This is a genomic window from Sphingomonas yantingensis (assembly GCF_014199325.1).
GTDB lineage: Bacteria > Pseudomonadota > Alphaproteobacteria > Sphingomonadales > Sphingomonadaceae > Sphingomonas > Sphingomonas yantingensis.
In genome coordinates this window covers 111,653-166,532 of sequence record NZ_JACIJJ010000003.1, presented here as the reverse complement: position 1 = coordinate 166,532, position 54,880 = coordinate 111,653, and the positions used below count along the sequence as shown (strand labels likewise).

Genomic DNA, 54,880 nt, shown 5'->3' with positions numbered 1-54,880 from the left:
GATGCGCTGGCCGAGACCGCGCGGGCCGAGCGGCGCGATGCCGAGCGCAACCACGCGGCCGAGCGGCGACGCGAACTGCTGGCGCTGGCAGGGGATTTCGAGGCATCGGTCGCGGGCATCGCGGTGGCGATCGAGGATGCGGCGCAGGGGCTGGAGGCGTCGGCGACCACGCTCGACGCGATGTTCGGCGCGGCGGGGCGCGAGGCCGGGATGGTCGCGGCCAACGCCGCCGACGCGACGGGGGAGATCCGGCGCGTCGCGGGCGCGATCTCGACGCTCGGCCATTCGATCGGTTCGATTGCCGCGGCGGCCGAGCAGCAGCGCGAACTGACCGGGATCGGTCGCGCCAAGAGCGAGCAGAGCAGCGCGACGATTGCCGCACTATCCCAGCGTGCCGAGCAGATCGGCACCTTCATAGAGGAAATCCGCGGCATCGCGGCGAAGACCAACCTCCTCGCGCTCAACGCGACGATCGAAGCGGCGCGCGCGGGTGACGCCGGTCGCGGCTTCGCCGTGGTCGCGGGCGAGGTGAAGGGGCTGGCGGCGGAGACCGAGCGTGCGAGCGGGCGGATCGTCGATATCCTCAACGACGTGCGCGGATCGGCGGAGGCGTCGAGCATCGACGCGCAGATGGTCTGCGATGCGGTGGGCGAGGTGTCGGATGCTGCCGCCGGGATCGCCGCGGAGGCGGCGGATCAGCGCGCGCTCGCCAGTGCGATCGAAACGAGCGCGACGCGGGCGGCAAGCAATGCCGACCTGATCGAGCAGCGGATCGAGGCGCTGGCGCAGCGGGTCGAGGCGGCGGGCACGCTGGCCGCCGACCTACGCGGCAGCACGCGGGCGCTGTCGGTCAGCGCATACGACCTGCGCGGATCGGCGGAACGGTTCGTCTGTCACCTGCGCGACGAACCGGTGGCCGTCGCGGCCTGACCCTCAGAAGCTCGGCTGGTCGGGGTCGCCGTCGCCGGGCTGGACGTGGATGCCGCATTCGGTCTTGTCCCAACCCTTCCACCGGCCCGAGCGCGGGTCTTCGCCCGGCGCGACCTTGCTGGTGCAGGGGGCGCAGCCGATCGAGGGATAGCCCTGCGCCACCAGCGGATGTTGGGGCAGGTCGTGATGGGTAAAGTAACCCTCCAGATCTTCCCGGCTCCAGGTGATGAGCGGGTTGATCTTGAGCCGGTCACCGTCGAGCTCGAACCGCGGCAGGTTGGCGCGCGTCGCCGCCTGGAACGCCTTGCGCCCGGTGATGCTCGCGTCGAAGCCGGCCATCGCCCTTTCGAGCGGTGCGACCTTGCGGATCTCGCAGCAGCCGTCGGGATCGTATGACCAGCGAAGGCCGGTCGCGTCGCGCTTTTCCAGCGCGTCGGCATCCGGCGTCAGGATGCGTAGGTCGGTTAGGCCGAGGCGCGCGACCAGTGCGTCGCGATAGGCGAGCGTATCGGGGAAGTGTTTGCCGGTGTCGAGGAACAGCACCGGCGTCGAGCGGTCGGCCTGCGCGACCAGATGCAGCAGGACAGCCGATTCCGCGCCGAACGACGACACGACGGCAACCTCGCCCACCATCTGCTCACCGAGCACGACGCGCAGCATTTCCGCCGTGTCGCGGCCGCGGAACAGGTTGTTGAGGCGCAGCGCATCGGCGGCGGTGAAGCGCGGGGCGACGTCGATGCGGTCGATGCGGCGGACGGCGGCGTCAGCCATGGCGAAGCCTCCAGACGGGCGTGCGGCCATCCGCCGCGCCCTGATAGACATGCTCGTGCCGCTCGAGTGCACGGGTCAGCGCCGCGCGATCCACGGGCTTGGCGGGCGCGAAGCTGTCGAAGCCGCAGCGGCGCATCAGCGGGATCTGGTCGACCAGCACGTCGCCCTCGGCGCGCAGCTCCCCGGCATAGCCCGCCTCGCGCAGGATCGAGCCCGCCGAATAACCGCGCCCGTCGCGGAAGCTCGGGAAGCTCACCTCGACCAGCGCGAGGCGACCGAGGTGCGGGAGGAGCGCGCGCGCATCCTCGCCCGCCTCGATCCGGACGGCGGTGGCGTTGGACTGGCCGAGGAAGGCGTCGAGCGTGACGGCGGGCTCGTCATGCTCGGGCTCGTCGCGGAAGCGGAGGGGCGTGTCGGTCATGCGGCACCTGTCGGCAGATGGGCGATCGCCTTGATCTCGAACCGGAACCCGGCAAGCCAGGTGGTGCCGGGTACGGTCACGGCGGGGCGCGGGCCGTCGCCGAAGCGCGCGGCGAATTCGGGCAACGCGACCGGCAGCACGGCGTCGGGGTCGATCGCGAACATCGTCACGTCGACCACATCGTCGAAGCCGGCACCCGCGGCGTCGAGGATCGCCGAGAGGTTGTCGAAGGCGAGCGACACTTCCTCGCCCAGATCGGCGGGCGGGGTGCCGTCGGCGCGCGCGCCGACCTGGCCGGAGACGAACAGAAGGTCGCCGGCGCGGACCGCGGGCGAATAGCCGTGCGCCGTATAGAGCGCGTGCGGCTCGGCGGGCCAGATCGCGTCACGACTGGGCATAGATGACCTCCTTGAACGGCTCCATGCCGATCCGGCGATAGGTGTCGACGAAGCGTTCGCCGGGTTCGCGACGCGCCTTGTAGAGGTCGGTCACCCGCTCGATCGCGTCGACCACGCCGTCCTCGTCGAAGCCTGGGCCGGTGATCCGGCCGAGGCTCACGTCCTCCGCCCCCGACCCGCCGAGGAGGAGCTGGTAGTTCTCCGTCCCCTTTCGATCGACGCCGAGGATACCGATGTGGCCGGCATGATGGTGGCCACAGGCGTTGATGCAGCCGCTGATCTTGAGCTTGAGCTCGCCAAGGTCGCGCTGCCGCTCGGGATCGGCGAAGCGGTTGCTGATCTTCTGCGCCAGCGGGATCGAGCGCGCGTTGGCGAGGCTGCAATAATCGAGGCCGGGGCAGGCGATGATGTCGCCGATCAGGTCGAGATTGGCCTCGGCCAGTCCCGCGCCGTCCAGCGCCTGCCACACCGCGTACAGGTCCGCCTTGCGTACGTGCGGCAGGACGAGGTTCTGGGCGTGGGTGACGCGCAGCTCGTCGAAGCTGTAGCGCTCGGCCAAGTCGGCGATCAGGTCCATCTGCTCGGCGGTGGCGTCGCCGGGGATGCCGCCCGCGGGCTTCAGGCTGATCGTCGCGATCGCATAGCCCGGCGCCTTGTGCGCGGCGACGTTCTGGTCGAGCCAGAGCGCGAAGCCGGGGTCGCTGCGGTCCACCGCGTCGGGTGCGTCGCCGTCGAACGGCGGATCGGCGAAGAAGGCGGCGATGCGGTCGAACTCGGCCTTAGGCGGGTCGAGGCCGAGTTGCTTGACCGCGAGGAACTCCTCCTCGACCTGACGGCGATATTCGTCGACGCCGATCTCGTGCAGCAGGATCTTGATCCGCGCCTTGTAGATGTTGTCGCGCCGGCCGTAGCGATTGTAGACGCGCAGGCACGCTTCCAGATAGCTCAAGAGGTCGTCGATGCCGACGAAGTCGCGAACCTCGTGCGCGATCATCGGCGTGCGGCCCATGCCGCCGCCGACGAAGATGCGCGCGCCCTGCTCGCCGTCCCGCTCTATGATTTCGATGCCGATATCGTGGAGGCGCATCGCCGCGCGATCCTCCGCCGCGGCGATGACGGCGATCTTGAACTTGCGCGGCAGGTAGCTGAACTCGGGGTGGAAGGTGCTCCACTGCCGCAGCAGCTCGGCCCAGGGGCGCGGGTCGGTCACTTCGTCCGCGGCGGCGCCGGCGTACTGGTCCGAACTGATGTTACGGATGCAATTGCCGCTGGTCTGGATGGCATGCATCTCGACCTTCGCCAGCTCGGCGAGGATATCCGGCGCGTCGGCCAGCTTGATCCAGTTGTACTGGAGGTTCTGACGCGTGGTGAAGTGCCCATAGCCGCGGTCGTAGCGGCGGGCGATATCGGCGAGCACGCGAAGCTGGCCCGAATTGAGCGTGCCATAGGGGATGGCGACGCGCAGCATGTAGGCATGAAGCTGTAGGTAGAGGCCGTTCATCAGCCGCAGCGGCTTGAACTGATCCTCGCTCAGTTCGCCCGACAGGCGGCGCGCCACTTGGTCGCGGAACTCCTCGACGCGGGCGTCGACGATGGCCTGGTCATATTGGTCGTAGCGGTACATGTCAGATCACCCAGTTGCCGGCGGCAGGGTCGGAGGGCTTGAGCGTGAGGTCGGTGCGCACGGTGGGGCCGAGCGCGCGGATGCGGTCCTTGATGTGCGCGGGGCGGGGGCCCTCGGGCGTTCCCGCCGCGTCGATGACGTAGGGAACGTTGACGCGGCGCGCGGCCTCTTCTTCGCGTCCGATGCGCTCGCCCGCTTCGCCGACGTCGGCGGCATCCTCGACATGGCGGGACCAGTCGCTGCCCGTCCACCAGACGACGTCGCCGGTGGCGAGATCGTTGCCCGTCAGGATCTTCATGCCGCCATTCCTTCCGCGACGCGTGCCCAGCGGGCGAGCTTGTCCTCGGCATCCGAGAGTTCGACCACGTCGCCGACGACGATGATCGCGGGGCTCTCGACGCCCTCGCGCTCGACCATCGCGCCGAGGTCGGCGAGCAACGTTCTCAGCGCGCGGTGTCCGGGACAGGTGCCCTTTTCGAGCACCGCGACGGGCATGTCGGGGGCGACGCCGTCGGCGATCAGCTTGTCGGCGATCGCGCTCGCCGTGGCGACGCCCATGTAGATGACGAGCGTGCGGCCGACGCCGGCCAGGCCCGACCAGTCCTGGTCCGACAGGCCCTTGCACTGACCCGCGACGAAGCTGACCGCGCTCGAATGATCGCGGTGGGTGAGCGGCAGCATCGCTTCGGCCGCGCAGCCGAGCGCAGCGGAGACGCCGGGAATCACCTCGACCGCCAGGCCTGCGGCGCGCACCGCCTCGACCTCCTCGCCGCCGCGTCCGAAAATGAAGGGGTCGCCGCCCTTCAGCCGAACGACGATCGAGCCGGCCTTCACATGCGCGACGATCAGGGCGTTGATCCCCTCCTGCGGCACCGTATGCCGCGCGCGCTTCTTGGCGACCGAGATACGCTGCGCGTGCGGCGGCGCGAGATCGAGGACGCGCGGGTCGATCAGGCCGTCATGCACGACGACGTCGGCTCCTCGCAACGCCTCGACCGCGCGAACGGTGAGCAGGCCGGGGTCGCCGGGACCGGCCCCCACCAGAATGACGCGCCCGCGCGCCTCGGGATCGAGAAGACTTGCCATGATCGCCGATGTGGGCCGCAGGGGGCGGCGTCACAACCGACGGATGCTTGGGGCACGGCTAGAAGAGCTTTTGCCGCTCCCGGCTCAATGCTCGCGAAGGCCGATGCCGATCGAGGCTCGCGCCTGTTCCGCCTCGCTCGAAACGACGGGGAAGGCGCAGTAATCGGCGGCGTAATAGGCGCTGGGACGGTGATTGCCCGACCAGCCTACGCCGCCGAACGGGGCCGAGGAACTCGCGCCGTTGGTGGGCTTGTTCCAGTTGACGATCCCCGCGCGGATGCCGGCCCAGAACTGGTCGTAGAGGCGTGGGTCCTGGCTGACGAGGCTGGCGGACAGGCCGTAGCGGGTGTTGTTCGCCTCGACGATCGCATCCTCGAACGTCGCGACGCGGATGACCTGGAGCACGGGGCCGAACAGCTCGACATCGGGCTTCTCGCGCGCATTGGTCATGTCGACGATCCCCGGCGACAGAAAGGGGCGACCCTCGACCGTCCGCTCCATGTACCGGATCGGGCGCCCCCCGACGCTCATCAACGACAGGAAGCTTTCGGTCAGCATGTCGGCGGTGTCGTTGTCGATCACCGGCCCCATGAAGGGGGCGGGGTCGGCATGGGGATCGCCGATGATGAGGCGGCCAGCAAGCTTCACCACTTCCTCGACCAGCGGATCGAACAGGCGATCCTCGACGATCAGGCGGCGCGCCGCGGTGCAACGCTGGCCCGCGCTGGTGAAGGCCGACTGGATGACGAGCACGGCGGCCGAATAGAGGTCCGGGGTGCCCCAGACGATGATCGGGTTGTTGCCGCCCATTTCGAGCGCGAGGATCTTTTCCGGCGTCTCGGCGAACTGGCGGTTGAGCGCGAGGCCCGTGCGCGCCGAGCCGGTAAAGAGCAGGCCGTCGATCCCCGGATGCGTCGCGAGTGCACGGCCGGCATCCGGGCCGCCCAGCAGCACGCGGATGCAATCCTCCGGCACCCCCGCCGCGCGATAGCAGTCGACGAGGAACGCGCCGGTCGCGGGCGTCTTTTCCGACGGCTTGAAGACCACCGCGTTGCCCGCGATCAGCGCGGGGACGATGTGCCCGTTGGGCAGGTGCGCGGGGAAGTTATAGGGGCCGAGGACCGCAAGCACGCCGTGCGGCTTGTGCCGGAGCGCCAGGCGGCTGCCCATCGCCGCGTCGATCCGGCGCTGGCCGGTCCGCTCCTGAAAGGCGGTGATCGAGATGTCGACCTTGGCGATCACGGTGTCGATTTCGGTGCGCGCTTCCCAGAGGGGCTTGCCCGTCTCCCGCGCGAGCAGGTCGGCGAAGGCGTCGTATTTGGCGCGCACGACGTTGGCGAAGCGGCGCATCGTCTCGACCCGATACGCAAGCGGTCGCGCGGCCCACTGGCTCCAGCCGCACCGTGCCGCTGCGACTTCCGCATCGGCGTCACCCGCCGTTCCCTGCCACAGGACGGCGCCCGTCGCGGGCTCGAACGAGATCAATTCGCTGGCTGACACAATGCGCTTTCCGGCTGGCTCCCCTCAAGGTGGCGCGTTCTGCATCAAAGCGGTTGCAATTGCCACCCGTCCTCAGGTGAGCGCCTGTCCCATCGCGCGGACGGCCGCGACTTTGTTATACAGCGGCTGCCACTCATCGCGCTGGTCGATCGCGGACCAGAGCGTCTCGACCTCGTCGATCAGCATCGACACGGCCGGGCCGGCCCAGTGCGGATCGTCGCGGTCCTTGCGGGGGGCGTAGGCGGACAGGTGCTGGCGTGCCTCGGCGAAGGCGTCGCCATAGGACGCGGGGATCGCGCCGCCGAAGCTGTCGTGGAAAAGGGCGTCGATGCCCACGTTCTCCTCGCGCAGGCCGCGCTCGATCGCCTCGATCAACGGCTGGTCGTCCGCGCCGCGCGGCGTGACGCCAAGCCGCCATAGCATCGCACGCGCGACTGCCGCCTGATAGGCGTCGGGAAACCGCTCAAGCGCCTCGATCAGCGGCGGGGCGTCCGAAATCGCGCGCAGCGAGACGGCGAGTTGCATGACGTTCCAGTGAATCGCCTCGGGCTGGCGGGCGAAGGCGTAGAGGCCGGCATGGTCGAAATAGGCGGCGGTGAAGCCCGAATCCCAGGTTGGCGCGAACCGCCACGGGCCATAGTCGAAGCTCTCGCCCGAGATGTTGATGTTGTCGGTGTTGAGCACGCCGTGGACGAACCCGGCCGCCATGTACGATGCGGCCAGCGTCGCCGTCCGCTCGACGACATGGGCGAGCAGCCGGGCGGGCGCGTCGGGACCGGCATTCTCGCCGTAAAAATGGTGGAGGCAGTAGTCGGTCAGCGCAGCCATATTCTCCGCCTCGCGCAGATAGGCGAGGCGCTGGAACGTGCCGATGCGGATATGCCCGTGGCTGAGCCGCGTCAGCACCGCGCCGCGGGTGGGGGAAGGTTCGTCGTTTCGCTCCAGTGCCTCGCCCGTCTCGACGATCGAAAAGGTGCGGCTGGTAGGGACGCCGAGCGCTTGAAGCATCTCGGTCGCAAGCAGTTCACGCACCGCCCCTTTCAGCGTCAGGCGGCCATCGCCGAAGCGGCTCCACGGCGTCCGGCCCGATCCCTTGGTGCCGAGGTCCATCAACCGGCCGTCCCCGTCGCGGAGCTGGGCGTACAGGAAGCCGCGGCCGTCGCCGATCTCGGGATTGTACTGGCGGAACTGATGGCCGTGATAGCGCAGTGCCAGCGGCTGGGAGAGGCTGCCGGGCAGTGCCTCGAACCGGGCGAAGCGGGTGAGCCATTCGTCATCGGCGAGCGTGTCCAGCCCGACCTCCGCCGCCGCGCGGTCGTTGCGCCAGCGCAGGATCGACTGCGGAAAACGCGCGGGCTCCACGCGATCGTAAAAGGCGTCGCCCAGCGCCTCGATCGCGCGTTCGGGGCGGGGCAGGATCGACGCTTGCGGGAAATCGGCCATGCGGCGATATGGGTGCCAATGGCCGTGACCCGCAACCCGACCGCCTTTTCCGACGGCTATTGGTGGTCGGGGGACGGCGTCCGCCTTCACTATCGCGACTATCCGGGGCCGACGGACCGGCCGCCGATCCTGTGCCTGCCCGGCCTGACCCGCAACGCACGCGACTTCGAGGCGGTCGCGGCGCGCCTCTCCCCCGCCTGGCGGGTGATCGCGGTCGACCTGCGCGGACGCGGCGAGAGCGGGTACGCCAAGGACCCGATGACCTATGTGCCGCTCACCTATCTGCAGGATGTGGAGCGGCTGGTCGACGAGCTGAAGCTCGACCGGATCGTCGCGTTCGGCACGTCGCTGGGCGGCATCCTGACGATGCTGCTGGCGGGCACCGGGCGCCCGCCGCTTGCCGCCGCGCTCCTTAACGACGTGGGGCCGGAGCTGGAGGCGGCGGGGCTGGCGCGCATCCGCGGCTATGTCGGCAAGCCCGCGCAATATCCGACCTGGATGCACGCCGCGCGTGCGATGGCCGAGGCGAATGGCGAGGTCTATCCGGGCTATGGGATCGAGGACTGGCTGGGCATGGCCAAGCGGCTGCACCGGCTGACCTCGGCAGGGCGGATCGTCCTCGACTACGACATGAAGATCGCCGAGCCGTTCCGCGTGCCGGGGAACGAGGCAGGCGTCGACATGTGGGGCGCATTCGACGCGCTGGCGGCGACGCCGACGCTGATCGTGCGCGGTGATCGTTCGGATATTCTCGCCGCCGACGTGGCGGACCGCATGGCCGCGCGGATCGCGGGCGCGGAACTGGTGACGGTGGCGAATACCGGCCATGCCCCGACGCTGGACGAGGCGGCGGTGGAGGCGGCGATCGACCGGCTGCTCTCGCGCGTGACCGCGTGACCGTCAACATCCTCCACCTCCACTCGAGCTTCGACCTTGGCGGCAAGGAAGCGCGCGCGGTCCGGCTGATGAACGCCTTTGGCAAGCGGGCGCGGCATACCATCGTCTCGGGCGTCGAGGGCGCATACGGCGCACGCGCCGCGATCGCCAAAGGCATCGCGTACGAGATCGCGCAGGACCCGCCGCCGCTGACCGGCAAGCCGTCGGTCGCGCGGTACGAGGCGATCGCGCGCTACATGCAGAGGTTCGACCTCGTCCTCACCTATAACTGGGGGGCGGTCGACGGGGTGATGGCGGCGCGCGTGTTCGCCAAGGGCGCGCCGCCGATCGTGCATCATGAGGACGGGTTCAACGCCGACGAGGCGGACGGGCTGAAGCGGACGCGCAATTACTACCGCCGGCTGGCGCTGGGCGCGGCGCACGGGCTGGTCGTACCGTCCGAGCGGCTGGAGCAGATCGCGCTGACCGCGTGGAAGCAGCCGGCGGGGCGGGTGCATCGCATCTCGAACGGCATTCCGACGCGGCTCTACGCCGGGCGGCCCGATCCGAAGGCGATCCCGGGCTTCGCAAAGGGGAAGGAGCCCGTCGTCGGCACGCTGGCGGGACTGCGCGCGGTCAAGGACCTGCCGCTGATGGTGCGCAGCGTCGGCGGCGTGCCGCAGAACGTCCGGCTCGTCATCGTCGGCGAGGGGCCGGAGCGGCAGTCGATCGAGAACCAGGCGGCGGCGATGTTCATGGGCGATCGCGTGCACCTGCCCGGCTTCCTCGCCGATCCGAACCGCTATATCGGCCTTTTCGACGTGTTCATGCTGACCAGCCTCAGCGAGCAGCAACCGATTTCGGTGATGGAGGCGATGGCGGCGGGGCTGCCCGTCGTCGCACCGCGCGTCGGCGATATTGCGTCGATGGTCGCGCCAGAGAATCTGCCTTTCCTCGCCGACCGGCGGACCGAGGTGGAGCTTCGCGACCGGCTGGTACCGCTAATCGCGGACCCGGCGCTGCGCGCTTCGGTCGGGGCCGCGAACCGCGCGCGGGCCGCTGCAATGTTCGACGAGGATGCGATGATCGCGGCATACGCGCGCCTTTATGAAGGTGCGATGCGACGGCCGGGTGTGTTACAGCCTTAATCATTGCTCGCGCGCATCGACGAATGACGCTAGCGCGAGGCGCATCAAATCCTATCCGGAGGAAAGCTTGTTCAAGGGTCTGTCACCCATTCGCTACAACGGCCAGGAAGTCTGGCCGCTGATCGAGGGGGGTAAGGGTGTCGCCGCCACCAACCACGCGTCGGCCGGCGCCTGGGCCGCGGCGGGCGGCATCGGTACCGTGAGCGCGGTCAATGCCGACAGCTACGATGCCGAAGGCAAGATCATTCCCCAGATTTATCATGCCCTGACGCGCCGCCAGCGGCACGAGGAGCTGATCGACTATGCGATCGAGGGCGCGGTCCAGCAGGTCAAGCGCGCGTACGAGATCGCCGGCGGCAAGGGCGCGATCAACATCAACGTCCTGTGGGAAATGGGGGGCGCGCAGCGGATCCTGCACGGCGTGCTCGAGCGGACGCGCGGCATGGTGGCGGGCGTCACCTGCGGTGCGGGCATGCCCTACAAGCTGTCCGAGATCGCCGCCTCCTATGGCGTGCATTACCTGCCGATCGTGAGTTCGGGCCGGGCGTTCCGCGCGCTGTGGAAGCGCGCCTATTCGAAGGCCAGCGAGTGGCTGGCGGCGGTCGTCTATGAGGATCCGTGGCTCGCGGGCGGGCATAACGGCCTGTCCAATGCGGAGGACCCGCTGGCGCCGCAGGACCCCTATCCGCGCGTCAAGGCGTTGCGCGACGTGATGCGCGAGGGCGGCATTTCGGACGAGGTGCCGATCGTGATGGCGGGCGGCGTCTGGCACTTGCGCGACTGGAACGACTGGATCGACAATCCCGAACTCGGAGCGATCGCCTTCCAGTTCGGCACGCGGCCACTGCTGACGCAGGAAAGCCCGATCCCGCATGAGTGGAAGGCAAGGCTGATGGAGCTGGAGCCCGGCGACGTGCTGCTCCACCGTTTCTCGCCTACCGGCTTCTATTCGTCGGCGGTGCGCAACCCGTTCCTGCGTGCGCTCGAGGCGCGTTCAGAGCGGCAGATTCCGTTCTCGACGCAGGAAGCGGGCGACCACGTCTTCCAGCTCGACGTAGGCGTGAAGGGAAAGAATTTCTGGGTGACGCGCGGCGACCTGCTGCGCGCGCGCGAGTGGTTCGGGCTCGGCTATACCGACGCGCTTAAGACGCCGGACAACACGCTCGTCTTCGTGACGCCGCCCGAGAAGCAGGAAATTCGCAAGGATCAGGCCGACTGCATGGGCTGCCTGTCGCAATGCGCCTTCTCGAGCTGGGCGGATACCGAGACCAACTCGACCGGGCGCCTCGCCGATCCGCGCAGCTTCTGCATCCAGAAGACGCTTCAGGACATCGCCCATGGCGGGCCGGTGGACCAGAACCTGATGTTCGCCGGCCACGCAGCGTACAAGTTCAAGCAGGACCCCTTTTATTCGAACGGGTTCGTGCCGAGCGTGAAGCAGCTCGTCGACCGTATCCTGACGGGCGACTGATCGGGCGCGGGGCGGGCCGTCGCGGCTCGCCCCGCACCCATCGCTCAGTCGTCGGCGACGGTGCCGACGACCGCGCCGCCGACGCCGCCCACGGCCGCACCCTTTTCGACATCGCCGCCGCTGGCTGCGGCAATTCCGGCGCCGCCCGCGCCGCCGATCGCTGCGCCGCGCAGCGTCGAGCACGCGCCGAGGCTGCCGGCCGCGGCGACGATCAAAGTGGTGGCAAGAAGCTTGCGCATGGGATTCTCCTGTTGATGTAGATCAACGGAGATACGCATTCGGCGAGGGGCTCGTTCCGGGCGACGCGCGCCAGAAACGAACGATAACAAACGCTTGCGAAACTATCGCCCGCGCCAGATACGCAGCCGCTCGCTGGTCCGACGTCCGCCCTGATGCGCGGGGCAGCGCGTATAGCCGAAGCGGGTGTCGAGGCAGATCCACACCTCGTCCAGCCAGCCCTGACGGTCAGCGGTGACACGCAGCCCCGAGGGCGACAGGCCCGGATTGGCGCGCGCGAACGCCTGCGCGAACTGCCCCACGGTCAGCCCGCGGCGGCGCGACAACGCGTCCATGTCGGGATAGCGCAGCTTGCCGTAGAGGCGCGTCGACTGTCCGAAATAGGCCGCGGGCGCGATGCCCATGCAGGTGCCGTGCTTGGCATATTCGTGCTGGAGCAGCTGTACCGACGGTGTCGAACACAGGTTGGCGCGGATCACCTCGCGCGAAAGTGCGGGGGCGGGACGGCAATATTGTGGCCATTCCTTGCCCCGCCCGTCGGGCCACAGGCCGTGCAGCGTGAAGCCGAACCCGTTGCCGCCGCCGCACTGAAGCTGCGAATTGGGCCGGTCGCCCGCGGTCTTGCAAAATTGCGGGCTCCAGCTGATCGCCAGCGTGTAGCTGCCGATTGGCAGAATGCGCCGCGGCTCGCGCACCGTCGGCCCCTCGACCCGCGGGTCGGGCAGCGATTGCGGGATCGCGCAGCGATAGGCCTGGGCCGAGGCGGCGGCGGGCAGCGCCCCGACGACGGCGGCGAGCGTGAGCGCCAGCTTCATTCGAACGTCTCGCCCAGATCGTCGATGCGCGAGCCGCGGAACCACGCGCTGGCGTCGGGGCGATAGAGGAAGACGATCGAGACGGTCTGGAGCAGCCAGTTCACCGCGCCGAGCAGGCCGGCGACCCCCGGCGGATACGACCCCGTCGCGACCGAGAAGACGAGCGAGGCGATGCCGAGGACGAACAGGATCGTCAGGATGATCCGCGCGGCGTTGCTCGCCCGGCGCGCGGTGAACCACCAGAGCGCGAGGTTCAGGCCGATCCCAACCGCGATCGATCCGATGAGAAAGGCCGGCGAGATCGCCTGCCCGGTGGTCAGGCTGCCGAACAACAGGACGGAGTTGACGAGTCCGACGACGATGGACGCCAGGAACAGGCGTTCGAACATGATGATCGATTGTGGGCGCATGGTCCCGAATCCCCCTTCGTTTCGGAAACGATAGCCGCCCGGCCGGCCCCGCGAAAGCTCAGGCTGGCGCGAGGTCGAGGCCGATGTCGGCGGCGGGCGCCGACTGGGTCAGCCGCCCGACGCTGATGAAATCGACGCCCGTTTCGGCAATCGCGCGGATGGTGTCGAGGCGGACGCCGCCCGACGCCTCGGTCGCGGCGCGGCCGGCGACGAGCGCCACGGCCTCGCGCAGAATCGGCGGCGCCATGTTGTCGAGGAGCAGGTGCGTCGCGCCCGCGCCGATCGCCGGCTCGATCTGGTCGACGCGGTCGACCTCGACGATGATGCGCGGGATTCCGGCAGCGACGGCGCGCGCGGTCGCCGCCTCGACCGATCCCGCCACGGCGACGTGATTGTCCTTTATCATGGCGGCATCCCACAGGCCCATGCGGTGGTTGGTCGCGCCGCCCATTCGCGTCGCATATTTCTCGATCACGCGAAGCCCCGGCAGCGTCTTTCGCGTGTCGAGCAGCGTCGCGCCGGTGCCGGCGATCGCATCGACATATTGCCGCGTCATCGTCGCAATGCCCGACAGGTGCTGGACGGTGTTGAGCGCCGACCGCTCCGCCGTGAGCAGCGCGCGCGCCTTGCCCGACAAGCGCATCAGGTCGGTGCCCGCGGGCACGACCGCACCCTCCGCGACGAGTGTCTCGATGCGGACATCGGGGTCGAGATGGCGGAAGAACGCCTCGGCCAGCGGCAGGCCGGCGACGACGATCGCGTCGCGGCTGTCCATCACCCCGTCGAAGCGCGCCTCGGCGGGGATCACGGCGGCGGAAGTGACGTCGCCGCCCGGCCCCAGATCCTCGGCAAGGGTCGCCGCGACGAAGGCGGCGAGGTCGAAATGGTCGAGCGTGAACATGGCCACTCGCTTAGGCGGCGGGCGGTTCGGCGGCAACGGCGTTCAGTCGAGATCCTCGTCCGGGGCGACGCCCCACAGGCTCGCCGCCTCGACGAAGCCGCCGCGACCCTTCACGTCGATATAGCACCAGCCGCGCGCGCAGCGGCTGACGCGCCCAACGACGCCAGGCGCCGCCCGCCACACCACGCGGGCTGAGGCGGAGGGGCTGTCGCGCAACGGCGCGACGCCGTTCTGGACGAAGGCGGTGCGCGTGTCGCTGAGCAGGCCGACCTGCATCCAGCCCTGTGTGCCGCCCGGGTCCTCGACCTTTCGCCAGTCGCGATAGATGTCGACGACCTTGATCGGCAGGTCGGGGCGCACATAGAGCCAGCTTGCCGGATAGTTGCGCCCCGGCCCCGTGCGCATCCGCGCCTTTGCCGCGGCGATCGAGGCGAAATAGGGCGGCTTGCGCGTCTGCGCCTCGAGCGCGGTCATGCCGACGGCGGCGATTGCCACGGCGGCTATGCCGGCGGTCAAACGGGGTACGCGCTGCATCGACTTGTCCTGTTGCCCTTTCGGATGCCCTAACGCGAAGCCGGCCCCCGCATCAATGGCGTTGACGGACCCGGCGGGCCGCGCCAAGCCCGGCGAATGGCCGATCCCGCTCGCCCGCCGCGCCCCCGTCGCCCCCGCGTGATCGTCACGCGGCGGCTGCCTGATCCGGTGATCGAGCGGATGGGCGAGCTGTTCGAGCTTGTTCCGAACCTGGACGATCATGCCTTCACCCGCGACGAACTCGCCACCGCGATGGCGGATTGCGACGTGCTGGTCCCGACCGTCACCGACCACGTGGATGCCGATCTGATCGCGGGGTCGGGGGAGCGGTTGCGCCTGATCGCCAATTACGGGGCGGGGGTGAACCATATCGACCTGAAAGCGGCGCGCGCCTGCGGCATCGTCGTCACCAACACGCCGGGCGTCCTGACCGAGGATACCGCCGACATGACGATGGCGCTGATCCTGTCGGTGCCGCGTCGCCTGGCCGAAGGCGAAAAGCTCGTCCGGTCGGGCCAGTGGACGGGGTGGAGCCCGTGCGCGATGCTGGGCCACCGGATCGGCGGCAAGGCACTGGGCATCGTCGGCATGGGCCGCATCGGCCAGGCGGTGGCGGCGCGGGCGCGGGCGTTCGGGCTGACCATCCATTATCACAATCGCAACCGCCTGCCCGCGGTGCTGGAGGCGCAGCTGGGCGCGACTTGGCATGCCGAGCTGGACGCGATGCTGACGGCGATCGACATCCTGACAATTCACACGCCGCGCAATGCCGATAGTGAGGGGCTGATCGACCGGCGGCGGATCGGGTTGCTCGGGCCTCACGTCTATCTCATCAACGCCTCGCGCGGGGGGATCGTCGACGAGGAGGCGCTGGTCGAGGCGCTGGAGGGCGGGCGGCTCGCCGGCGCCGGCCTCGACGTGTGGCAGTTCGAGCCGGCGATCGACCCGCGGCTGCTGGCGCTGCCCAATGTCGTCATGACGCCGCACATGGGATCGGCGACGATGGAGGGGCGCGTCGCTTCGGGCGAAAAGGTGATCGCCAACATCCGAGTCTGGTCCGACGGGCACCGCCCGCCCGACCAGGTGCTCGACGGCTTGCGCTAACCCGCGCAGCGGCGGCGCATCGTCCGCACCGCCTCCACATCCAGCGCGCGGGCATGGTCGGCGCAGATGCGGCCGTTCGCATCGGTCATCACGCTATAGGGCAGCGCCGGCGTGCGGCTGGCCAGTGCCGCGACGATCGCGCTCGACGCCGTGACACGCGCCGGATCGACTCGCGCAAGCATCCGCTTGGTGGCGGGGCGCCCGTCATAGGGAACGACCCGGACGACGACATGCCCCGCAGCCGCCTGTAGTTCGTCCAGTCGAGCCACCTCGCCGTGGCAGGGCACGCACCAGGACGCAACGAGTAGGAGGATACTGTCCGGCGGCAGCGGTCCGGCGGCCGCCACCGGCGCGGTCGCCAGCGGTGCGGCGAAAAGCGGGGCCAACCGGCGGGAAAGCATGGACATTCGCATGACGCTTTGATCTCTTGCCCGCGGGAGAGGCGTGGGGAGTTCTAGTAATGTTTAGCGTGGTGATCGTCGGCGCGGCAATAGTTGCGCCGCAATCGGCGCAGGCCGCCTTCGACGCGGCGACCAAGGCGGCGGAAGCGGGCCGATGCGAGGAGGCGATCGCCGCGTTCGACCGAATCGCGGCCGGCCCGGCGGGGCGGAACAAGACCGTCGCCGCCGCCATCGCCGTTCGCCGGGGCCAGTGCCTGCGCGCGCTGGACCGCGAGGAGGAGGCCGAGCGGTCGCTGCGCGCCGGAGTCGGGGTGCTGGAGGGGATGCCGGGCAGCTTTCGCGGCGAGGCGCGCGACGCCTATCTCGCGCTCTCGCAGATCGGCACCGCGGCCCTCAACTACGATCAGGCGCTTGGCGATGTCGAGAAAGCGCTGGCGCTGTCGGAGGGCAAGGAGCGGATCGTCCCGCTGCAGATGCGCTCCCGGCTGCGGCGGTTCGACGGCGACGGTGCCGCGATCCGCGATGCGGACGAGGCGCTGGCGATGCTGCCCGCCGATGCGTCCAAATCCGACCTCGCCAACGCCCAGACCTTTGCCGGCCGCGCCTATGTCGCCGCGGGCCGCGTGGCCGAGGGGGGCGCGCTGCTTCGCAAGGCGCTTGTCAACAATGGCGGCCTGACGCTGAAGTCGAGCCTGACGGATATCGCCGCCCGCTACGACCTGGCGCAGGTCGCGTTGATGCAGAAGCAGATGGACGCCGCGCGCGAGTATCTGGTCTACACCGGCGCCGGGCGGATCAGCGAAACCCCCTTCGCCAGCGCCCGATCGATCGAGGCACCGACCTGCGGGACGGTGCCGGGCCTGACGCCGGACAGCTATGCGGTGGTCGAGTTCTCGCTGAACGATGGCGGCGCGGTCGTGAGCGCGCAGCCGATCTTCGTCCAGGGCAATCGCGAGGTGGCGCTCGCCTATGCCCGCGCGGTGCGCGAATGGTCGTGGGCGCCCGAGGATGCGGCGAAGATCCCCGCCTTCTACCGGGCGCTGACCCGCGTCGAGGTCCGCTGCTCGCGCGGGGGCGAGGCGGTCGACCTGACGCAGCCGCTGGCACTTGCCGCCGATGCCTGGTTCGAGACGAAGGGTGTGCAGAGCTTCCCCGCCGAGACGGCGGCCGCCGGCCTGCCGCGCCTGCGCCAGGCGGTGACGGCGAACGATCCCGCTGCATTGCGCGCCGCGATCGTCCTCGCGCGGTCGCCATTGATTGGCGACGGCGAGCGCGAGGCGTCGGCCGACCGGGCCGTCGCCCTGGCCACCAGCCTGACCGCGCCGCAAGCGCTGCGGACCTATGCGTCGATGCTGCGTGCGGAAGCGGTGCGGTGGCCGGACCGGACCGGCTATCGCGAGCAGGTCGGGGCGCTGGAACGCCTGTCGGTCGATCCCGGCGTTGCCGCCGACGCGCTGAGCCACGCGACCGTTCAATTGCGCGCCGCCGAACTCCGCCGGAAGCTCGCCGGGAAGCAGGGCGCCGATCCGGCGATCGATGCGATGTTCGCGGCCGTTGCCGACACGAAGGCGCTGCCCGAAGGTCACCCGATCAGGGCACGGGCACTGCTCGACCTGGCCAATGCCGCGGCGGCACGAGGGGATTATGATGCCGCGCAAAAGGCATTCGCCCGCACCGGGCTCGACGAGCAACAATGCGCGCTGGTGGGAGCGAAGCCTGACATGCGTCGAAGCGGCGCGTCGTCGGACCTCTATCCGATGGAACTGGTGCGCCTGGGGTTCGGCGGGTGGACGCGGGTCGAGTTCGACATCGCCGCAGACGGGCGGACCGCCGGGCAACGCACGATCCTGTCCTATCCCCCCTTCCTGTTCGGCGATGCCGCCAAGCGGATGATTGCGGCGACCCGCTACGCGCCGAGCTATCGGCCGGGGCAGGGCGTCGCCTGTGCCGCCAATGCGCAGAACTTCGTCTTCATGACCCCGAACTAAAGCCCCGCCAGCCACTCGCCGACGACCGCCCGGCCCGCCGCCACCGCGCGCGGGCCGTGTGCGTCGTGCGCCTCGCGCATCGCCGCGGGATGCGTGCCGGCGAGCGCCAGATAGGCCTCGTCCTCCAGCCATTCCTCGAACCGGGCATCCTCGCCCATCTCCGGATGGCATTGGAGCGCGAGGAGTTCGGCGCCGCGCCGGTACGCCTGATGCGCGTAATGGTCGCTGGAGGCGAGCAATTCGACGCCGTCCGGCAGGTCGAACGTGTCGCCGTGCCAGTGGAGGACAGGCACGTCGGCGAGATGGCGAACGGGCGACTGCTGCCCCGCCGGATTGATCGCGATCGGTGCGAAGCCGACTTCCTTGACCGGCCCCGGATAGACGCGCGAGCCAAGCGCCGCGGCGATCATCTGCGCGCCCAGACAGACCCCGAGAACGGGCAGGTGGCGATCGAGCCGCCCTGCCAGCGCCGCCACCTCGCGGTCGATCCAGGGGTGCGCCTCGCGCTCGTAGACGCCCATCGGGCCACCCATCAGCACCACGAGGTCGGGCGACAGGAAGTCGGTCGCGCCGAACGATGGATCGGTCACGTCGACGCGGTCAATGACATAGCCCGCGTCCTCGACGGGCTGGCGGAAGCCGGCGATCCCCTCATAGGGAGTGTGCCGGATGACGAGCGCACGCTTCATGGGCGACAGGCTAACCCGTCACCTGCGCCGATCAAGCCGTCAGCAGGCGTAGAATTGCTTGGGCTTGCTCCATCCCCGATTGGGGCACCCGCTCGCGCGAGCGGTCGGTAATCGCGGCCCAGTTGGCTGCCACCCCTTCTGGCGAGAGGTCGTCGCCGTGCAGTGCGACCCCTTCGGTCAGGGTGACATAGGCAGCCTGGAAGACGCCGGCGCCCGCACCGACGATCATGTTCGAGGGAGCATCCTTGCTCACCAGATACAGCGCGGCGGGGGCGACGCTTTCGGGGGTGAAGCGGGCGAACGCCTCTGCGGGGAAGATATCCTCGGTCATGCGGGTGCCGGCGGTGGGGGCGATCGTGTTGACGTGGATGCCGTATTTCGCCCCCTCCAGATGGAGCGTGCGGGCAAGGCCGACGATGCCGAGTTTGGCGGCCCCGTAATTCGCCTGGCCGAAATTGCCGTAGAGCCCGCTCGACGAGGCTGTCATCAGGATGCGGCCGTACCGCTGGAAGCGCATCGTCTCCCACACCGCCTTGGTCACGATCGCCGAACCGAGCAGGTGCACGCGCAGCACGAACTCGAAATCGGCGGGCGACATGTTGACGAAGCTCTTGTCGCGTAGGACGCCGGCATTGTTGATGAGGATATCGACGCTGCCGAACTGGTCGCGCGCACCCTCGACCATCCGCGTCATCGCGTCGAAGTCGGTGACGTCGCCGCCATCGGCGATGGCGGTGCCGCCGGCGCTGCGGATCTCCTCGACCACGGCCTCGGCTGCGGCGGAGGCGCCCAATCCGTCGCGCGCGGCGCCCAGGTCGTTGACGACGACGTTCGCGCCCCGCCGCGCGAGCTCGAGCGCATAGGCGCGGCCGAGCCCGCCGCCGGCCCCGGTGACGATCGCGGTGCGTCCGTCGAAGCGGATGGTCATAGCAGTTTCCCTTGTTACGGTTTCGGGCTGCACGGTGTCGCGAGCGGACGGGCGTTGCAAGGGAGAAGGTCGCGGCCCTGCTCGTCATCCCAGCGAAACCTGGGATCGCCCGCTTGGATTGCGCGCCTCAGCCGCAAGCGATCCCAGCCTTCGCTGGGATGACGCGATGGCGGGGCGGTCTGGAGCAGGGGCGGCGGGGCCGTGAAGGGCAAACGAAAAGGGCCCCGGCGAATGCCGAGGCCCCATCGTCAGTGGATCGGGAGCCGATCAGCCGCCGCGCTGGCGGCAGCCGTCGGTCTGGCCCTTCTTGCAGATCGGATATTCAGCCTTGGGCGCCGGCGGCGGGAAGGCCTGGCTCGGCGACATCGACGGCTGAACGCGGACGGTCGCGCCCGGCTGGACGGGGCCCGCCAGCGGCGGGGTCGACGGCATGTAGCCGCCCTTGGTCTCGGTGCCACCGGTGGCGCCCATCGGGGCCTGCTGCATCGGCTGGCCCGCCATTGGCGCCTGCTGCTGCATGGCCGGGTCCGCAGCCGGGGCGGCGGGAGCAGCCGGATCCTGCATCGGCTGGTCGGTCGCGGGCGCGGTCGCGGCGGGGGCGTTCGGGTCGCTCGGCGGTGTGTTCGCGTCGGGCTGCATCGTGCCCGGCTGGGTCATGCCCGGCTGCGCCGTCTGCGGGGTTTCCTGCGCATAGGCAGCGGTGGCGGTGGCGATCGCCAGCGCCGCGGTCATTGCGATGAGCTTCATAAAACTCTCCTCGTACCAAACGCGCTGGTCGCGCGCGTCGGGCCGATGAACGCCCGGCGCGAGGAAGGTTTCCTTTGTTTCGATGCCGATTCAGCTTTCGCCCGGTTTGATACCGATCAATTCCCCGAATCGAGCGCATAGCCCGCCGAGCGGACGGTGCGGATGATATCGGGCTTGTCGCCGACGTTGATCGCCTTGCGCAGGCGGCGGATATGCACGTCAACGGTCCGGCTCTCGATATCGCTGTCATGGCCCCATACTGCGTCGAGCAGCCGCTCGCGCGAGAACACCCAACCCGGATGCTCCAGGAAATGCTTGAGCAGCCGGAACTCGGTCGGGCCGAGCGGCACGACCTCGCCGCCCCGGCGCACCTTGTGGCCGACCGTATCCATCTCGATATCCGAATAGGTGAGCTGCTCGCCTGCCAGCGCGGGGCGCACGCGGCGCAGCACCGCGCCGACGCGCGCGACGAGTTCGCGTGGGCTGAACGGCTTGGTCACGTAATCGTCGGCGCCGGTCTCCAGCCCGCGGACGCGGTCTTCCTCCTCGCCGCGCGCGGTCAGCATGATGATCGGCACGTTCGCCGTCTCCGGCATCCGGCGCAGGCGGCGGCAGACCTCGATCCCCGACAGCCCTTCGACCATCCAGTCGAGCAGGACGATATCGGGCGTCGCTTCCTTCGCCAGCAGCAGTGCCTCCTCGCCGTCGGGGGTCTGCTTGACCTCGAAATCCTCGCGCTTGAAATGCCAGGCGAGCAGTTCGGCGAGCGCAGCGTCGTCCTCGACCAGCAGCATCTTTACCCGTGCCATCGTCGTCGTCCCTTTCAGCTTGCTCGTTCGCGTTCGACCATCCGCTCGCCCGTGGCGGCGTAATGGACCATCTCGGCCAGGTTGGTCGCCTGGTCGCCGATGCGCTCGAGGTTTTTGGCGATGAAGAGCAGGTGCGCGGCCTGGCTGATGGACTTGGGATTTTCCATCATGAAGGTGACGAGCGCCCGGAAGATCGAATTGTAGAGGTCGTCGACCGCGCGGTCGCGCTCGCACACGCGCCGCGCCGCCTCCACATCGCGGGCGGCGAACGCGTCGAGCACGTCGTGCAGCATCTCGCCCGCGACGCTGGCCATCGCAGGCAGCACCGACATGGGTTCGATGCGGACGCTGGTGTCGATCTCGCTCACGCGCTTGGCGATGTTCTTGGCATGGTCGGCGACGCGCTCGAGCGTGTTGGCGAACTTCATGCCGGTCAGCACCTCGCGAAGGTCGTCGGCCATCGGTGCGCGCAGCGCGATGAGCTGGACGGCGAGGCCCTCGACCTCCTCCTCCAGCACATCGATGCGGCGATCGCCCTCGACCACGCGCGCGGCGGCGGTGAGGTCGCCGCGCACTAGTGCTGCCACTGCCTGCTCGATCGCCTGTTCGGCGAGCCCGCCCATCTGCGCGACGAGGCCGCGCAGCTGCCCGAGTTCATTGTCGAAAACCTTGACCGTATGTTCGTTCATTGCGGTTCCTGACCGGCTCAGCCGTAGCGGCCGGTGATGTAATCCTTGGTGCGCTCCTGGCGCGGATTGGTGAAGATCTGCGAGGTGACGCCGTATTCGACGAGCGTGCCGAGGTGGAAGAAGGCGGTCCGCTGCGAAACGCGCGCGGCCTGCTGCATATTGTGGGTGACGATGACGATCGCGTACTTGCCGCGCAGCTCGTGGACCAGCTCTTCGATCTTGGCCGTCGCGATCGGGTCGAGCGCGCTGCACGGCTCGTCCATCAGGATGACCTCGGGATCGACGGCGATCGCGCGGGCGATGCAGAGGCGCTGCTGCTGGCCGCCCGACAGCGCGGTGCCGGAGTCCGAGAGCCGGTCCTTCACCTCGCCCCACAGGCCGGCGCGGGTCAGCGAGCGTTCGACGATATGGTCGAGCTCGGCCTTGTTCGCCGCCAGCCCGTGGATGCGGGGGCCATAGGCGACATTCTCGTAGATCGACTTGGGGAAGGGATTGGGCTTCTGGAACACCATGCCGACGCGCGCGCGAAGCTGCACCACGTCCATGTCGGCGGCGTAGATATCCTCGCCATCCAGGCGGATGTCGCCGGCCACGCGCGCAGTCGGGATAGTGTCGTTCATGCGGTTGAGCGTGCGCAGGAACGTCGACTTGCCGCAGCCCGACGGGCCGATGAAGGCGGTGACATTCTCCATGTCCACGTCGATCGACACGTCGTCGATCGCCTGCTTGCGGCCATAATGGACGCTGACGTGACGGGCCGAGATCTTCGGCGCGGCAGTAGGGGCGGGGGCGTGCATCACCAGCGGGTCTCGAAACGGTTGCGAAGATAGATCGCCAAAGCGTTCATCGCGAGGAGGAAGACCAGCAGGACGATGATCGCCGCCGACGTCTTCTCGACGAAGCCGCGGCTAACCTGATCGGACCAGAGGAAGATCTGGACGGGCAGCACGGTGGCGGCGTCGGTCAGCTTGTCCGGCGGCGTGGCGATGAAGGCGCGCATGCCGATCATCAGGAGCGGCGCGGTCTCGCCCAGCGCGCGCGCCATGCCGATGATCGTGCCGGTCAGGATGCCGGGCAGCGCCAGCGGCAGGACGTGGTGGAACACGACCTGCACGCGGCTGGCCCCCACCGCCAGCGCCGCGTCGCGGATGGAGGGGGGCACCGCCTTGATCGCATTGCGCCCGGCGATGACGATGACGGGCATGATCATCAGCGCCAGCGTCAGCCCGCCGACGATCGGCGCAGATCGCGGCATGTTGAACGTGCCGAGGAAGACGGCGAGGCCGAGGAGGCCGAAGATGATCGAGGGCACGGCAGCGAGATTGTTGATCGACACCTCGATGAGGTCGGTCCAGCGGTTCCGGGGGGCGTATTCCTCAAGATAGATCGCCGACAGCACGCCCACGGGGAAGGCGAGGCCGAGCGTGACGAGCATCGTCAGCAGCGAGCCCTTGAGCGCCCCCCAGATGCCCGCCGCGGTCGGATCGGTCGAATCCGCGCCGGTCAGGAAGGTCCAGTTGAAGCCGCTCGTCAGCGCGTTCGCCGCCTTCAGGCGGGCGGCGGCGGCTTCGTCCTCGCGCTTGGCGGTGCCGGTCGCGGCCTCGTGGATGCCGGGCGCGGCGGGAACGGCGACCACCGTGCGGCGCGAGAGCAGCGCGGGGTCCGCCTTGATCGCCTCGCGCACCGTCACCCAAGCGCTGTCGGAGATCACGCGCTCGCCGTCCGGCCCGAACGACTGCACGGCGGCGACGCCGACCGCGTTCTGAAGGCCCGCGCCCGCCAATGCGAGGTCGGCGCCGGCGCGGTTCAGTTGCTCGGGCCGCACATCGAGTGCCATCGTCGGGAAATCGAGCGGTAGCCGCACCTCTGTCCTAGAAAAGCCGCCAAGCCCGCTCCACAGAATCGTCACCAGCAGGACCGCGAGGAACGCGCCCGACAGCGACACCGCGGCCAGCCCCAGCCAGCGGAAGCGCCGCTCGCCGGCGTAGCGGCGGCGGATGCGCCGCTGCATCGCGGGCGAGCGCCAGTCGGTGGGCGCGCGGTCGAGGGAAGCACGCTTATTCATAGGCTTCGCGATACTTCTTCACGACGCGCAGCGCGACGATGTTGAGGAGAAAGGTGATGACGAACAACGTCAGGCCAAGCGCAAAGGCAGCCAGCGTCTTGGGGCTGTCGAACGCCGCTTCGCCGGTCAGGAGGTCGACGATCTGCTTGGTGACGGTGGTCGCGCTGTCGAACGGGTTGAGGCTGATCGTCGCCGCGCCGCTGGCGGCCATGACGACGATCATCGTCTCGCCGATCGCGCGGCTGACGGCGAGGAGGATACCGGCGACCACCCCCGGCAGTGCGGCGGGCATCAGGACTCGGGCGATCGTCTCCGACTTGGTCGCCCCCATCGCCAGGCTGCCGTCGCGCATCGCGGCGGGGACGGCGGCCAGCGCATCGTCGGCCATCGAACTGACGAAGGGGATAATCATGACGCCCATGACGAGGCCCGCGGCCAGCGCGCTTTCCGAACTGGCATAGGGCATCCCCAGCGCCACGGCGAATTGGCGGATTGCGGGACCGACGGTCAGCGCGGCGAAATAGCCGTAGACGACGGTGGGCACGCCGGCGAGAATTTCCAGCATTGGCTTGACCCAGCGGCGGACGGCAGGGGCGGCGTATTGGGTGAGGTAGACCGCGCTCATCAGGCCGAACGGGATCGCCACGGCCATCGCGATCACCGCGCCGATGAAGAAGGTGCCCCAGAATAGCGGCACGGCGCCGAGGTCCCGGCCGGGATGGGCCACGCCGACACCCTGCGGACTCCAGTGCGTGCCGAGGAGGAAGTCGGCGACGGGCACGATCGAGAAGAAGCGCGCGCTTTCAACGAGAAGCGATCCGAAGATGCCAAGCGTCGTCAGGATCGCAATCAGGCTGGCGACGAGCAGGATCAGCATCACCCCGCGCTCGACATGCCCGCGCGCGCGGAAAGGCGCGGCGATGCGGCTGAAGGCATAGAGTCCGCCCGCCAGCGCGAGGATCAGCGCGATCCCCGTGCCGATCCAGGCATAGCGGGTGAGATAGGTGCGATAGATCGGCGCCAGCACCTCGGCCTGCGGGTTGAACGCGCCGAGGTCGGGATTGCGTGCGATCGCCCGCGCCTCCGCCAAAATCGCCGATCGCTCGAATGCGAAGGCAGGGAGGGATGCCGCCTGCGGGCTCGCCAGGACGCCCTCTCGCACCAATTGCGGGCTGATCCAGCCCCAGGCGGCGAGGAACACGAACGCGGGGATCGCCACCCACATCGCGACGTACCAGCCATGCTGGCCTGGCAGCGAATGCAGACGCGTGGCGCCGCCCAGCCGAACGGCGCGCGCACGGGCGGTCAGCCAGCCGATCAGGGCGAGGCCGAGGACGAGGAAGAAGAGCGCGGACCCCGACATCGCGGCTATTGCAGCTCCGCCGGGTCGAGCGACTTGCCTTGCGCGATGATCGCGGCGGAGGCGGCGCGCACGGCGCTGGGCGCGGCGATCATTCCCTTGCGCACCAGCGGGCCGTTTGGTCCCCAGGAAGCGGCATAGTCGGCGAGGAAGTCGGTGAGGCCGGGCACGGGCTTCAGGTGCCGCTTCTTCACATAGATGTAGAGCGGGCGGGCGCCCGGATAGCGGCCGGTCGAGATCGTCTCGTAGGTCGGCTCCACCCCGTCGACGGGCACGCCGTGCAGCCGGTCGGTGTTCTCCTCGAGATAGCTGAAGCCGAAGATGCCGATCGCGTTCGGATTGGCGTCGAGCTTCTGGACGATCAGATTGTCGTTCTCGCCCGAATCGACATAGGCGGCGTCGTCGCGGACGCGGGTGCACAGCCGCGCGAAGCCGTCATGGTCGCGCTCCTTCATGACGGCAGCGCCGGGGATCAGCGCCTCGCATGCAGGCGCAAGGATCAGTTCGGCAAGCGCGTCGCGCGTCCCGCTGGTGGCGGGCGGGCCGAGCACCTGGATCGGGATCGCGGGCAGGCCGGGATTGACGTCGGACCAGAGGCGCGCGGTGTTCGCCTTGCCGCCGGGAAACGCCGCCAGCGCGCGATAGAGGTCCGTCCGGCCGAGCTTCAGCCGCGGGCCGCGGTTCGATTCGGCCAAGGCGACGCCGTCGAGCCCGACCTGCACCTCGATGATCTCGTCGACGCCGTTCGCCGCGCAGGCATCATATTCGGACCGGCGCAACCGGCGCGAGGCGTTGAGGATGTCGGGATGAAGCGGGCCGATGCCGGCGCAGAACTGCTTGACGCCCGCGCCGGTCCCCGTCGCCTCAATCACCGGGGCCTTGCGATCGGGGCGCTTGTTGCGGAAGGCTTCGGCAACGGCGGTCGTGAAGGGGTATACGGTGGAGGAACCAACGATCCGGATCTCGTCGCGCGCGACCCCGCCCTCGTCGCACGCGGCGAGTGCAAGGGCGACGAAGCCGCCAAGGGCAAGAGAGCGAAGCATCGAAACGGTCCCCCGGACGCCTGGACAGGCGGTTCCATGAAGGCCGCTAGCACCCGATCGACGCCCCTTTGTGACACCGACGTTGCGGTTTGATGACAGGGTGGGGGGTTCTGCGATCCGGCCGCTCTACGACGGATCAGAGGCAATCGCCATGAAGGAAACACGCGGCCGCGGCCGCTATGACGATGGAACCGGGGATGTACCCTAGGGTAAAAACAAGAACGACCGCCGCCGCCACGTGGCGCGGCCAGCGCGCTGAAAGTATCCCCGCAATCCCGGCAAGCCAAGCCGCGGCGAGAATGCCGTAAGGGATCAATGGCCCTCGCATAGCATCGAAATAAGTGGCAAAGAAGACGATGGCGATCGGCGCAACGATCGTCGCTGCAATCGCGCAGGCCGAACGTTTTGCCGCCGCGCTGCTCACCGTGTCATGCCGCCACCACCGGCAGCAGCACCGTTACCGTCGTGCCCCTCCCCGGTGCGCTGGCGATGTCGAGCCGGCCGCGATGCCGCTCGACGATGTGCTTGACGATCGACAGGCCGAGGCCCGTCCCGCCCGCCTGTCGGCTGCGGCCCGAATCGACGCGGTAGAAACGTTCGGTCAGGCGCGGCAGATGTTCCGCCGCGATCCCGTCGCCCTCGTCGCGGACGGAGAGGCGCAGCATCGCGCCGCCGTCGTGGCGCAGCTCGACCGTGACCGGCGTGCCCGGGCGGCCATACTTCATCGCGTTGCCGACGAGGTTGTGGAGCACCTGGCTCAACTGTGCGCGGTCGCCCTTGATCGGGGGCGCATCGGCGATGGCGGTGACGAGGTCGGCGGCGCGCGCGTCGGCGATGCTCGTCACTTCGGCGCGGACTTCCTCGACCAGCTCGCCCAGGCGGACGATCTGATCGGGCTCGCGATATTTCTCCGCCTCGATCCGCGACAGGCTCATCAGGTCGTCGACCAGCCGGCGCATCCGCGTCGCCTCGCCGAACATGATCTTGAGGAAGCGGTCGCGGGTGTCCGGGTCGTCGCCCGCCCCCTCGCGCAGCGTTTCAATGAAGCCGAGGATCGAGGCGAGCGGGGTGCGCAGCTCGTGGCTGGCATTGGCGACGAAATCGATGCGGATCTTGTCCGCGGCATAGCTGCCGGTGCGGTCGATCAGGTGGACGACACGCAGGGACGGCCCGGCGGCGCGGACGTGCATTTCCCATCGCTGCTCGCGCGTGCCGACGCCCACCAAGTCGATCGGCGCCTCATCCTCGGGCAGCGGCGCGATCAGCCGCTCCGCCGCGGCGGGGTGGCGGATGGCGAGGCGCACGTCCTCGCCGAGGATATGCTGGCCGAGCAGCGCGCGGGCCGCCGTGTTGGCGCGCACCACGCGGCGGTCCGCCACGACGAGGACCGGCTCCACCACCGCCTCGATCACGTCGCTGACCAGCGCGTCGGGGGCGGGGGCGGGCGTCGGCGCGGCAACGGGGCGCTCGTCGCTTTCGGTGCCGAGCGCGACCAGCACCGCGGCGATCGCACCGACGATCGCGACGAGGGTCGCCGACACGTCGCCGCCGATCAGCAGCGCCGCCGCGCCGCTCGCCACCGCGAGCGCCAGCGCAATGCCCGCCCGAATCGCCCGATCGCTCCCCATCGGCAAGCTGGCTAACGCATCGGCGCGGCCTTGTCGCCGCTGGCTTGTTGACCGGGCGGCGGGGGTTCGCCAAGGGATCGGCATTTCCCGCCGTTACACGAAGGTGCGCCTTGTCCCGACCCGATGCGCCGATGAGCTTCCAGCGCATGATCCTGACGCTCCACGATTATTGGAGCGAGCGCGGCTGCGTCATCCTGCAGCCCTATGACATGGAGATGGGGGCGGGCACCTTTCACCCCGCGACGACGCTGCGCGCGCTGGGGCCGGAGCCGTGGAACGCCGCCTTCGTCCAGCCGTGCCGCCGGCCCACCGACGGCCGCTATGGCGAGAACCCTAACCGGCTCCAGCACTATTACCAGTATCAGGTGATCCTGAAGCCCAGCCCGCCGGACTTGCAAGAGCTGTATCTCGGCTCGCTGGCGGCGATCGGCGTCGACATGGCCACCCACGACATCCGCTTCGTCGAGGACGATTGGGAGAGCCCGACGCTCGGCGCCTGGGGCCTTGGCTGGGAAGTGTGGTGCGATGGGATGGAGGTGACGCAATTCACCTATTTCCAGCAGATGGGCGGCTTCGACTGCAAGCCCGTCGCTGGCGAGCTCACCTACGGGCTCGAGCGGCTGGCGATGTATATCCAGAATGTGGACAGCGTGTACGACCTCGCCTTCAACGATGCCGGCGTGACGTACGGCGACGTGTATCACGAGAACGAGGTCCAGATGTCGACCTGGAACTTCGAGGTCGCGAATACCGACAGCCTGTTCGACGCGTTCAGGAAGCATGTGGCGGAGTGCGAGAATTCGCTGAACGCCGCCCTGCCGATCGCCGCCTATGAACAGGCGATCAAGGCGAGCCACGTCTTCAACCTGCTTCAAGCGCGCGGCGTTATCTCGGTCGCCGAGCGGCAGGCCTATATCGGCCGCGTCCGGGATTTGGCGAAGGGCGCGTGCAGGGCGCAGATCGACAAGATGACGCCCCAATGGCGCGCGAACTTCCCGGAGTGGAGCCTGTGACCGACTTCTTGCTCGAACTCCGGTCGGAGGAAATCCCCGCGCGGATGCAGGATCGGGCGCGCGCCGACCTAGAAAAGCTGTTGGTCGCCGAGCTCGCCAAGGCGGGTATCGCGGCGGGCGAGATCGTCACCTATACGACGCCCCGCCGCCTTGCGCTGATCGCGCGCGGGTTGCCGGAGGCGACCGAAGCGGTGCGCGAGGAAGTGAAGGGGCCGCGCACCTCGGCGCCCGAACAGGCGCTTGAAGGCTTCCTGCGCAAGACCGGGCTGACCAGGGAACAGCTCACCGATCAGAACGGCGTCTGGTTCGCCGTCACCGAAAAGCCGGGCCGCGCGACCGCCGAGGTGCTGGCCGCGGCGATCCCGGCAATCGTCCGCGCCTTCCCCTGGCCCAAGTCGATGCGCTGGGGCGATGCGTCGCTTTCAAGCGAGAGCCTGCGCTGGGTCCGGCCGTTGCAGGGCATCGTTGCGATTTTCGGACAGGACTTGGTTTCCTGCGAAGTGGCCGGGATTGAGAGCGGCTTCGCCACCGTCGGCCACCGCTTCCACAGCCCGCACGCGATCACGATCGGCGGCGCGCACGACTATGCCGAGAAGCTGCGGCTCGCCCATGTCATCGTCGATCAGGACGAGCGGCGCGCGATCATCCGCGACCGGGCGGGCGCGCTGGCGGCCGAAGCGGGCCTCACGCTGATCGAGGACGAGGGGCTGGTCGCGGAGAATGCGGGCCTCACCGAATGGCCGGTGCCGCTGCTCGGCCGGTTCGACGAAGGCTTCCTCGACGTGCCGGCGGAGGTGATCCAGCTTACCGCGCGGGTGAACCAGAAATATTTCGTCTGCGAGCAGCCGGACGGCGGGCTGGCCAACGCGTTCGTCTGCGTCGCCAATATCGAGGCGAAGGACGGCGGCGCGAAGATCATCGCGGGCAACCAGAAGGTGCTTGCCGCGCGGTTGAGCGATGCGCGCTTCTTCTACGAGACGGATCTCAAGGTGCCGCTTGAGGAGCAAGCCAAGAAGCTCGAGAAGATCGTCTTCCACGAAAAGCTGGGCACCGTCGCCGACAAGGTCGAGCGCATGGCGAAGCTCGCTCGCTGGCTGGTCGAGGAGGGCATCGTCAAGGGCGCCGACCCCGCCCACGCCGAACGCGCCGCGCGGCTGGCCAAGGCCGATCTCGTCACCGGCATGGTTGGCGAGTTCCCCGAATTGCAGGGCCTGATGGGCGGCTATTACGCCAAGGCGCAAGGCGAACCGACCGAGGTGTGGGAAGCGGTCCGCGACCACTACAAGCCGGTCGGGCAGGGGGACGAAGTGCCCACCGCACCGGTGACGGTGGCGGTGTCGCTGGCGGACAAGCTGGATACGATCGCGTCGTTCTTCGCGATAGACGAGAAGCCAACTGGATCGAAGGATCCGTTCGCCATCCGGCGCGCCGTAAACGGTGTTATTCAACTTATTTTTGGTTCTTCACTCACCGTGTCGATCAGCCAAGTCCTTGATCAAGCATCGCGGTGGGGCTACCGTTTGAATCTGTTGAAGTTGATCGAATATCCTTTCTGGCTTGAACTGCATGTTCGTTCCTCAGCGCAGGCAAAACAAGACGATACGGTATTCCGGGATCTGAAAGCTCGTTATGGAGTGGATGGCGCACCTGTAGATAGCCTTCCTCTTGCTGACACCGTGCTGTCCTATCAGCGAATGTACATTGGTGACGAGTTGACCAAGGTGGTCGATTTTTTCGCCGACCGCCTCAAGGTCCAGCAGCGCGAGGCTGGCGTTCGCCACGACCTGATCGACGCGGTTTTTGCGCTGGGCGGGGAGGACGATCTCGTCCGGTTGCTGGCGCGCGTGCATGCGCTGCAGGCGTTCGTGACGACGGGCGAGGGGGCGAACCTGCTCGCGGGTTACAAGCGGGCGGCGAATATCCTCAAGAAGGAGGGGTGGCGGGACGCCGCCGCGCCCGCGCCGACGCCGACGATGCGCGAGATGGCCGACCATTCCGCGCCCTTTGGCGAGGAACCATCGCGGCTTCCGGAGGAGCGGCGGGTGATCGAGGTGGACCTGGCCAACGGCCATATCCCGCAAACCGGCGAGGAGGATCCGCTGGCCGAAGCATCCGCGCCCGCCGGCGCCCCCGCCCACGAACCCGCTGAAGCCGCGCTGATCGCGGCGCTCGACGAGGCGGAGCCGCGGGCGGCGGCGGCGATCGAGGCAGAGGATTTCGAGGGCGCGATGGCGGCGCTCGCGACGCTGCGTGCGCCGATCGACGCCTTCTTCGAGCAGGTGACCGTCAACGATGCCGATCCGGCCAAGCGACAGGCGCGGCTGGCGCTGCTGGCGCGGATGCGGGCGGCGGTGCATCGGGTGGCCGATTTCTCGAAGATTGAGGGCTAGGCAACTTTAGTCGGAGTGGACTTCGGCCACAGTCGCTGCAATGCAGCGCATACCTATGCAAAGACCGGAAGGCGGGGATACGTGATGGCGAACCAGGGCACCGAACCGCAATATGTCTATCGCTTCGGCGGCGGCGTGTCGGATGGCGGCAAGGGGGACAAGTTCCTGCTGGGCGGCAAGGGCGCGAACCTCGCCGAAATGGCCTCGATCGGCCTGCCGGTGCCGCCGGGCTTCACCATCTCGACCGCGATGTGCACGCGCTATTCCGAGGAGGGCCAGACCTTTCCCGACAGCGTGCGCGCCGAGGTCGCGGACGGAATCGTGCATATCGAGCAGGTGACGGGCAAGGCGTTCGGCGACCCCGCCAACCCGCTGCTCGTCTCGGTCCGCTCGGGCGCGCGCGTGTCGATGCCGGGCATGATGGACACGGTCCTGAACCTCGGCCTGAACGACCAGACGGTAGAGGGGCTGGCGCGCGTGTCCGACGATCCGCGCTTCGCCTGGGACAGTTATCGCCGTTTCATTCAGATGTATGCCGACGTGGTCCTCGGCCTCGACCACGACCGGTTCGAGGAAGCGCTGGAGATTGCCAAGGAGGATCGCGGCTATTTCCTCGACACCGACCTGACCGCCGACGACCTGAAGGCGCTGGTCACCGAATATAAGGGCCTGGTCGAGGAGCTTTGGGACAAGCCCTTCCCGCAGGACGTGCACGACCAGCTCTGGGGCGCGGTCGGCGCGGTATTCGGGTCGTGGCAGTCGGAGCGGGCGAAGGTCTATCGCCGCCTGAACGACATTCCGGGCGATTGGGGCACCGCGGTCAACGTGCAGGCGATGGTGTTCGGCAACATGGGCGACACCTCGGCCACGGGCGTCGCCTTCACCCGCGATCCCTCGACCGGCGAGAACGGCTATTATGGCGAGTTCCTCATCAATGCGCAGGGCGAGGACGTGGTCGCGGGCATCCGCACGCCGCAATACCTGACCCGCGCGGCGCGGGAAGCGGCGGGGGCCAAGCCGCTGTCGATGGAAGAGGCGATGCCCGAGGTGTACGGCGAACTGGCGGGCGTGTTCGACACGCTCGAGCGCCATTACCGCGACATGCAGGACATCGAGTTCACCGTCGAGCGCGCCAAGCTGTGGATGCTCCAGACGCGAAGCGGCAAGCGGACGGCGAAGGCGGCACTGAAGATCGCGGTCGACATGGCGAGCGAAGGCCTGATTACCGAGGAGCAGGCGGTGGCCCGCGTCGATCCCGCCGCACTCGACCAGCTGCTTCACCCGACGCTCGACCCCGATGCGCCGCGCGATGTCCTGACCAAGGGGTTGCCCGCGTCGCCGGGGGCCGCCTCGGGCAAGGTCGTGTTCGACGCCGACACCGCCGAGAAGATGGCGGCGGCGGGCGAGGACGTGATCCTCGTTCGCGTCGAGACGAGCCCCGAGGACATTCACGGCATGCACGCGGCCAAGGGCATCCTGACCGCGCGCGGCGGCATGACCAGCCACGCGGCGGTGGTCGCGCGCGGCATGGGTCGCCCCTGCGTCTCCGGCGCGGGGAGTCTCTCGATCAAGGGCAAGGACGGGGTGATGCGCGTCGGCGACCGCGAGGTGAAGGCGGGCGAAGTGCTGACGATCGACGGCTCGACCGGCGAGGTGATGCTTGGTGCGGTGCCGACCGTGCAACCCGAGCTGGCCGGCGATTTCGGCACGCTGATGGCCTGGGCCGACAAGGTCCGCCGGCTGAAGGTGCGCACCAACGCCGAAACCCCCGCCGACTGCCGCACCGCGCGCGAGTTCGGGGCGGAGGGCATCGGCCTTTGCCGCACCGAGCACATGTTCTTCGACGCCGGCCGCATTACCTCGGTCCGCCAGATGATCCTGGCGTCGGACGAGGCGGGACGGCGCGCCGCGCTCGAAAAGCTGCTGCCCGAACAGCGCGCCGACTTCGCCGAGATCTTTGCGGTGATGGCGGGCCTGCCGGTGACGATCCGCCTGCTCGACCCGCCGCTCCACGAGTTCCTGCCCCACGAAGATGCCGAGTTCGAGGAAGTCGCCAAGGCCACCGGCATGGAGGTCGAGGCGCTGAAGCGGCGGGCGGGCGAGCTGCACGAGTTTAATCCGATGCTCGGCCATCGCGGCTGCCGCTTGGGCGTCACCTATCCCGAAATCTATGAGATGCAGGCGCGGGCGATCTTCGAGGCGGCGGTCGAAGTCGCGGAGCAGTCGGGCGCGGCGCCGGTGCCCGAGGTGATGATCCCGCTGGTCGCCACGGCCAAGGAGCTGGAACTGATGAAGGCCGTTGTCGACAAGGCGGCGGAGGCGGTGTTCGCTGACAAGGGGCGGCGGATCGAGTATCTGGTCGGCACGATGATCGAGCTGCCGCGCGCGGCGCTGCGCGCGGGCGAGATCGCCGAAGTGGGCGAGTTCTTCAGCTTCGGGACCAACGACCTCACCCAGACGACGCTGGGCGTCAGCCGCGACGACGCGGCGCGGTTCCTCGGCGTCTATGTCGAGAAGGGCATCTACGCCCGCGATCCGTTCGTCAGCATCGATGTCGAGGGCGTCGGCGAGCTGGTCGAACTGGCCGCCGAGCGCGGGCGCAAGACACGGCCCGACATCAAGCTTGGCATCTGCGGCGAGCATGGCGGCGATCCCGCCTCGATCGCGTTCTGTGAGAAGGTCGGGCTCGATTACGTGTCGGCGAGCCCGTACCGCGTGCCGATCGCCCGGCTGGCGGCGGCGCAGGCGGCGCTCGCCAAGTGATGCAGCACCGCCGCGCCCGCACCACCCGTGACGGTTACGACCGCGTGGGGCCGTTCCATCCCTTCGTCGCCTGGGCAGGAGTCGCGCTGTTCGACCTGTCGCTGATCGCGTTCGTCGTGCTGACGATGCTGGTCGGGGCCGACTGGACCGAGGACCTCATCTTTCCCGGCGGGCCGGAGGTCCTGCCGTTTTGACGGCTTAGAAGAAGAAGCGGGACCCCGGATCAAGTCCGGGGTGACGATTGCGGGGAGTGCACATCCCTTACCATTACCGTCATCCCGGGCTTGACCCGGGATCCCGCTACCTTCTTACTCCATCACCTTCAGCATCGAGCTGATCGTCACGAACGCGAACGCGACCGAGCTGTCGGCGACGCCATAGGGGATGAACAGCCGGTCGCCGTGTCGGATCGCGCCGCATGAATAGACGACGTTGGGGACATAGCCCTCCCGGTCCTGATCCGCCGCGGCCAGCAACGGCTCGCGCGTGCGGCCGATTACTCTCGACGGATCCTCCTTGTCGAGCAGCACCGCGCCAATTGAATATTTACGCATCGCGCCGACGCCGTGGGTGAGCAGCAGCCAGCCCTCGTCGATCTCGATCGGCGGGCCACAATTGCCGATTTGGACCAGCTCCCATGGGTAATGGGGCTTGAGCAGCAGCTCGCCCTCGTCCCAGTGGGTTAACGTGTCGGACTGGATCAGGAACAGGTTCTCGCCGTCCTGACGGCCGATCATCATGTACTTGCCGCCGATCTTGCGCGGGAACAGGCCCATGCCCTTGTTCCGCGCGGCCGAGCCGGTCATCGGCACGAGGTCGAACGCGCGGAAATCGCGCGTGCGCAGCATCTCCGACTGGATGACCGAGCCGTTATAGGCGGTGTAGGTGCCGAGCCATTCGGTGCTGCCGTCGTCGTGCGTGAAATGGACGAGGCGCATGTCCTCCAGCCCGTTCGACTGCGCGCGGGTGATCGGGAAGATGACCGTGCCCGACAGCGTCGAATCGCGGTGGCGGTGAACCGTCACCTCGCCCTCGGGGATACCGTGCTCATCCGCGCCCTCACGATCGACGGCGGTGGCGAAGGGGGGCTCGGGCGCAAGAATCAGCTCGTTATGGTCGGTGATGATCCCCTCTCGGAACGCGACCGAACTGATATGCCCTTCGCCCACGGCGCGGAGCGACATGAGGATGCGCAGGCTGCCCGGCGGCATCCCCGACTGGTCGAAATGCGGCACCGCGCTGGGGTTCATCAGCGCGGCGGCGGCGTAGCTGTATTCGTGGCAGAAATAGGCGCCGATAAGCTGCCGCTTCTCGTCCGAGATCGCCGCGCCGTCGAGCTTCAGCAGATCCTCGATCTGGTCGTAGCGGGTCATGAAGACGCGCCGCGTCTGCCAGTGCCGCGCCTCGAAATCCTTGAGCACGGTGTTGAGCTGCTGACGCGCCTCGATCGGCGACATTTCCAGGACGGCATGGACCAGCCGTTCCGTCCGGCTGGGTGCCGATCCGTTCGACTGCCACGCGATATGAAACGGACGCACGACCACGCGCGAAGGGTCGGCATGCAGCCGTAGCGCGTGGGTTTCCAATTCGAGCATTCAAGCCCCCCGTAAGGCCGTCGCTCTACGACCCGATTGTTCTAAGCGACGACGATGCGCGGCGGGTCTGCCAGATTTGCCGCCGCCTTTGAAAGCCCGGAAATGGCGCAATTGGCCAATTGCAGCGCCAAAATCGACTCCGCGCCCTGATTGCGGTTGAGCCCGGTGGGCTGAAGCCCGTCGAAGCAGCCGCCGTCCTGCGCCGTCGCCAGCGGCAAATCGAGGTCGTTGCCGCCGAGATACCAACGATACGCCCGCATCGCTTCCTCGTACCAGCGCTTCTCCCCGGTTGCCTCGAACGCGGCGGCGCATGCCTCCACGGTCGCCTGTGCTTCCAGCGGCTGCTGATCGAACGGGAGCGGCTCGGCATATTCGCGTCCAAAGCTCTCGGTCCCCACGGCTCGAAAATTGCCGGCGGGCGAGGTCTGGCGCGAGACGATCCATTCGAGCGTCTCGATCCCGCAATCGACGAAATCCTGCCGGCCGAGGGCCTGCCCCGCACGGATCAGCGCCTCGGGCAGGCGGGCGTTGTCATAGGCGAGGACGATCTCGAACCACTGCCAGTCGGGACGGCGGTTCGTCTCGCACAGCGCGACGAGCTGCTCGCCGAAGCTTTCAAGGATGCGCGTCGCGATCGGGTGGGCGGGAAACCCGTCGCGCATCGCCGCGGCGCCCAGCATCGCGAATGCCTGCGCCCGCGGGCTGCCGAGGTCGAAGGCAAGGCTGGCGGTCTGGTCGAACAGCGCGGCCGCCCAGTCGCGATGCTTCTGCTCGCGCGCCTCGGTCGCGGTGACGCCGAGCGCCCAGAGCGCGCGGCCGTTAGAATCCTCCGACCCCTCGTCCTCGCACCATACGCGGTCGAAGCGCATGAAGTTGCGGAAGCGGCGCTTGTCGGGGTTCCAGGCGTACTGGACGAACGAAGCGTAGATGCTCGTCCATTTGTCGCGCGTCACGTCGTCGAGCGGATCGATGCGGCACATCAGGATCAGCGCACGGGCATTGTCGTCGATACAATAGCCGTGGCGACGATCGGGGATCGAATAGATCGAATGCTGGAGCATGCCCGTCGCGTCGCTCATCCGCTCGACCGCGGCGAGGTCGGGGCGGAGCGGTGCGGTCTCGCTCGCGCTGCCGGTGATGCGCGCGGGACGGGCGGTAACGATCTGCTCCGCCGCCTTCATGATCCCCTCGGCCAGGCACGGCCACAGCATCGTGCGCCCGCGGGCATAGGCACGCGTCGCCAGCGCCATCCGCTCGCCGTCGTCGGCCAGCAACCCGCCGATCGCCCGCGCGAAGCCGGCGACGTCGCCGAAATCGACGAGCATGCCATGACCGTCGCCGAGGATCTCGGTAGCGTGGACATAGGGGGTCGAGACGACCGGCTTGCCCATGCCGACCGCGAAGCTCAGCGTGCCCGAGGTGATCTGCGCCGGGTTGTGGTAGGGCGTCGCATAGATGTCGGCGGCCTGCAGATAGTCGAGCAGCTCGGGCTCCTCGGCGAAGCCGTCGATCAGTTCGACATGATCCGCGACGCCCAGCTCGGCGGCCTGCGCGATCAGGCGCTCGCGATACGCCTCGCCCTCATGCGCGACGAGGTTGGGGTGGGTGGCGCCCAGCACCACGTAATGCGCGCGCGGCTCCGCCTTCACGATCTCGGGCATCGCCGCGATCATCGTCTCGATCCCCTTGTTGGGGGCGAGCAGGCCGAAGGTGAAGATGACCTTGCGCCCCTCCCACCCGAAGCGCGGCTTCATGCTGTCGGGGACGAGGAAGGCACGGTCGGGCACGCCGTGCGGGATGGTGACGATGCGGCGTGCGTCCGCGCCGTGGACGCGGGTCAGGATCTCGCGGCCCTTCTCGGCCATGACCATGACCTTGCTCGCGCGGCGGAGCAACGCCTCCATCACCCGACGCTCCTCGGCACTGGGGCGCTCAAGGATCGTGTGCAGCGTGACGATGACGGGCAGCGAAGTGCGGTCGAGCAGCGAAAGCAGGTGATCGCCCGCCGAGCCGCCGAAGATGCCGTATTCGTGCTGGACCCACAGCACCTGCGCGCCCGACACCTCGATCCGGCGGGCAGTCGCCAGATAGGCGGACAGGTCGTGCTGCGGGATCGTCGCCGTCACCGCGTCGGGATAGGCATAGCGGCCGGGATGGTCGTCCATCGCATACACATCGACCATGAGGTCGGGGTAGCGCGCGACCATCGCCTGATGACAATGCGTGGTGAACGTCGCAAGACCGCACTGGCGGGGCAGATAATTGCCGATGAGCGCCAGATGCCTGATCTGCGGCGCCTTCGCTCCCTCAAGCGTCGACATGAGCTTACCTTTCGCATGTGCAACAGGGACCGGGCAGGTCCGAAGCGTCCACCTCCAAACGAGTTAAGCGAAATATGGTTGCAACATTGCTGCAACGCAACAAGCGATATTCATCCGCCGTTCAGCGCGTTCAGCCGCGGCCGCGATAGCCGGCAACGCCCTGGTCTGGCACCCACAGCCCGTCGGGCGACGGTCCGGATTGCCAGAACACGTCGATCGGGATGCCGCCGCGCGGATACCAGTAGCCGCCGATGCGCAGCCAGACAGGCTTCATCTCGCGGAACAACCGCTCGCCGATCCCGACGGTGCAGTCCTCATGAAACGCCGCATGGTTGCGAAAGCTCCCGAGGAACAGCTTCAGCGACTTGGATTCGACGATCGTTTCGGCGGGGGCATAGTCGATGACGAGGTGGGCGAAATCGGGCTGCGCCGTCACCGGACAGAGCGAGGTGAACTCGGGCGCGGCGAAGCGGACACAGTACAAGGACCCGGGTCGCGGATTGGGAACATAATCCAGTACCGCTTCGTCGGGGCTGGCGGGCAGGGCGCTGGTCTGGCCGAGATGCTTGGGGGTCATGCGGCGCCATATAGTCGCGCCTGCGACGGAGGGAAGATTTGACGGTTCTGATCCCCGTGCTGGGCGACCAGCTATCCGATAATCTCTCGTCGCTGGACGGCATCGACAAGGCCGAGGCGCGCATCCTGATGATGGAGGTGGGGGAGGAAGCGACGTACGTCCGCCACCACGTCCGCAAGATCGCGTTTCTCTTCTCGGCGATGCGCCACCATGCCGAACGGCTGCGCGAGGCTGGCTGGACCGTCGATTACGTCAAGCTCGACGACCCCGGGAACGAGGGCAGCTTCTCCGCCGAGGTCGCGCGGGCGGTCGAGCGGGTAAAGCCCGACCGTATCGTCGTGACCGAGGCGGGCGAGTGGCGCGTGCGCGCGATGCTCGAAAGCTGGGCGGACCGCTTCGACTGCGAAGTGGAGATCCGCGCCGACACCCGCTTCGTCGCCATTCATGCCGAGTTCGAGGAGTGGGCCGCCGATCGCAAGGCGCTGCGCATGGAGTTCTTCTATCGCGAGATGCGGCGCAAGACCGGCCTCTTGATGGACGGCGCCAAGCCCGAAGGCGGGCAGTGGAACTACGACGCCGAGAACCGCAAGCCACCGCCGGCCAAGGAGCGCCCGGCCGCCCCGCTGTCGTTCGAGCCGGACAAGATCACCAAGGATGTTCTGAAGCTCGTCAAGGCGCGGTTCGACAATCATGTCGGCGGCCTCGACGATTTCGGCTTTGCGGTGACGCGCGAGGATGCGCTGAAACAGCAGGCGCATTTCATCAAGCATCACCTGCCGCAGTTCGGCGACTATCAGGACGCGATGGTGACGGGCGAGCCGTATCTGTGGCACGCGATCCTGTCGCCCTATCTCAACGCCGGTCTGCTCGACCCGCTCGACCTGTGCCGCGCGGTGGAGAAGGCGTATCGCGCTGGCAAGGCCCCGCTCAACGCGGCCGAGGGCTTCATCCGCCAGATCATCGGCTGGCGGGAGTTCGTGCGCGGCATCTACTGGCGTGAGGGGCCGGATTATACGAGCCGCAATTTCCTCAATGCCAAGCGCGACCTGCCCGACTTTTACTGGACGGGCGAGACCGACATGCATTGCATGGCGGAGGCGATCGGCGGGACGCTCGACCACGCCTATGCGCACCATATCCAGCGGCTGATGGTGACGGGCAATTACGCGCTGCTGATCGGCGCCGACCCCGAACAGGTGCAACGCTGGTATCTGGAGGTTTATGCCGACGCCTATGAGTGGGTGGAGGCGCCCAACACGCTTGGCATGAGCCAGTTCGGCGACGGCGGGCTGCTCGCGTCGAAGCCGTACGCGTCGTCCGGCGCCTACATCAATCGCATGTCCGATTACTGCGGGAAATGCCGATACGACGTTAAGAAGCGCGAGGGCGAGGACGCCTGCCCCTTCAACGCGCTCTACTGGGACTTTCTGGCGCGAAACCGGACCAAGCTCGGCAACAACCAGCGGCTGGCCATGCCGTACCGGAATTGGGACCGGATGGACGAAAAGACGCAGAAATCCGTCCGAAAGCAGGCCACCTCCTACCTGAGGACGCTTGGCGGGGGGCGCGCTTCTTCGTAGGCTCAGGACAAAGCACAAGGGAGGACTGTCATGGATTCGCTCGTTTCGACCGAATGGCTCGCCGGGGAACTGGGTGCGAGCGACCTGCGCGTCGTCGATGCGACCTGGTTCATGGCAGGACAGGGCGACGCCGCCGCCGATTACGAAAAGGCGCATATCCCGGGTGCGGTGTTCCTCGATTTGGAGGACGTGCGCGACACGTCGAGCGACCTGCCGATGATGCTGCCCGCCGCGGAGAAGTTCGCCAGTCGGATGCAGTCGCTGGGCCTCGGCGATGGCAGCCGCATCGTCCTCTACGACAACTCCCCCTACAAGACCGCGGCGCGCGGCTGGTTCATGCTCAAGACGTTCGGCGCGCACGATGTCGCGATCCTTGATGGCGGGCTCGCCAAATGGCTGGCCGAGGGGCGCCCGACCGAAAGCGGGCGCGAGACGCTGCGTCACCGCCACTTCACCGTCTGGGACGACCGCAGCGCGGTGCGCAGCCTGTCGGACATGAAGGCGAATTTGGACAGCAAGGCCGAGCAGGTGGTCGACGCCCGCTCCGCCTCGCGCTTTTCGGGCGAGGAGCCGGAGCCGCGCGCGGGGACCGCATCGGGCCATATCCCCGGTTCGGCGAATGTGCCGATCGCGCGGCTGTTCAATGCCGACGGCACCTACAAGTCGAAGGACGAGCTGCGCGCGGCGTTCGAGGCGGCGGGGGTCGATGTGGAGAAGCCCATCGTCACCACCTGCGGCTCGGGGGTCACCGCCTCGGTTCTTGCCTTCGCGCTGCACCTCCTGGGACAGAAAGCGGCGCTCTACGACGGCAGCTGGTCCGAATGGGGCACCGACAAGGATACGCCGAAGGCGACGGGGTAAGGCGCTTCCGTCACCCCGGACTTGATCCGGGGTCCCGCTTCTTCTTGGACGTTGAGGCAGAAGAGGCGGGATCCCGGCTCAAGGCCGGGATGACGGGGAATGTGAGCGATTGTCCGGGCTCCCCGCCGCCGCTACCACCGCGCACATGACCAAGCCCCGTGACCCTGCCGCCCCGATCACCGACGCCACGCGCGTGGTCCAGGCCGGGCGGCGGGAGGAGTGGACGCAGGGGATCGTCAATCCGCCGGTCTGGCGTGCCTCCACCATCCTCTACGACGACGTGGCCGACCTGCGCGCCAATGCGCGGCGCGATACGACGCATCGGCTGTTCTACGGCCGGCGGGGCACGCCGACGCAGTGGAGCCTTGCCGACGCGCTGACCGAGCTGGAGCCGGGGGCGGAGGGAACGCTGCTCTATCCCTCCGGCGTGGCGGCGATCGCGACCGCGCTCTTGGCGGTGCTGTCGCCCGGCGACGAGGTGATGATCCCGGACAGCGCCTATGACCCCACACGCTCGATCGGCAACGGCATCCTCAAGCGGATGGGGATCGCCACGCGCTTCTACGATCCGCTGGTGGGCGCGGGGATCGCGGACCTGATCGGCCCGGCGACACGCGCGATCTTCATGGAAAGCCCTGGCAGCCTGACGTTCGAAGTACAGGACGTGCCGGCGATCGTTGCCGCGGCGAAGGCGCGCGGCATCGTAACGCTGCTCGACAATACCTGGGCGACGCCGCTCCTCTTCCCGGCGATCGCGCGCGGGGTGGATTACACGATCCTTGCCTGCACCAAGTACGTCGTCGGCCATTCGGACGTGATGCTGGGGTCGGTTACGGCAGGACCGGGCCGGTTCGAGGCACTGCGGAGCGCGACCTATCAGCTCGGCCAGTGCGTCAGTCCCGACGATGCGTGGCTGGGTAGCCGCGGCCTGCGTACGATGAAGCTGCGGCTCGACGAACAGGGGCGGTCGGCGCTCGCCATCGCCGAATGGCTCAAGAGACGGCCGGAAGTGGCGCGGGTGTTGCACCCCGCAATGCCCGACTGTCCGGGGCATGAGGTGTTCGCGCGGGACTTCGCCGGGCCGGCGGGGTTGTTCAGCGTGGTGCTAAGAGGCGGCAGCGATGCGGGCCGCGTCGCGATGATCGACGGGCTCGCGCATTTCGGCATCGGCTATAGCTGGGGCGGGTATGAGAGCCTCGCGCTGCCGATCGACCCGCAGCATTATCGCACGGTCACTCAATGGAAGGCGGAGGGGCCGATGATCCGGCTCCAGATCGGGCTGGAGGATACGAACAACCTGATCGCCGATCTGGAGGCGGGCCTCGCGCGGTTCACGGCGGCCGGCTGATCTCAGCCCGCCTTGTCGATCCCCACCACGCGGCGCGCCTTGGCGATGGCGCGGTAGGCGGTCGACTTGGCGAGGTTCTGCGACGGATACCGCTTGGGCGCTGAGGGCGACAGGCCCACATCGCGCATCATCGCGTTGAGATTGTGCGCATATTGCTCACGATAGCTCCACTCGGAGCGCCACGTAATCGAGAAGGAGACCGAGGTCGCTGGGCCGTTCTGGACCCAGTGCGGCGCCTTGACCGGCACGTAGATCGCCTCGCCCGGCACGATCGTAATCGGCTGGCCGCGGTCCTTGATCTCGTCGCGGAAGGGTAGGTTGCGGTGCGCGCCGCGGTGGAAGGCTTCGTGCGCCTCCGGCTTCACCACGTCGTGGTCGGCGGGGTCGAAGACGGTCATCGTCTTGGTCCCGCGCAGTTGCAGCAGGATGTTGTGCTCGGGATCGAAGTGGAAGGGCGTCACCGCATTGGGTGAGGAGACGAAGATGAATGCCTCCCGCTTCAGCATCGGCCCTGTCGACGGCGCGGCGAGGGTGGCGATCTCGTCCAGCACCTCGTCCATCAGCGTCTTGTACGCCGGGTCCTGCTCGACGAACTTCAGCACCATCCACGACCCGTTTTCCTCGATCGACCGGATCGTGTCGGCGAACGAGAGACCGTTGTCGCGAACGCTGTCCGGATCGACCCCGATCGGCAGGTCCGCGAGATTCTGTTCGACATCGACCGGCCGCATCCGCTGGGCAAGGCCGACGAGCGACTCGAGTTCGAACAATTTGTGCCCGACCAGGCGATGGGTCAGCTTGCCCGCGGTTTCGGGATAGAGCGCGTCGAAGGTCGCCCGCGCGCCGTCGTCAAAGATCTGCGTCATCGTCGTCGTTCCGTGGCTGGGGATGCGAGGGAGTACGGCGCGCCTTGATCGCGGCCCAGCTGCGCTCGACCGCGCGCGCCGTGGCAAAGGCAAGGCGCCCGCGCGCGCCGCCGATGGGCAGGGTCAGCCGGACGATGGCGCGTCGCTCGGCCCAGAGGCTGTCGATCATCGGGTGGTTGGCCGCGGCGCAGCTGTCCATCCAGTCGATGCCGGGCGCGTCTAGGATACCGTAATTCTCGATCTGGATGAGAACGCCGGGCGAAAAGCGGGCATAATCCTCGTCATAGGCGATCTTGAAGGAGGCGCTGCCAGGGGAGCAAAGGAAGTTGACGAGCATCGCGATCGTACGGTCGCCGACCGCCATGCGCAGCATTTCGAGGCGCCCGGCATCGCGTGCGCCGGCCAGTGCCTCGGCGAAGAACGCGCGCTTGGCCGCGTCGTTGCCGAGCGCCGATCCCTCACGGCCTTTCCACCCCGAGGCCTCGATCGACAGGAAGGCCGCGGTCCACTCGTCAAGATCGTCGCGGGGCGTCAGCCGCGTCGTCCCGACCGGGCCTAATTCGGCGAGGCGAGCGGCCAGCCGCTTCAACTCCTTGCGCTTCTTCTTTCGCACCGTCGCTTCGTAATAGGCGGCAGGCGATAGGTCGCTGGCCAGCAGCGCGCGCTGATGGCGCATGACCGTCGCGACGGGGCGATCGGCGATCGCCGCCAGGGCGCGGTGCGCCGCGCCGTCCTCGACGATCGCGGTCAGGTGAAGGAGCGGGGGGAGGCCGGGTGCCCTGTCGAGGCAGGCGAGCATCGCCGCCATCGCCGCCGCCTCTTCCCCGGCACGCAGCAGCGGCATGCCGAGAAACGCATTGGCGTGGACCCAATTGGTCAGCGTCGGCAACGGGATACGGTAATAGCGTGGCTCGATGCCAAGCGGCATCAGGCCGACCAGCGCCTCGCCGCGAAACGCCGCGACTGCGCGGACGGTGCCGCCATCACCCAGATGCCGTGCCGACGCTGCGAGAAACCAGCGTTCTGCAAAGGGATTGGGCTCCGCGGCATGAGCAGTACAGTCGTCCCAGGCTACGCCATGCGTCGCATCGAGCTCGGCCAGCGTCGTCAGGCGCGCCGACAGGGGCGCCTCCGCCGCCTGATCCCGCTCGATCGGTGTATGGTACAGCGCTGCCTCCACGATGGGGCCAGCCTTAGCGATTAGCCGTTAACAAGCCGCTGCCGTCACAACAGAAACGGCGCCGGATCCCCCGAACCGGCGCCGTTCCCCGTTTCCCCCCGCTCTGGGGAAGCTCATCGATCGTCAGAACGTCAGGCGACCTGCGCCTCGGGCGTTTCGTCCGGATCGCGCAGCACATAGCCGCGGCCCCAGACCGTCTCGATATAATTGTCCCCATCGGTCGCCATCGACAGCTTTTTGCGCAGCTTGCAGATGAACACGTCGATGATCTTGAGCTCGGGCTCGTCCATCCCGCCATAAAGGTGGTTGAGGAACATTTCCTTGGTAAGCGTCGTGCCCTTGCGGAGCGAAAGCAGCTCCAGCATCGCATATTCCTTGCCGGTCAGGTGGACGCGGGCGCCATCGACCTCGACCGTCTTGGCATCGAGGTTGACGGCCAGCTTGCCCGTCTTGATGACCGACTGCGAATGGCCCTTCGATCGGCGGACGACGGCGTGGATGCGCGCGATCAGTTCCTCACGGTGGAAGGGCTTGGTGACGTAATCGTCGGCGCCGAAACCGAAGCTGCGCACCTTCGAATCCATTTCGGCGACACCCGAAAGGATCAGCACCGGCGTCTGCACGCGAGCGACCCGCAGCTTCTTCAGCACGTCGTACCCGTGCATGTCGGGCAGGTTCAGGTCGAGAAGAATGATGTCGTAGTCATAGAGCTTGCCAAGGTCCAAGCCTTCTTCGCCGAGATCGGTCGAATAGACATTGAAGCCTTCGGTCGCGAGCATCAGCTCGATCGCCTTGGCAGTGGTAGGCTCGTCCTCGATCAGCAACACGCGCATCGGCCGGATCCCCTGTCCCTGTGGCGAGATGCGCACTGCCCCCTTTGGCCGGCCGCTCGCTGGACTTCAGCATTAACCTAAACAGCTCTGAAGCCAAAAGGTTAATTTCTCGCTAAGGCGCAGTAATCCGCGAGTCCGCGTGCTTACCTTCTCGTTCGCAAACGTTACGGAAGCGTTCGGCAAGCCAGTCGATCAACAATTCGACCCGCGCCGGTCGGCGGGGACTGGGCGGCGTCAACAGGTGTAGTGCGACCGGAGGTGCGCGCCATTCCGGCAGGATCGCGACCAGCGCGCCCGAGGCAAGCTCGCGATCGACGATGAAGTCCGGCAGCCGCGCGATGCCGAGCCCCGCGGTGAGCGCGGGCAGCATCGCCTCCCCATTATTGGTCATCAGCGGCCCGGCGGCGCGCACCGCCGCGGTTTCGCCGCCCGGCCCCTGGAACAGCCAGGTGGCGTTCGGCAGGTTGGTGTAGCTGAAACAGGCATGCTCGGCGAGTTGCGCCGGGTGCGTCGGCGTGCCCGCACGCGCCAGATAGGCGGGGCTGGCGACGACATGCGCGGTGACGGCAGACAGCCGCCGCGCGCGTAGCGAGCTGTCGGGCAGGTCGGCGATGCGCAGCGCGATGTCGATCCCCTCGGCCACGATGTCGACGCGCGAATCGGAGAGCGCCAGCTCGACCTCGATCCCCGGATGCGCGGCCATGAAGTCGGCGATCGCGGGCGCGACGTGGCGGATGCCGAAGGTCATCGGCGCGGCGACGCGGACGAGGCCGGTGGGCGCGCGTGCGCTTTCAAGCGCGGTTTCCTCGGCGGCCTGTCCCTCGGCCAGGATGCGCTGCGCATGTTCGGCGAGCGACCGGCCGCTATCGGTCAGCGTCAGCCGGCGCGAGGTACGGTGGAACAGCGCGGTGCCCAGACGCGCCTCCAGACGGCTGATCGCCTTCGACACCGTCGCCTTGCTGATCCCGAGCGCCTGCGCCGCGCCGCTGAACGACCGCTGCTCGACCACACAGGCGAAGATCGCCCAGGCTTCGAAGTCGGGCAATTGCATCGGGGCTTAGTCCTCGCCGAACCCGGCGGCAGCAAAGCGCTCGGGTAGAGTTGCCTCGGCCTCGATCGGTGCTTTGCCCTCACGGGGCAGCGACAGGCGCTGCGCGTGGAGCAGCATCCCGCAGCGCTCCGCCCGCCCGTAATGCGGATCGCCGACGATGGGGATGCCGAGGCCGCTGGCCGCGTGAACGCGGATCTGATGCGTGCGTCCGGTTTCCGGGGTGAAGGCGACCAGTGAGCGGTCGCCCTCGGCGCGGATCACTTCCCAGTGCGTGACGGCACGCTTGCCGCGCGGATCGGGGACGATTCGCCAGCCGGCCTCTACGGTCGAAACCTTGCCGAGTGCCATGTCGATCGTGCCGGTTTCCTCGCTTGGGACACCGGCGAGCACGGCCAGATACCGCTTCGCCACGAGCCCGCTTTCGAAGGCTTGCTGGAACCGCTTGTGCGCCTTGGGGTTGCGCGAGAGCAGAAGGCAGCCGCTGGTGTCGCGGTCGAGCCGGTGGACGGGAAGGGGCGCGCGTTTGAAGCCGAAGGTCAGGTCATCGAGCATCGCGGCAACGCTGGGCGATCGGTCGCGCGGTTCGTCGACGGGCAGCCCGGCGGGCTTGTCGAGGATCAGCGCCTCGCCGTCGATGAAGAGGACGCGGTCGGCTAGGTCGGGACGGTTCATGGCCCCGCGCCTAGCATGGGCGGCGCTGGTCGGGGAGGGGGCGCTGCTCGCGCTCGCCGGCTGCGCGCCGGTGGCGAAGCCCGCACCCGCGGTAACGGTCGCGGCCCCCGCGCCGATGACGCCGCTGCCTGCCGCGCCGCCGCCGGTGCTGGTCGCCGCGGCGCGCCCGCCGATGGCGCTGTGCGGGCGCGGCATCGTGTCGCCGGGGCCGGACGGGCGAATGCTCAACCATTTTCCCTATCCCGAGATGCCGGCGAGCGCGCTGGTCCCCGCACCCGCCTCGCTCGGCGACAGCGGGTGCCGGGTGCATCCGGCGATGCTGCCCGATCTCCAGCGCCTGATCGCCGCGGCTGATGCCGACCCGCGCGTGGCGGGGAAACTGCGCGCCGTTTCCTGCCAACGAAGTATCGCGTTCCAAGAGCGGACGTTCTGCGCCGGCATCCTGTCGGGGCGGACGCAGGGGTTCACCGACCGCGCCTGGGCCTCCGCCCCGCCGGGGCACAGCGAGCACGCGACGGGCTATGTCATCGACTTCGGCACGCGCGACCGCGGCGGGTGCCCGGACGCCGACGCCTGCTTCGCGGCGAGCGACATGGGCAAGTGGCTGCTCGCCAATGCCGCGCGCTATGGCTTCGAACTGAGTTTCCCCGCGGGAAACAGGCAGCAGGTAAAGTGGGAGCCGTGGCACTGGCGCTGGGTCGGGACGAGCGCGGCGGCGGCGGGAGCGGAACCGGCGCGGCGAACCTTTGCCTTGGCGCGGGCGAAGTTTCCGGCGAACCCGGGCGTTGAGTGATTGGTGGGCACGGCGAACCTCGATCTTACCGGCGAGTGGTCGGGCGACTATAGCTATCCGGGCCTGATCGGACCGACGACGCCGTTCCTCGCGACGCTGACCGAAACGGGCGGGCGGCTGACAGGGACGGTCATCGAGCCCGACACGGTGACGGGCGCACCCGTGATCGAGGCGACGATCGCCGGGATCCGCGCCGGGCAGAACGTGGATTTCACGAAGAGCTATGGCCCCGCGGCGTCGGAAGGCTACGGCACGCCGGTCGATTATGTCGGCACGCTTTCGGGCGACGGCAACACGGTGGCGGGCGTGTGGAGCCTCCTCGATTTGGACGGCCAGTTCGAGATGCGGCGCGAGAGCGGGCAGGTCCAGACGGTTGAAAAGCGCGTTGCCGAGACGATCGGTCCAATCGGAACGGGTTGATCCGATTACCTAGCTGGCCTAGATGGCCGGCAACCTTGGGGAGTAGTCACCCGCACCAGCGGGGCTGTCGTCAACAAGCTCGATCCATCGGATCGTGGCGGCAGCAGCGGTTTGAGGCCGCCCGACGAGACCAACGGCAGCGCCGGTCCGCTTTGGGCCATGGTCGGTCGCTGTCGTTCGTCACCGGCCCCCAGGATTTGTCACATGCCCGGTATCCTCACGCTCGGCGCGCTTGGCGCCAGCCTTTCGGTCGACGCCTTTGCCGCCGCGCTCGGCAAGGGGGCGCAGGCGCCGCGGACGCGGTGGCGCGACGCGCTGCGCGTCGGCGCGGTATTCGGCTTCTTCGAGGCGCTGACGCCGGCGGCGGGCTGGCTGCTCGGTTATCTGGTCAACGACTGGATCGCCGACTGGGACCACTGGGTGTCGTTCGTGCTGCTGGCCGTCATCGGCGGGCACATGATCGTGCAGAGCCTGCGCGGTGGTGACGCTGCCGAAGCGGCGCCCGCCGCGAGCGAGACCAATTATTTCCGGCTGATGCTGACCGCGCTCGCCACCAGCATCGACGCGGCGGCCGTCGGCGTCACGCTGGCGTTGATGGACGTCAACATCGCGGTGGCGTGCATCGTTATCGGCGGAGTCACCTGCCTCGTCGCCACCGGCGGCGTGATGCTGGGCAAGCGGGTGGGGCCGTATCTGGGTAACTACGCCGGGATCGTCGGCGGCGTTGTGCTGGCGGGGATCGGCACCGCGATCCTCCTCCAGCACACCGGCGTCATCTGACACCTCAGCCGCAGGACAGCTTGACGATCTTCCCCCCGGCGTCGACCTCGACATTCAGGCGGTCGGGGCGGAAGTCCATCGTCAGCGCCGAGCCGCTTTCGTAGCGGCGGAGGGTACGCGCGCCCGACGCAGCCTTGGCGCTTTCGACCGTGGCCGGGTCGCCTGCCTGGCCGATCAGCTTCTGAATGGGCGTAGCATCGCACTGCGCGCCGCTCGCCGGATCGGCCGTGGCGGGCGCTGGTGTCTGGGTACAGGCGGCGAGCGCCAGCAGGGCGATCGGGGTGAAGCGGATCATGCGGCTTCCTCTTCCTCGGCGGCATCCTCGGCCGGCTCTTCGGTGCGCGTCATCTTGAGCTTGCCGTTCCGAACCGCAAAGCCCAGCCGCCCCTCGACCAGCGCCACCGCATCGCGGCCGAATTGTTCGTAGCGCCAGCCGTTCAGAACCGCCAGGTCGCCGCGCTGCCCCGCCGCCAGCGCCTCGAGGTCGTCTGACCGGGCAAGCAGGCGCGCGGCGACGTTGATCTCCTTGGCGCGGATTTTAAGGAGGAGCTTGAGCAGGTCGGCGACCAGCGCGCCGTCCTTGCCCATGCCGGGCTTGCGGTCGTCGCGCGCGGGCAGCTCGTCGCTGCGCATCGGCTTGGCGGCTTCGAGCGCAGCCATCAGCCGGCCGCCGATGTCGTTGCCGCCCCAGGTCGCCGACAGGCCGCGCACGCGGGCAAGGTCGCCCTGGCGTTTGGGCGGATTGGCGGCGAGATCGGCGATCGTCTCGTCCTTGACGATCCGCCCCCGGGGCAGGTCCTTGCCCTGCGCCTCGAGCTCACGCCAACGGGCCAGCGCCTTCAGCCGGCCGAGCACCTCGGGCTTGCGGCTGTTGATGCGGACGCGCTGCCACGCCTCGTCGGGATCGTTGAAATAGTTGGCGGGGTCCGCCAGCCGCTCCATCTCCTCGTCCAGCCACAGGCCGCGGCCGGTGCGGCGCAGCTTGTCCAGCATCCGCGGAAAGATTTTCGACAGATGCGTCACGTCGGCGATCGCATAATCGATCTGGCGCGCATCGAGCGGCCGGCGCGACCAGTCGGTGAAGCGCGCGCCCTTGTCGACGGTGATGCCCAGATAACTGTCGACGAGGTTCGAGTAACCGATCTGTTCGCCCTGACCCAGCGCCATCGCCGCCACCTGCGTGTCGAACAGTGGGTGCGGGGTCTTGCCGGTGAGGTTGTAGATGATCTCGATATCCTGCCCGCCGGCGTGGAAGACCTTGAGCACTTCCTCGTTCTCGGTAAGCAGGTCGAGCAGGGGCTTCAGGTCGATGCCCGGCTGCATCGGGTCGATCGCGGCGGCCTCGTTCTCGTCCGCGATCTGGATCAGGCAGAGCTCGGGCCAGTAGCTGTTCTCGCGCATGAACTCGGTGTCCACCGCGACGAAGGGCGAATTGGCGAGCCGGGTGCAAAGATTGGCGAGGGCGGCATTGTCCTCGATAAGTCCGTGTATGTGCATCGCCCCCCCATAGAACCAGTCGCGCGGGTTGACAAAGAGGGGAAGGGACCGGATGCGCGGCGACCATCCCGTTTCGCGCTGAACCGAAAGAGCAACGACCATGCACGCCTATCGCACGCACCATTGCGGCGCCCTTCGCGACACCGATGTCGGCCAGGAAGTCCGCCTGTCGGGCTGGGTGCACAAGAAGCGCGATCACGGCGATCTCGTCTTCGTCGACCTGCGCGACCATTACGGCATCACCCAGATCGTGACCGAGGTCGACGGCCCGGTGTTCGCCGTCATCGAATCGCTGCGCAGCGAATCGGTGGTGACGATCACAGGCAAGGTGGTGGCGCGTGCGGCCGAGGCGGTGAACCCCAACCTGCCCACCGGCGCGATCGAGATCCGCGCGACCGATGCGGTGGTCCAGTCGATGGCCCACGACCTGCCGATGCCGGTCGCCAGCGACAACGAATATCCCGAGGATATCCGCCTTCGCTATCGCTTCGTCGATCTGCGCCGTGAGAAGGTGCATGCCAACATCATGCTGCGCGCCAGCGTCATCGCCTCGCTTCGCAAGCGGATGATCGATCAGGGCTTTACCGAGTTCCAGACGCCGATCCTGACCGCGTCGAGCCCCGAGGGTGCGCGCGACTATCTGGTCCCCAGCCGCGTCCATCCGGGCAAGTTCTATGCGCTGCCCCAGGCGCCGCAGATGTTCAAGCAGCTGCTGATGGTCGCTGGCTTCGACCGCTATTTCCAGATCGCGCCCTGCTTCCGCGACGAGGATGCGCGCGCCGACCGCAGTCCGGGCGAATTCTACCAGCTCGATTTCGAGATGAGCTTCGTCACGCAGGAGGACGTGTTCGCCGCGATTGAGCCGGTGCTGCACGGCGTGTTTGAGGAGTTCGCCGACTGGCAGGGCAAGGGCCGCACCGTATCTGCGCTGCCGTTCAAGCGCATCCCTTACCGCGAATCGATGCTGAAGTACGGCAACGACAAGCCTGACCTGCGTAACCCGATCGAGATCGTCGACGTCACCGACCACTTCCACGGCTCGGGCTTCGGCATCTTCGCATCGCTGGTCGAGGGCGGCAGCGTCATTCGCGCGATCCCGGCGCCGGGCGCGGGCGCGGGCAGCCGCAAGTTCTTCGACGACATGAACAACTGGGCGCGGGGCGAGGGCTATTCGGGCCTCGGCTACATCAACATCAAGGACGGCGTCCCCGGCGGCCCGATCGCGAAGAACCATGGCGAGGAAGCGACCGCGAAGTTGATCGCGGCCCTCGGCCTCGGTGAAAACGACGGCGTGTTTTTCGCCGCGGGCAAGGAAGGTCAGGCGGCAAAGCTCGCCGGCCTCGCCCGCACGCGCGTCGCCGAACAGCTCAATCTGATCGACCAGAACCGGTTCGAGTTCTGCTGGATCGTCGACTTCCCGATGTTCGAATATGACGAGGACGCCAAGAAGGTCGACTTCAGCCACAATCCCTTCTCGATGCCGCAGGGCGAGATGGAGGCGCTGGAGAGCAAGGACCCGCTCGATATCCTTGCCTATCAGTACGACATCGTCTGCAACGGCGTCGAATTGTCGTCGGGCGCGATCCGGAACCACAAGCCCGAGATCATGTACAAGGCATTCGAGATCGCCGGCTATTCCCAGGCCGAGGTCGATGCGAACTTCTCGGGCATGATCAATGCGTTCAAGTGCGGCGCCCCGCCGCATGGCGGGTCTGCACCGGGCGTCGACCGCATCGTCATGCTGCTCGCCGACGAACCCAACATCCGCGAGGTCATCACCTTCCCGATGACGCAGAAGGCCGAGGACCTGATGATGAACGCCCCCTCCGCGGTCACCGCCAAGCAGCTTCGCGAGCTGGGCATCCGCATCGTCGAGGCGCCGGGGGCGAAGCCCGCGGCCTGAAAAAAAACGGCGCGCCGCTTTCTGGCGGCACGCCGTTCAGGAATGCGCCCCCGGGGTTTGGGGGGAAGGGGCGCGAGGGAACTCAGGGGCCGCCGATTGCTAAATGCATCCGGCGGCCTTTTCCGTCAGGCGTTTTCGGTTTCGACCTGCACCGGCTGCGGGAAGTGGAACTTGCCGTCTTCGCCCAGCACGTGGAGTTCGCCGTCCATGATCGCGAAATAGGCGCCGTGGACCTTGAGCTCGCCCGCTGCCTTGGCCTTCTGGACGAAGGGGAAGGTGTCGAGATTGGCGATCGACGTGCGGACCGCCTCATATTCCATCTCGCGGCTGGCGTCGGGGCCATCGCCGTGGCTCGCTTTCACCTTCTCGCGCGCGTCGTCGAGGATGCTGACCCAGTCGCGGACGAAGCCGCCCTCGCCGGGCTCGGCGTCCTTGAACACGTTGGACAGCGCCGCGGCGCAACCGCCGCACGCGCCGTGACCCATGACGACGATCTCCTCGACCTTGAGCTTCGTCACCGCGAACTCGAGCGCGGCGGAAACGCCGTGGCGCCCGCCGCCCGTCTCGCACGGCGGCACCAGCGCGGCGACGTTGCGGACGACGAAGATCTCGCCCGGCATCGTGTCGAAGATCTGCGCCGGCTCGACGCGGCTGTCGGAGCAGGCGATGATCATCACCTTGGGCTCCTGCTTCTCGCGCAATTCCTCCCAACGCTCACGCTGGCGGCGCAGGTCGGAGGTGCGGAAGCGGTGATAACCGTCGATCAGGTCGTTGAAGTAGGTCATTTGGCCTCCCGACAGGGGTGAATAGAGTGGACGCTAGCTAGGGACCGGCGTTTTGCCGGGCAACGAACGCTTTGTGTCAAATCGTGTCCGGCCCGATTGTTTCCGGCGGCGTCCGGCTCTATTTGGGCGCGATGACCGACAGCCCCGTGCTCGCACCCCGCGCGCCCCGCACGCGCAAGCCCGACTGGATTCGCGTCAAGGCCCCGACCTCGGCCGGGTTCGCCGCGACGCGCGAGCTGATGCGCTCGAAAAGCCTGACGACCGTCTGTGAAGAGGCGGCGTGCCCAAACATCGGCGAATGCTGGTCGAAGAAGCACGCCACGGTGATGATCCTGGGCGACACCTGCACCCGGGCCTGCGCCTTCTGCAACGTCAAGACCGGCATGCCGCGCGCGGTCGACCGTATGGAGCCGCAGAACGTCGCCGATGCCGCAGCGCAGATGGGGCTCAACCACATCGTCGTCACCTCGGTCGATCGCGATGACCTGCCCGACGGCGGCGCCAGCCAGTTCGTCAAGGTGATCAAGGCGATCCGCGCGTCGAACCCGACGACGACGATCGAGATCCTGACCCCTGACTTCCGCAACAAGGCGGAGGCCGCGGTCGAGGCGATCGTCGCGGCCCGGCCCGACGTCTACAACCACAACCTCGAGACCGTGCCGCGGCTCTATCCGACGATCCGGCCGGGCGCGCGCTACTATGCCTCGCTGCGCCTGCTCGAGAGCGTGAAGCGGCATGATCCGTCGATCTTCACCAAGTCGGGCATCATGCTCGGCCTCGGCGAACAGCGGCTCGAGGTGCATCAGGTGATGGACGACATGCGCTCTGCCGATGTCGATTTCCTGACGATGGGCCAGTATCTTCAGCCGACGCCGCGTCACGCGAAGGTCGAGGATTTCGTGACGCCGCAGGCGTTCGACGCCTATGCCGCGATCGCGCGCGCCAAGGGGTTCCTCCTCGTCGCGTCCTCGCCGCTCACGCGGTCGAGCTATCATGCGGGCGACGATTTCGAGCGGCTGCGCGCCAATCGCGAGGCGAAGCTCGCGCGCGCCCGCTGATGCCCAAGCATAGCGAGACGCGGGCGCTGCCCTACAGCCCCGAGCAGATGTACGACATGGTCGCCGATGTCGGCCGCTATGCCGAGTTCCTGCCTTGGGTCAGCGCGATTCGGGTGCGGTCGGACAGCGAGACCGAGATGGTCGCCGACATGATCGTCGGCTTCAAGGGGCTACGCGAGAGCTTCACGTCGCGCGTGCAGAAGGTGCGGCCGAGCAAGATCCGCGTCGAATATGTCGACGGTCCGCTCAAGTACCTCCACAACGACTGGGGCTTCCGCCCCGACGGCAAGGGCGGCTGCCTCGTCGACTTCGCGGTCGATTTCCAGTTCAAGAGCCGGATGTTCGAGATGCTGGCGGGCCAAGTCTTCGACCGGGCGCTCAGGAAGATGATCGGCGCCTTCGAGGAGCGCGCAGCGACGCTCTATGCCTCGGGCGCGGGCGAGTCCGGCAGCAGCAGGTCGAGCGCGCACGACGCCGCCTGAAGCCGGATACCGGCGCGGCCGTTATTCTCGAACACGCGCGAATCGGCGTGCACGTCCTGCGGGTCTGCGCCGCGGACCGCGCGGGCGAAGACGACG

At 68.1% G+C, this 54,880-nt stretch carries 56 protein-coding genes (2 of these 56 cut by a window edge); 19 read left to right on the top strand and 37 right to left on the bottom strand.

The features are described 5' to 3' along the window. Window positions 1-930, top strand: partial view of a methyl-accepting chemotaxis protein gene (locus FHR19_RS10660; protein ID WP_184028066.1) — the 3' portion only. The gene continues 654 nt to the left of window position 1, outside the view; the window shows 930 of its 1,584 coding nt (coding positions 655-1,584); its start codon lies beyond the left edge, outside the window; its stop codon occupies window positions 928-930. Between the two features lie 3 nt (window positions 931-933). On the opposite strand, the gene FHR19_RS10655 is transcribed toward FHR19_RS10660, so the two are convergent. The 8 genes from FHR19_RS10655 to FHR19_RS10620 form a co-directional block, all read right to left on the bottom strand. Continuing rightward, on the bottom strand, window positions 934-1,701 hold the full coding sequence (locus FHR19_RS10655; protein ID WP_184028063.1) for a phosphoadenylyl-sulfate reductase: 768 nt from the start codon (window positions 1,699-1,701) through the stop codon (window positions 934-936). Beyond that, complete coding sequence (locus FHR19_RS10650) at window positions 1,694-2,122, bottom strand: DUF934 domain-containing protein (RefSeq protein ID WP_184028060.1); 429 nt, start codon at window positions 2,120-2,122, stop codon at window positions 1,694-1,696. Before FHR19_RS10650 ends, FHR19_RS10655 begins: the two co-directional genes overlap by 8 nt. Next, window positions 2,119-2,520 carry a Rid family hydrolase gene (locus tag FHR19_RS10645; protein WP_184028057.1) on the bottom strand — a complete coding sequence of 134 codons (402 nt, stop codon included), beginning with the start codon at window positions 2,518-2,520 and terminating at the stop codon, window positions 2,119-2,121. Before FHR19_RS10645 ends, FHR19_RS10650 begins: the two co-directional genes overlap by 4 nt. Further along, window positions 2,507-4,144, bottom strand: coding sequence for a nitrite/sulfite reductase (locus FHR19_RS10640; RefSeq protein WP_184028054.1), 1,638 nt, complete (start codon window positions 4,142-4,144; stop codon window positions 2,507-2,509). The genes FHR19_RS10645 and FHR19_RS10640 overlap by 14 nt, the downstream gene beginning before the upstream one ends. A 1-nt stretch (window position 4,145) precedes the next feature. Then, on the bottom strand, window positions 4,146-4,442 hold the full coding sequence (locus FHR19_RS10635; RefSeq protein ID WP_184028051.1) for a DUF2849 domain-containing protein: 297 nt from the start codon (window positions 4,440-4,442) through the stop codon (window positions 4,146-4,148). Continuing rightward, window positions 4,439-5,230 (bottom strand): uroporphyrinogen-III C-methyltransferase, encoded by a 792-nt coding sequence (gene cobA, locus FHR19_RS10630; protein WP_184028048.1) that lies wholly within the window; start codon window positions 5,228-5,230, stop codon window positions 4,439-4,441. Before cobA ends, FHR19_RS10635 begins: the two co-directional genes overlap by 4 nt. An 84-nt stretch (window positions 5,231-5,314) precedes the next feature. Beyond that, window positions 5,315-6,730 (bottom strand): succinylglutamate-semialdehyde dehydrogenase, encoded by a 1,416-nt coding sequence (gene astD, locus FHR19_RS10625; RefSeq protein WP_184028045.1) that lies wholly within the window; start codon window positions 6,728-6,730, stop codon window positions 5,315-5,317. Between the two features lie 72 nt (window positions 6,731-6,802). Next, the gene (locus FHR19_RS10620) at window positions 6,803-8,173 is read right to left on the bottom strand and encodes a protein adenylyltransferase SelO family protein (protein WP_184028043.1); all 1,371 of its coding nucleotides are present in this window, start codon (window positions 8,171-8,173) and stop codon (window positions 6,803-6,805) included. Between the two features lie 18 nt (window positions 8,174-8,191). On the opposite strand from FHR19_RS10620, the gene FHR19_RS10615 reads away from it, so the two are divergent. From FHR19_RS10615 to FHR19_RS10605, 3 genes are all read left to right on the top strand, one after another. Then, window positions 8,192-9,070, top strand: a complete 879-nt coding sequence (locus FHR19_RS10615; RefSeq protein ID WP_184028041.1) for an alpha/beta fold hydrolase — start codon at window positions 8,192-8,194, stop codon at window positions 9,068-9,070. Then, complete coding sequence (locus tag FHR19_RS10610) at window positions 9,067-10,197, top strand: glycosyltransferase (protein ID WP_184028039.1); 1,131 nt, start codon at window positions 9,067-9,069, stop codon at window positions 10,195-10,197. The genes FHR19_RS10615 and FHR19_RS10610 overlap by 4 nt, the downstream gene beginning before the upstream one ends. Before the next feature lie 67 nt (window positions 10,198-10,264). Continuing rightward, window positions 10,265-11,668, top strand: a complete 1,404-nt coding sequence (locus tag FHR19_RS10605; RefSeq protein ID WP_184028037.1) for an NAD(P)H-dependent flavin oxidoreductase — start codon at window positions 10,265-10,267, stop codon at window positions 11,666-11,668. A gap of 44 nt (window positions 11,669-11,712) precedes the next feature. Here FHR19_RS10605 and FHR19_RS10600 read toward each other — a convergent pair whose 3' ends face one another. From FHR19_RS10600 to FHR19_RS10580, 5 genes are all read right to left on the bottom strand, one after another. Further along, window positions 11,713-11,907, bottom strand: coding sequence for a hypothetical protein (locus tag FHR19_RS10600; protein ID WP_184028035.1), 195 nt, complete (start codon window positions 11,905-11,907; stop codon window positions 11,713-11,715). Between the two features lie 102 nt (window positions 11,908-12,009). Next, window positions 12,010-12,720, bottom strand: coding sequence for a ribonuclease T2 family protein (locus FHR19_RS10595; protein ID WP_184028033.1), 711 nt, complete (start codon window positions 12,718-12,720; stop codon window positions 12,010-12,012). Beyond that, the gene (locus FHR19_RS10590) at window positions 12,717-13,130 is read right to left on the bottom strand and encodes a hypothetical protein (RefSeq protein ID WP_184028031.1); all 414 of its coding nucleotides are present in this window, start codon (window positions 13,128-13,130) and stop codon (window positions 12,717-12,719) included. Before FHR19_RS10590 ends, FHR19_RS10595 begins: the two co-directional genes overlap by 4 nt. A gap of 58 nt (window positions 13,131-13,188) precedes the next feature. Next, window positions 13,189-14,031, bottom strand: a complete 843-nt coding sequence (gene nadC / locus FHR19_RS10585) for a carboxylating nicotinate-nucleotide diphosphorylase (protein WP_184028029.1) — start codon at window positions 14,029-14,031, stop codon at window positions 13,189-13,191. Between the two features lie 42 nt (window positions 14,032-14,073). Continuing rightward, window positions 14,074-14,565 carry an SH3 domain-containing protein gene (locus tag FHR19_RS10580; protein ID WP_184028026.1) on the bottom strand — a complete coding sequence of 164 codons (492 nt, stop codon included), beginning with the start codon at window positions 14,563-14,565 and terminating at the stop codon, window positions 14,074-14,076. A 96-nt stretch (window positions 14,566-14,661) separates the two neighbouring features. On the opposite strand from FHR19_RS10580, the gene FHR19_RS10575 reads away from it, so the two are divergent. Continuing rightward, window positions 14,662-15,669: a 2-hydroxyacid dehydrogenase gene (locus tag FHR19_RS10575; protein ID WP_184028024.1), complete on the top strand. Its 1,008-nt coding sequence runs from the start codon at window positions 14,662-14,664 to the stop codon at window positions 15,667-15,669. Here FHR19_RS10575 and FHR19_RS10570 read toward each other — a convergent pair. Beyond that, window positions 15,666-16,076 (bottom strand): TlpA family protein disulfide reductase, encoded by a 411-nt coding sequence (locus tag FHR19_RS10570; RefSeq protein ID WP_184028022.1) that lies wholly within the window; start codon window positions 16,074-16,076, stop codon window positions 15,666-15,668. The genes FHR19_RS10575 and FHR19_RS10570 overlap by 4 nt on opposite strands. Window positions 16,077-16,129: 53 nt before the next feature. Here FHR19_RS10570 and FHR19_RS10565 point away from each other — a divergent pair, with 53 nt between their 5' ends. After that, window positions 16,130-18,058, top strand: a complete 1,929-nt coding sequence (locus tag FHR19_RS10565; protein ID WP_184028020.1) for an energy transducer TonB — start codon at window positions 16,130-16,132, stop codon at window positions 18,056-18,058. Here the strand turns inward: FHR19_RS10565 and FHR19_RS10560 are convergent. The 11 genes from FHR19_RS10560 to FHR19_RS10510 form a co-directional block, all read right to left on the bottom strand. After that, window positions 18,055-18,747 carry a glutamine amidotransferase gene (locus FHR19_RS10560; RefSeq protein ID WP_184028018.1) on the bottom strand — a complete coding sequence of 231 codons (693 nt, stop codon included), beginning with the start codon at window positions 18,745-18,747 and terminating at the stop codon, window positions 18,055-18,057. The two genes, FHR19_RS10565 and FHR19_RS10560, sit on opposite strands and share 4 nt — an antisense overlap. Window positions 18,748-18,778: 31 nt before the next feature. Then, window positions 18,779-19,675 (bottom strand): SDR family NAD(P)-dependent oxidoreductase, encoded by an 897-nt coding sequence (locus tag FHR19_RS10555; RefSeq protein ID WP_184028015.1) that lies wholly within the window; start codon window positions 19,673-19,675, stop codon window positions 18,779-18,781. Window positions 19,676-19,942: 267 nt separating this feature from the next. Beyond that, the gene (locus FHR19_RS10550) at window positions 19,943-20,422 is read right to left on the bottom strand and encodes a hypothetical protein (protein WP_184028013.1); all 480 of its coding nucleotides are present in this window, start codon (window positions 20,420-20,422) and stop codon (window positions 19,943-19,945) included. A gap of 116 nt (window positions 20,423-20,538) precedes the next feature. After that, complete coding sequence (phoB, locus tag FHR19_RS10545) at window positions 20,539-21,231, bottom strand: phosphate regulon transcriptional regulator PhoB (RefSeq protein ID WP_184028011.1); 693 nt, start codon at window positions 21,229-21,231, stop codon at window positions 20,539-20,541. Window positions 21,232-21,245: 14 nt separating this feature from the next. Further along, window positions 21,246-21,920 carry a phosphate signaling complex protein PhoU gene (gene phoU, locus FHR19_RS10540; protein WP_184028008.1) on the bottom strand — a complete coding sequence of 225 codons (675 nt, stop codon included), beginning with the start codon at window positions 21,918-21,920 and terminating at the stop codon, window positions 21,246-21,248. Between the two features lie 17 nt (window positions 21,921-21,937). Continuing rightward, complete coding sequence (gene pstB, locus FHR19_RS10535; protein WP_184028006.1) at window positions 21,938-22,717, bottom strand: phosphate ABC transporter ATP-binding protein PstB; 780 nt, start codon at window positions 22,715-22,717, stop codon at window positions 21,938-21,940. Next, the gene (pstA, locus tag FHR19_RS10530) at window positions 22,717-23,985 is read right to left on the bottom strand and encodes a phosphate ABC transporter permease PstA (RefSeq protein WP_246359467.1); all 1,269 of its coding nucleotides are present in this window, start codon (window positions 23,983-23,985) and stop codon (window positions 22,717-22,719) included. Before pstA ends, pstB begins: the two co-directional genes overlap by 1 nt. After that, a complete protein-coding gene (gene pstC / locus FHR19_RS10525) occupies window positions 23,978-25,348 on the bottom strand; it encodes a phosphate ABC transporter permease subunit PstC (RefSeq protein WP_184028003.1) in 1,371 nt (456 codons plus the stop codon). Before pstC ends, pstA begins: the two co-directional genes overlap by 8 nt. Before the next feature lie 5 nt (window positions 25,349-25,353). Further along, entirely contained in the window at window positions 25,354-26,388 is a 1,035-nt protein-coding gene (locus FHR19_RS10520) for a substrate-binding domain-containing protein (protein ID WP_184028000.1), read from the bottom strand. A gap of 136 nt (window positions 26,389-26,524) precedes the next feature. Continuing rightward, complete coding sequence (locus FHR19_RS10515; protein WP_184027998.1) at window positions 26,525-26,812, bottom strand: hypothetical protein; 288 nt, start codon at window positions 26,810-26,812, stop codon at window positions 26,525-26,527. 4 nt (window positions 26,813-26,816) lie between these two features. Beyond that, on the bottom strand, window positions 26,817-28,016 hold the full coding sequence (locus FHR19_RS10510) for an ATP-binding protein (RefSeq protein ID WP_184027995.1): 1,200 nt from the start codon (window positions 28,014-28,016) through the stop codon (window positions 26,817-26,819). Window positions 28,017-28,162: 146 nt separating this feature from the next. On the opposite strand from FHR19_RS10510, the gene FHR19_RS10505 reads away from it, so the two are divergent. From FHR19_RS10505 to FHR19_RS10490, 4 genes are all read left to right on the top strand, one after another. Then, on the top strand, window positions 28,163-29,029 hold the full coding sequence (locus FHR19_RS10505; RefSeq protein WP_184028917.1) for a glycine--tRNA ligase subunit alpha: 867 nt from the start codon (window positions 28,163-28,165) through the stop codon (window positions 29,027-29,029). Further along, on the top strand, window positions 29,026-31,419 hold the full coding sequence (gene glyS, locus FHR19_RS10500; protein WP_343053240.1) for a glycine--tRNA ligase subunit beta: 2,394 nt from the start codon (window positions 29,026-29,028) through the stop codon (window positions 31,417-31,419). The genes FHR19_RS10505 and glyS overlap by 4 nt, the downstream gene beginning before the upstream one ends. Before the next feature lie 84 nt (window positions 31,420-31,503). Continuing rightward, window positions 31,504-34,182 (top strand): pyruvate, phosphate dikinase, encoded by a 2,679-nt coding sequence (gene ppdK / locus FHR19_RS10495; RefSeq protein ID WP_184027992.1) that lies wholly within the window; start codon window positions 31,504-31,506, stop codon window positions 34,180-34,182. Then, a complete protein-coding gene (locus FHR19_RS10490) occupies window positions 34,182-34,376 on the top strand; it encodes a hypothetical protein (RefSeq protein WP_184027990.1) in 195 nt (64 codons plus the stop codon). Before ppdK ends, FHR19_RS10490 begins: the two co-directional genes overlap by 1 nt. A 114-nt stretch (window positions 34,377-34,490) precedes the next feature. On the opposite strand, the gene FHR19_RS10485 is transcribed toward FHR19_RS10490, so the two are convergent. The 3 genes from FHR19_RS10485 to queF form a co-directional block, all read right to left on the bottom strand. After that, window positions 34,491-35,777: a glycoside hydrolase family 130 protein gene (locus FHR19_RS10485; RefSeq protein ID WP_184027988.1), complete on the bottom strand. Its 1,287-nt coding sequence runs from the start codon at window positions 35,775-35,777 to the stop codon at window positions 34,491-34,493. A gap of 41 nt (window positions 35,778-35,818) precedes the next feature. Beyond that, a complete protein-coding gene (locus tag FHR19_RS10480; RefSeq protein WP_184027986.1) occupies window positions 35,819-38,098 on the bottom strand; it encodes a glycosyltransferase family 4 protein in 2,280 nt (759 codons plus the stop codon). A 130-nt stretch (window positions 38,099-38,228) separates the two neighbouring features. Further along, window positions 38,229-38,675: a preQ(1) synthase gene (gene queF / locus FHR19_RS10475; protein ID WP_184027983.1), complete on the bottom strand. Its 447-nt coding sequence runs from the start codon at window positions 38,673-38,675 to the stop codon at window positions 38,229-38,231. 38 nt (window positions 38,676-38,713) lie between these two features. Here queF and FHR19_RS10470 point away from each other — a divergent pair, with 38 nt between their 5' ends. The 3 genes from FHR19_RS10470 (at window position 38,714) to metC (ending at window position 42,464) form a co-directional block, all read left to right on the top strand. Continuing rightward, complete coding sequence (locus FHR19_RS10470) at window positions 38,714-40,255, top strand: cryptochrome/photolyase family protein (protein ID WP_184027980.1); 1,542 nt, start codon at window positions 38,714-38,716, stop codon at window positions 40,253-40,255. A 30-nt stretch (window positions 40,256-40,285) separates the two neighbouring features. Continuing rightward, on the top strand, window positions 40,286-41,116 hold the full coding sequence (gene sseA, locus FHR19_RS10465) for a 3-mercaptopyruvate sulfurtransferase (RefSeq protein ID WP_184027977.1): 831 nt from the start codon (window positions 40,286-40,288) through the stop codon (window positions 41,114-41,116). Between the two features lie 145 nt (window positions 41,117-41,261). Beyond that, window positions 41,262-42,464: a cystathionine beta-lyase gene (gene metC / locus FHR19_RS10460; protein WP_184027974.1), complete on the top strand. Its 1,203-nt coding sequence runs from the start codon at window positions 41,262-41,264 to the stop codon at window positions 42,462-42,464. Window positions 42,465-42,466: 2 nt separating this feature from the next. Here the strand turns inward: metC and FHR19_RS10455 are convergent, their stop codons facing one another. From FHR19_RS10455 to FHR19_RS10435, 5 genes are all read right to left on the bottom strand, one after another. After that, on the bottom strand, window positions 42,467-43,330 hold the full coding sequence (locus FHR19_RS10455; RefSeq protein ID WP_184027971.1) for a cupin-like domain-containing protein: 864 nt from the start codon (window positions 43,328-43,330) through the stop codon (window positions 42,467-42,469). Continuing rightward, on the bottom strand, window positions 43,314-44,510 hold the full coding sequence (locus tag FHR19_RS17990; protein WP_184027969.1) for a GNAT family N-acetyltransferase: 1,197 nt from the start codon (window positions 44,508-44,510) through the stop codon (window positions 43,314-43,316). Before FHR19_RS17990 ends, FHR19_RS10455 begins: the two co-directional genes overlap by 17 nt. A gap of 131 nt (window positions 44,511-44,641) precedes the next feature. Beyond that, window positions 44,642-45,343: a response regulator transcription factor CtrA gene (gene ctrA, locus FHR19_RS10445; RefSeq protein ID WP_184027968.1), complete on the bottom strand. Its 702-nt coding sequence runs from the start codon at window positions 45,341-45,343 to the stop codon at window positions 44,642-44,644. Between the two features lie 112 nt (window positions 45,344-45,455). Next, window positions 45,456-46,394, bottom strand: a complete 939-nt coding sequence (locus FHR19_RS10440) for a LysR family transcriptional regulator (protein ID WP_184027966.1) — start codon at window positions 46,392-46,394, stop codon at window positions 45,456-45,458. A gap of 6 nt (window positions 46,395-46,400) precedes the next feature. Then, window positions 46,401-47,066, bottom strand: a complete 666-nt coding sequence (locus FHR19_RS10435) for an RluA family pseudouridine synthase (RefSeq protein ID WP_184027964.1) — start codon at window positions 47,064-47,066, stop codon at window positions 46,401-46,403. On the opposite strand from FHR19_RS10435, the gene FHR19_RS10430 reads away from it, so the two are divergent. The 3 genes from FHR19_RS10430 (at window position 47,065) to FHR19_RS10420 (ending at window position 49,059) form a co-directional block, all read left to right on the top strand. Next, window positions 47,065-47,859, top strand: a complete 795-nt coding sequence (locus FHR19_RS10430) for a M15 family metallopeptidase (RefSeq protein ID WP_246359466.1) — start codon at window positions 47,065-47,067, stop codon at window positions 47,857-47,859. The genes FHR19_RS10435 and FHR19_RS10430 overlap by 2 nt on opposite strands. A gap of 3 nt (window positions 47,860-47,862) precedes the next feature. Beyond that, window positions 47,863-48,279: a hypothetical protein gene (locus FHR19_RS10425; RefSeq protein WP_184027962.1), complete on the top strand. Its 417-nt coding sequence runs from the start codon at window positions 47,863-47,865 to the stop codon at window positions 48,277-48,279. Between the two features lie 204 nt (window positions 48,280-48,483). Beyond that, the gene (locus FHR19_RS10420; RefSeq protein WP_184027960.1) at window positions 48,484-49,059 is read left to right on the top strand and encodes a manganese efflux pump MntP; all 576 of its coding nucleotides are present in this window, start codon (window positions 48,484-48,486) and stop codon (window positions 49,057-49,059) included. Between the two features lie 4 nt (window positions 49,060-49,063). On the opposite strand, the gene FHR19_RS10415 is transcribed toward FHR19_RS10420, so the two are convergent. Further along, window positions 49,064-49,354 carry an I78 family peptidase inhibitor gene (locus FHR19_RS10415; RefSeq protein ID WP_184027958.1) on the bottom strand — a complete coding sequence of 97 codons (291 nt, stop codon included), beginning with the start codon at window positions 49,352-49,354 and terminating at the stop codon, window positions 49,064-49,066. Then, a complete protein-coding gene (gene rnd, locus FHR19_RS10410; protein WP_184027956.1) occupies window positions 49,351-50,556 on the bottom strand; it encodes a ribonuclease D in 1,206 nt (401 codons plus the stop codon). Before rnd ends, FHR19_RS10415 begins: the two co-directional genes overlap by 4 nt. 100 nt (window positions 50,557-50,656) lie before the next feature. Here rnd and aspS point away from each other — a divergent pair, with 100 nt between their 5' ends. Further along, window positions 50,657-52,459 carry an aspartate--tRNA ligase gene (gene aspS, locus FHR19_RS10405; protein ID WP_184027953.1) on the top strand — a complete coding sequence of 601 codons (1,803 nt, stop codon included), beginning with the start codon at window positions 50,657-50,659 and terminating at the stop codon, window positions 52,457-52,459. A gap of 125 nt (window positions 52,460-52,584) precedes the next feature. Here aspS and FHR19_RS10400 read toward each other — a convergent pair whose 3' ends face one another. After that, window positions 52,585-53,244 (bottom strand): carbonic anhydrase, encoded by a 660-nt coding sequence (locus FHR19_RS10400; protein ID WP_184027951.1) that lies wholly within the window; start codon window positions 53,242-53,244, stop codon window positions 52,585-52,587. A 131-nt stretch (window positions 53,245-53,375) separates the two neighbouring features. On the opposite strand from FHR19_RS10400, the gene lipA reads away from it, so the two are divergent. Then, a complete protein-coding gene (gene lipA / locus FHR19_RS10395) occupies window positions 53,376-54,302 on the top strand; it encodes a lipoyl synthase (protein WP_184027949.1) in 927 nt (308 codons plus the stop codon). Continuing rightward, window positions 54,302-54,784 (top strand): type II toxin-antitoxin system RatA family toxin, encoded by a 483-nt coding sequence (locus tag FHR19_RS10390; RefSeq protein ID WP_184027947.1) that lies wholly within the window; start codon window positions 54,302-54,304, stop codon window positions 54,782-54,784. Before lipA ends, FHR19_RS10390 begins: the two co-directional genes overlap by 1 nt. Here FHR19_RS10390 and FHR19_RS10385 read toward each other — a convergent pair. Continuing rightward, window positions 54,724-54,880, bottom strand: the final stretch of a protein-coding gene (locus tag FHR19_RS10385; RefSeq protein WP_184027945.1) for a CinA family protein. It continues 365 nt past the right edge of the window; only the last 157 of its 522 coding nucleotides appear in the window; the start codon falls outside the window, past its right edge; its stop codon occupies window positions 54,724-54,726. The genes FHR19_RS10390 and FHR19_RS10385 overlap by 61 nt on opposite strands.

Bases quoted from the DNA above. Each gene is read 5' to 3' on its own strand.
- FHR19_RS10655 (WP_184028063.1), bottom strand. From the start codon at position 1,701: ATGGCTGACGCCGCCGTCCGCCGCATCGACCGCATCGACGTCGCCCCG.
- FHR19_RS10650 (WP_184028060.1), bottom strand. From the start codon at position 2,122: ATGACCGACACGCCCCTCCGCTTCCGCGACGAGCCCGAGCATGACGAG.
- FHR19_RS10645 (WP_184028057.1), bottom strand. From the start codon at position 2,520: ATGCCCAGTCGTGACGCGATCTGGCCCGCCGAGCCGCACGCGCTCTAT.
- FHR19_RS10640 (WP_184028054.1), bottom strand. From the start codon at position 4,144: ATGTACCGCTACGACCAATATGACCAGGCCATCGTCGACGCCCGCGTC.
- FHR19_RS10635 (WP_184028051.1), bottom strand. From the start codon at position 4,442: ATGAAGATCCTGACGGGCAACGATCTCGCCACCGGCGACGTCGTCTGG.
- cobA (WP_184028048.1), bottom strand. From the start codon at position 5,230: ATGGCAAGTCTTCTCGATCCCGAGGCGCGCGGGCGCGTCATTCTGGTG.
- FHR19_RS10620 (WP_184028043.1), bottom strand. From the start codon at position 8,173: ATGGCCGATTTCCCGCAAGCGTCGATCCTGCCCCGCCCCGAACGCGCG.
- FHR19_RS10615 (WP_184028041.1), top strand. From the start codon at position 8,192: ATGGCCGTGACCCGCAACCCGACCGCCTTTTCCGACGGCTATTGGTGG.
- FHR19_RS10600 (WP_184028035.1), bottom strand. From the start codon at position 11,907: ATGCGCAAGCTTCTTGCCACCACTTTGATCGTCGCCGCGGCCGGCAGC.
- FHR19_RS10595 (WP_184028033.1), bottom strand. From the start codon at position 12,720: ATGAAGCTGGCGCTCACGCTCGCCGCCGTCGTCGGGGCGCTGCCCGCC.
- FHR19_RS10590 (WP_184028031.1), bottom strand. From the start codon at position 13,130: ATGCGCCCACAATCGATCATCATGTTCGAACGCCTGTTCCTGGCGTCC.
- nadC (WP_184028029.1), bottom strand. From the start codon at position 14,031: ATGTTCACGCTCGACCATTTCGACCTCGCCGCCTTCGTCGCGGCGACC.
- FHR19_RS10580 (WP_184028026.1), bottom strand. From the start codon at position 14,565: ATGCAGCGCGTACCCCGTTTGACCGCCGGCATAGCCGCCGTGGCAATC.
- FHR19_RS10575 (WP_184028024.1), top strand. From the start codon at position 14,662: ATGGCCGATCCCGCTCGCCCGCCGCGCCCCCGTCGCCCCCGCGTGATC.
- FHR19_RS10570 (WP_184028022.1), bottom strand. From the start codon at position 16,076: ATGTCCATGCTTTCCCGCCGGTTGGCCCCGCTTTTCGCCGCACCGCTG.
- FHR19_RS10565 (WP_184028020.1), top strand. From the start codon at position 16,130: ATGTTTAGCGTGGTGATCGTCGGCGCGGCAATAGTTGCGCCGCAATCG.
- FHR19_RS10560 (WP_184028018.1), bottom strand. From the start codon at position 18,747: ATGAAGCGTGCGCTCGTCATCCGGCACACTCCCTATGAGGGGATCGCC.
- FHR19_RS10555 (WP_184028015.1), bottom strand. From the start codon at position 19,675: ATGACCATCCGCTTCGACGGACGCACCGCGATCGTCACCGGGGCCGGC.
- FHR19_RS10550 (WP_184028013.1), bottom strand. From the start codon at position 20,422: ATGAAGCTCATCGCAATGACCGCGGCGCTGGCGATCGCCACCGCCACC.
- phoB (WP_184028011.1), bottom strand. From the start codon at position 21,231: ATGGCACGGGTAAAGATGCTGCTGGTCGAGGACGACGCTGCGCTCGCC.
- phoU (WP_184028008.1), bottom strand. From the start codon at position 21,920: ATGAACGAACATACGGTCAAGGTTTTCGACAATGAACTCGGGCAGCTG.
- pstB (WP_184028006.1), bottom strand. From the start codon at position 22,717: ATGCACGCCCCCGCCCCTACTGCCGCGCCGAAGATCTCGGCCCGTCAC.
- pstA (WP_246359467.1), bottom strand. From the start codon at position 23,985: ATGAATAAGCGTGCTTCCCTCGACCGCGCGCCCACCGACTGGCGCTCG.
- pstC (WP_184028003.1), bottom strand. From the start codon at position 25,348: ATGTCGGGGTCCGCGCTCTTCTTCCTCGTCCTCGGCCTCGCCCTGATC.
- FHR19_RS10520 (WP_184028000.1), bottom strand. From the start codon at position 26,388: ATGCTTCGCTCTCTTGCCCTTGGCGGCTTCGTCGCCCTTGCACTCGCC.
- FHR19_RS10510 (WP_184027995.1), bottom strand. From the start codon at position 28,016: ATGGGGAGCGATCGGGCGATTCGGGCGGGCATTGCGCTGGCGCTCGCG.
- FHR19_RS10505 (WP_184028917.1), top strand. From the start codon at position 28,163: ATGATCCTGACGCTCCACGATTATTGGAGCGAGCGCGGCTGCGTCATC.
- ppdK (WP_184027992.1), top strand. From the start codon at position 31,504: ATGGCGAACCAGGGCACCGAACCGCAATATGTCTATCGCTTCGGCGGC.
- FHR19_RS10490 (WP_184027990.1), top strand. From the start codon at position 34,182: ATGCAGCACCGCCGCGCCCGCACCACCCGTGACGGTTACGACCGCGTG.
- FHR19_RS10485 (WP_184027988.1), bottom strand. From the start codon at position 35,777: ATGCTCGAATTGGAAACCCACGCGCTACGGCTGCATGCCGACCCTTCG.
- FHR19_RS10480 (WP_184027986.1), bottom strand. From the start codon at position 38,098: ATGTCGACGCTTGAGGGAGCGAAGGCGCCGCAGATCAGGCATCTGGCG.
- queF (WP_184027983.1), bottom strand. From the start codon at position 38,675: ATGACCCCCAAGCATCTCGGCCAGACCAGCGCCCTGCCCGCCAGCCCC.
- sseA (WP_184027977.1), top strand. From the start codon at position 40,286: ATGGATTCGCTCGTTTCGACCGAATGGCTCGCCGGGGAACTGGGTGCG.
- metC (WP_184027974.1), top strand. From the start codon at position 41,262: ATGACCAAGCCCCGTGACCCTGCCGCCCCGATCACCGACGCCACGCGC.
- FHR19_RS10455 (WP_184027971.1), bottom strand. From the start codon at position 43,330: ATGACGCAGATCTTTGACGACGGCGCGCGGGCGACCTTCGACGCGCTC.
- ctrA (WP_184027968.1), bottom strand. From the start codon at position 45,343: ATGCGCGTGTTGCTGATCGAGGACGAGCCTACCACTGCCAAGGCGATC.
- FHR19_RS10440 (WP_184027966.1), bottom strand. From the start codon at position 46,394: ATGCAATTGCCCGACTTCGAAGCCTGGGCGATCTTCGCCTGTGTGGTC.
- FHR19_RS10430 (WP_246359466.1), top strand. From the start codon at position 47,065: ATGGCCCCGCGCCTAGCATGGGCGGCGCTGGTCGGGGAGGGGGCGCTG.
- FHR19_RS10435 (WP_184027964.1), bottom strand. From the start codon at position 47,066: ATGAACCGTCCCGACCTAGCCGACCGCGTCCTCTTCATCGACGGCGAG.
- FHR19_RS10420 (WP_184027960.1), top strand. From the start codon at position 48,484: ATGCCCGGTATCCTCACGCTCGGCGCGCTTGGCGCCAGCCTTTCGGTC.
- FHR19_RS10415 (WP_184027958.1), bottom strand. From the start codon at position 49,354: ATGATCCGCTTCACCCCGATCGCCCTGCTGGCGCTCGCCGCCTGTACC.
- rnd (WP_184027956.1), bottom strand. From the start codon at position 50,556: ATGCACATACACGGACTTATCGAGGACAATGCCGCCCTCGCCAATCTT.
- aspS (WP_184027953.1), top strand. From the start codon at position 50,657: ATGCACGCCTATCGCACGCACCATTGCGGCGCCCTTCGCGACACCGAT.
- FHR19_RS10400 (WP_184027951.1), bottom strand. From the start codon at position 53,244: ATGACCTACTTCAACGACCTGATCGACGGTTATCACCGCTTCCGCACC.
- lipA (WP_184027949.1), top strand. From the start codon at position 53,376: ATGACCGACAGCCCCGTGCTCGCACCCCGCGCGCCCCGCACGCGCAAG.
- FHR19_RS10390 (WP_184027947.1), top strand. From the start codon at position 54,302: ATGCCCAAGCATAGCGAGACGCGGGCGCTGCCCTACAGCCCCGAGCAG.